The 55,828-nt window shown below is 70.3% G+C and carries 56 protein-coding genes and 1 pseudogene (2 of these 57 running past the window's edge); 35 read left to right on the top strand and 22 right to left on the bottom strand.

Translation table 11 applies throughout. From position 1 onward, the window contains the following. The 4 genes in view from AB0M70_RS10490 to AB0M70_RS10505 are tightly spaced (at most 56 nt apart) and all read left to right on the top strand, a layout consistent with a single transcriptional unit that may run on beyond the window. On the top strand, positions 1-275 hold the 3' portion of the coding sequence (locus AB0M70_RS10490) for a DUF485 domain-containing protein (RefSeq protein ID WP_365818483.1). 61 nt of this gene lie to the left of the window's left edge; 275 of the gene's 336 nt are visible here — the last part of the coding sequence; the start codon falls outside the window, past its left edge; it ends in the stop codon at positions 273-275. Further along, positions 272-1,969: a Na+:solute symporter gene (locus AB0M70_RS10495; protein ID WP_365818485.1), complete on the top strand. Its 1,698-nt coding sequence runs from the start codon at positions 272-274 to the stop codon at positions 1,967-1,969. The genes AB0M70_RS10490 and AB0M70_RS10495 overlap by 4 nt, the downstream gene beginning before the upstream one ends. A 56-nt stretch (positions 1,970-2,025) precedes the next feature. Further along, positions 2,026-3,624, top strand: coding sequence for an FAD-dependent monooxygenase (locus AB0M70_RS10500; protein ID WP_365818487.1), 1,599 nt, complete (start codon positions 2,026-2,028; stop codon positions 3,622-3,624). Between the two features lie 54 nt (positions 3,625-3,678). Further along, a complete protein-coding gene (locus AB0M70_RS10505; protein ID WP_365818489.1) occupies positions 3,679-4,899 on the top strand; it encodes a 3-deoxy-7-phosphoheptulonate synthase in 1,221 nt (406 codons plus the stop codon). Between the two features lie 9 nt (positions 4,900-4,908). On the opposite strand, the gene AB0M70_RS10510 is transcribed toward AB0M70_RS10505, so the two are convergent. Further along, positions 4,909-5,883 carry a ParB N-terminal domain-containing protein gene (locus tag AB0M70_RS10510; protein ID WP_365818491.1) on the bottom strand — a complete coding sequence of 325 codons (975 nt, stop codon included), beginning with the start codon at positions 5,881-5,883 and terminating at the stop codon, positions 4,909-4,911. A 294-nt stretch (positions 5,884-6,177) separates the two neighbouring features. On the opposite strand from AB0M70_RS10510, the gene AB0M70_RS10515 reads away from it, so the two are divergent. The 4 genes from AB0M70_RS10515 (at position 6,178) to AB0M70_RS10530 (ending at position 10,375) form a co-directional block, all read left to right on the top strand. Then, positions 6,178-7,623: a DUF6851 domain-containing protein gene (locus AB0M70_RS10515; RefSeq protein ID WP_365818493.1), complete on the top strand. Its 1,446-nt coding sequence runs from the start codon at positions 6,178-6,180 to the stop codon at positions 7,621-7,623. Between the two features lie 411 nt (positions 7,624-8,034). Next, positions 8,035-9,216 carry a histidine kinase gene (locus AB0M70_RS10520; RefSeq protein ID WP_365818495.1) on the top strand — a complete coding sequence of 394 codons (1,182 nt, stop codon included), beginning with the start codon at positions 8,035-8,037 and terminating at the stop codon, positions 9,214-9,216. Next, the gene (locus tag AB0M70_RS10525) at positions 9,158-9,766 is read left to right on the top strand and encodes a response regulator transcription factor (protein ID WP_365818497.1); all 609 of its coding nucleotides are present in this window, start codon (positions 9,158-9,160) and stop codon (positions 9,764-9,766) included. The genes AB0M70_RS10520 and AB0M70_RS10525 overlap by 59 nt, the downstream gene beginning before the upstream one ends. Positions 9,767-9,967: 201 nt before the next feature. After that, complete coding sequence (locus tag AB0M70_RS10530) at positions 9,968-10,375, top strand: DUF6223 family protein (RefSeq protein ID WP_365818499.1); 408 nt, start codon at positions 9,968-9,970, stop codon at positions 10,373-10,375. Positions 10,376-10,524: 149 nt separating this feature from the next. Here the strand turns inward: AB0M70_RS10530 and AB0M70_RS10535 are convergent, their stop codons facing one another. Beyond that, positions 10,525-11,793, bottom strand: coding sequence for an APC family permease (locus tag AB0M70_RS10535; protein ID WP_365818501.1), 1,269 nt, complete (start codon positions 11,791-11,793; stop codon positions 10,525-10,527). A 248-nt stretch (positions 11,794-12,041) separates the two neighbouring features. Further along, positions 12,042-12,452 carry an STAS domain-containing protein gene (locus AB0M70_RS10540; RefSeq protein ID WP_365818503.1) on the bottom strand — a complete coding sequence of 137 codons (411 nt, stop codon included), beginning with the start codon at positions 12,450-12,452 and terminating at the stop codon, positions 12,042-12,044. A 530-nt stretch (positions 12,453-12,982) separates the two neighbouring features. Here AB0M70_RS10540 and AB0M70_RS10545 point away from each other — a divergent pair. Further along, a complete protein-coding gene (locus AB0M70_RS10545) occupies positions 12,983-13,507 on the top strand; it encodes a hypothetical protein (protein WP_365818505.1) in 525 nt (174 codons plus the stop codon). Positions 13,508-13,555: 48 nt separating this feature from the next. On the opposite strand, the gene AB0M70_RS10550 is transcribed toward AB0M70_RS10545, so the two are convergent. Together AB0M70_RS10550 and AB0M70_RS10555 are read right to left on the bottom strand one after the other, a co-directional pair. Next, positions 13,556-13,684: a hypothetical protein gene (locus tag AB0M70_RS10550; protein ID WP_365818507.1), complete on the bottom strand. Its 129-nt coding sequence runs from the start codon at positions 13,682-13,684 to the stop codon at positions 13,556-13,558. 90 nt (positions 13,685-13,774) lie between these two features. Continuing rightward, positions 13,775-14,296: a hypothetical protein gene (locus tag AB0M70_RS10555; RefSeq protein ID WP_365818509.1), complete on the bottom strand. Its 522-nt coding sequence runs from the start codon at positions 14,294-14,296 to the stop codon at positions 13,775-13,777. Between the two features lie 162 nt (positions 14,297-14,458). On the opposite strand from AB0M70_RS10555, the gene AB0M70_RS10560 reads away from it, so the two are divergent. The 4 genes from AB0M70_RS10560 (at position 14,459) to AB0M70_RS10575 (ending at position 17,242) form a co-directional block, all read left to right on the top strand. Next, positions 14,459-15,040, top strand: a complete 582-nt coding sequence (locus AB0M70_RS10560; protein WP_365818511.1) for a sugar O-acetyltransferase — start codon at positions 14,459-14,461, stop codon at positions 15,038-15,040. Positions 15,041-15,052: 12 nt separating this feature from the next. Beyond that, positions 15,053-15,658, top strand: coding sequence for a TetR family transcriptional regulator (locus AB0M70_RS10565; RefSeq protein ID WP_365818513.1), 606 nt, complete (start codon positions 15,053-15,055; stop codon positions 15,656-15,658). Positions 15,659-15,728: 70 nt separating this feature from the next. Beyond that, positions 15,729-16,607, top strand: coding sequence for a metalloregulator ArsR/SmtB family transcription factor (locus AB0M70_RS10570; RefSeq protein ID WP_365818515.1), 879 nt, complete (start codon positions 15,729-15,731; stop codon positions 16,605-16,607). Then, positions 16,604-17,242 (top strand): dihydrofolate reductase family protein, encoded by a 639-nt coding sequence (locus AB0M70_RS10575; protein ID WP_365818517.1) that lies wholly within the window; start codon positions 16,604-16,606, stop codon positions 17,240-17,242. The genes AB0M70_RS10570 and AB0M70_RS10575 overlap by 4 nt, the downstream gene beginning before the upstream one ends. A gap of 93 nt (positions 17,243-17,335) precedes the next feature. Here AB0M70_RS10575 and AB0M70_RS10580 read toward each other — a convergent pair whose 3' ends face one another. The 4 genes from AB0M70_RS10580 to AB0M70_RS10595 form a co-directional block, all read right to left on the bottom strand. Beyond that, entirely contained in the window at positions 17,336-18,256 is a 921-nt protein-coding gene (locus AB0M70_RS10580) for a calcium-binding protein (protein ID WP_365818519.1), read from the bottom strand. Between the two features lie 269 nt (positions 18,257-18,525). Then, positions 18,526-19,389: a lytic polysaccharide monooxygenase gene (locus tag AB0M70_RS10585; RefSeq protein WP_365818797.1), complete on the bottom strand. Its 864-nt coding sequence runs from the start codon at positions 19,387-19,389 to the stop codon at positions 18,526-18,528. A 451-nt stretch (positions 19,390-19,840) separates the two neighbouring features. Further along, a complete protein-coding gene (locus AB0M70_RS10590; protein ID WP_365818521.1) occupies positions 19,841-20,419 on the bottom strand; it encodes an Imm21 family immunity protein in 579 nt (192 codons plus the stop codon). Between the two features lie 71 nt (positions 20,420-20,490). Then, positions 20,491-22,614: an alpha-galactosidase gene (locus tag AB0M70_RS10595; RefSeq protein WP_365818523.1), complete on the bottom strand. Its 2,124-nt coding sequence runs from the start codon at positions 22,612-22,614 to the stop codon at positions 20,491-20,493. 174 nt (positions 22,615-22,788) lie between these two features. Between AB0M70_RS10595 and AB0M70_RS10600 the strand changes: the two genes are divergently transcribed. The 4 genes from AB0M70_RS10600 to AB0M70_RS10615 all read left to right on the top strand — a co-directional run bounded on the left by AB0M70_RS10600 (position 22,789) and on the right by AB0M70_RS10615 (position 25,835). Beyond that, positions 22,789-23,904, top strand: a complete 1,116-nt coding sequence (locus AB0M70_RS10600) for an NAD(P)/FAD-dependent oxidoreductase (RefSeq protein ID WP_365818525.1) — start codon at positions 22,789-22,791, stop codon at positions 23,902-23,904. Positions 23,905-24,069: 165 nt separating this feature from the next. Then, positions 24,070-24,483, top strand: coding sequence for a DUF6010 family protein (locus AB0M70_RS10605; RefSeq protein ID WP_365818799.1), 414 nt, complete (start codon positions 24,070-24,072; stop codon positions 24,481-24,483). Between the two features lie 88 nt (positions 24,484-24,571). Beyond that, positions 24,572-25,201, top strand: coding sequence for a dihydrofolate reductase family protein (locus tag AB0M70_RS10610; RefSeq protein ID WP_365818527.1), 630 nt, complete (start codon positions 24,572-24,574; stop codon positions 25,199-25,201). Positions 25,202-25,397: 196 nt separating this feature from the next. Continuing rightward, positions 25,398-25,835 (top strand): hypothetical protein, encoded by a 438-nt coding sequence (locus AB0M70_RS10615; protein WP_365818529.1) that lies wholly within the window; start codon positions 25,398-25,400, stop codon positions 25,833-25,835. Positions 25,836-25,899: 64 nt separating this feature from the next. Here the strand turns inward: AB0M70_RS10615 and AB0M70_RS10620 are convergent, their stop codons facing one another. The 3 genes from AB0M70_RS10620 to AB0M70_RS10630 all read right to left on the bottom strand — a co-directional run bounded on the left by AB0M70_RS10620 (position 25,900) and on the right by AB0M70_RS10630 (position 27,811). Beyond that, a complete protein-coding gene (locus AB0M70_RS10620; protein ID WP_365818531.1) occupies positions 25,900-26,790 on the bottom strand; it encodes a methyltransferase domain-containing protein in 891 nt (296 codons plus the stop codon). 223 nt (positions 26,791-27,013) lie between these two features. Then, positions 27,014-27,304, bottom strand: coding sequence for a hypothetical protein (locus AB0M70_RS10625; RefSeq protein WP_365818533.1), 291 nt, complete (start codon positions 27,302-27,304; stop codon positions 27,014-27,016). Positions 27,305-27,400: 96 nt separating this feature from the next. Beyond that, a complete protein-coding gene (locus tag AB0M70_RS10630; protein WP_365818535.1) occupies positions 27,401-27,811 on the bottom strand; it encodes a hypothetical protein in 411 nt (136 codons plus the stop codon). A gap of 309 nt (positions 27,812-28,120) precedes the next feature. Between AB0M70_RS10630 and AB0M70_RS10635 the strand changes: the two genes are divergently transcribed. After that, positions 28,121-29,524, top strand: coding sequence for a PepSY-associated TM helix domain-containing protein (locus AB0M70_RS10635; protein WP_365818537.1), 1,404 nt, complete (start codon positions 28,121-28,123; stop codon positions 29,522-29,524). Positions 29,525-29,531: 7 nt separating this feature from the next. On the opposite strand, the gene AB0M70_RS10640 is transcribed toward AB0M70_RS10635, so the two are convergent. Beyond that, complete coding sequence (locus AB0M70_RS10640; protein WP_365818539.1) at positions 29,532-29,879, bottom strand: metalloregulator ArsR/SmtB family transcription factor; 348 nt, start codon at positions 29,877-29,879, stop codon at positions 29,532-29,534. A gap of 82 nt (positions 29,880-29,961) precedes the next feature. Here AB0M70_RS10640 and AB0M70_RS10645 point away from each other — a divergent pair, with 82 nt between their 5' ends. The 6 genes from AB0M70_RS10645 (at position 29,962) to AB0M70_RS10670 (ending at position 34,220) form a co-directional block, all read left to right on the top strand. Then, positions 29,962-30,102 (top strand): hypothetical protein, encoded by a 141-nt coding sequence (locus AB0M70_RS10645; RefSeq protein ID WP_365818541.1) that lies wholly within the window; start codon positions 29,962-29,964, stop codon positions 30,100-30,102. After that, a complete protein-coding gene (locus AB0M70_RS10650; RefSeq protein WP_365818543.1) occupies positions 30,096-31,052 on the top strand; it encodes a cation diffusion facilitator family transporter in 957 nt (318 codons plus the stop codon). The genes AB0M70_RS10645 and AB0M70_RS10650 overlap by 7 nt, the downstream gene beginning before the upstream one ends. Before the next feature lie 86 nt (positions 31,053-31,138). Beyond that, positions 31,139-31,570, top strand: a complete 432-nt coding sequence (locus AB0M70_RS10655; RefSeq protein ID WP_365818545.1) for a hypothetical protein — start codon at positions 31,139-31,141, stop codon at positions 31,568-31,570. Between the two features lie 125 nt (positions 31,571-31,695). Continuing rightward, complete coding sequence (locus tag AB0M70_RS10660; protein ID WP_365818546.1) at positions 31,696-32,361, top strand: DUF3105 domain-containing protein; 666 nt, start codon at positions 31,696-31,698, stop codon at positions 32,359-32,361. A gap of 133 nt (positions 32,362-32,494) precedes the next feature. After that, a complete protein-coding gene (locus tag AB0M70_RS10665; protein ID WP_365818548.1) occupies positions 32,495-33,253 on the top strand; it encodes a hypothetical protein in 759 nt (252 codons plus the stop codon). 37 nt (positions 33,254-33,290) lie between these two features. After that, entirely contained in the window at positions 33,291-34,220 is a 930-nt protein-coding gene (locus tag AB0M70_RS10670) for a DNA-binding protein (RefSeq protein ID WP_365818550.1), read from the top strand. On the opposite strand, the pseudogene AB0M70_RS10675 reads toward AB0M70_RS10670, so the two are convergent. Further along, positions 34,177-34,404, bottom strand: a pseudogene (locus tag AB0M70_RS10675) (zinc-binding dehydrogenase); the annotation flags it as partial. The gene AB0M70_RS10670 and the pseudogene AB0M70_RS10675 overlap by 44 nt on opposite strands. Positions 34,405-34,424: 20 nt before the next feature. Beyond that, positions 34,425-34,733 carry a hypothetical protein gene (locus AB0M70_RS10680; protein ID WP_365818551.1) on the bottom strand — a complete coding sequence of 103 codons (309 nt, stop codon included), beginning with the start codon at positions 34,731-34,733 and terminating at the stop codon, positions 34,425-34,427. A gap of 14 nt (positions 34,734-34,747) precedes the next feature. Here AB0M70_RS10680 and AB0M70_RS10685 point away from each other — a divergent pair, with 14 nt between their 5' ends. Next, positions 34,748-35,473 carry a tyrosine-protein phosphatase gene (locus tag AB0M70_RS10685; protein WP_365818553.1) on the top strand — a complete coding sequence of 242 codons (726 nt, stop codon included), beginning with the start codon at positions 34,748-34,750 and terminating at the stop codon, positions 35,471-35,473. 25 nt (positions 35,474-35,498) lie between these two features. Here AB0M70_RS10685 and AB0M70_RS10690 read toward each other — a convergent pair whose 3' ends face one another. Together AB0M70_RS10690 and AB0M70_RS10695 are read right to left on the bottom strand one after the other, a co-directional pair. After that, positions 35,499-36,554 (bottom strand): aminoglycoside phosphotransferase family protein, encoded by a 1,056-nt coding sequence (locus AB0M70_RS10690; RefSeq protein ID WP_365818555.1) that lies wholly within the window; start codon positions 36,552-36,554, stop codon positions 35,499-35,501. A 4-nt stretch (positions 36,555-36,558) separates the two neighbouring features. Next, positions 36,559-38,751, bottom strand: coding sequence for an FUSC family protein (locus tag AB0M70_RS10695; protein ID WP_365818801.1), 2,193 nt, complete (start codon positions 38,749-38,751; stop codon positions 36,559-36,561). Between the two features lie 221 nt (positions 38,752-38,972). Between AB0M70_RS10695 and AB0M70_RS10700 the strand changes: the two genes are divergently transcribed. Then, positions 38,973-40,460: an MFS transporter gene (locus AB0M70_RS10700; RefSeq protein WP_365818557.1), complete on the top strand. Its 1,488-nt coding sequence runs from the start codon at positions 38,973-38,975 to the stop codon at positions 40,458-40,460. On the opposite strand, the gene AB0M70_RS10705 is transcribed toward AB0M70_RS10700, so the two are convergent. Then, entirely contained in the window at positions 40,426-41,001 is a 576-nt protein-coding gene (locus tag AB0M70_RS10705) for a TetR/AcrR family transcriptional regulator (RefSeq protein ID WP_365818559.1), read from the bottom strand. The two genes, AB0M70_RS10700 and AB0M70_RS10705, sit on opposite strands and share 35 nt — an antisense overlap. Positions 41,002-41,243: 242 nt before the next feature. Here AB0M70_RS10705 and AB0M70_RS10710 point away from each other — a divergent pair, with 242 nt between their 5' ends. From AB0M70_RS10710 to AB0M70_RS10725, 4 genes are read left to right on the top strand one after another with little or no spacing between them, the layout of a single operon-like run. Then, positions 41,244-41,798 carry a 2Fe-2S iron-sulfur cluster-binding protein gene (locus AB0M70_RS10710; protein ID WP_365818561.1) on the top strand — a complete coding sequence of 185 codons (555 nt, stop codon included), beginning with the start codon at positions 41,244-41,246 and terminating at the stop codon, positions 41,796-41,798. Then, positions 41,795-42,787 (top strand): xanthine dehydrogenase family protein subunit M, encoded by a 993-nt coding sequence (locus AB0M70_RS10715; protein ID WP_365818563.1) that lies wholly within the window; start codon positions 41,795-41,797, stop codon positions 42,785-42,787. Before AB0M70_RS10710 ends, AB0M70_RS10715 begins: the two co-directional genes overlap by 4 nt. Then, positions 42,784-44,919, top strand: coding sequence for a xanthine dehydrogenase family protein molybdopterin-binding subunit (locus tag AB0M70_RS10720; protein WP_365818565.1), 2,136 nt, complete (start codon positions 42,784-42,786; stop codon positions 44,917-44,919). Before AB0M70_RS10715 ends, AB0M70_RS10720 begins: the two co-directional genes overlap by 4 nt. Then, positions 44,912-46,069: an XdhC family protein gene (locus AB0M70_RS10725; RefSeq protein ID WP_365818567.1), complete on the top strand. Its 1,158-nt coding sequence runs from the start codon at positions 44,912-44,914 to the stop codon at positions 46,067-46,069. Before AB0M70_RS10720 ends, AB0M70_RS10725 begins: the two co-directional genes overlap by 8 nt. Positions 46,070-46,333: 264 nt before the next feature. Here the strand turns inward: AB0M70_RS10725 and AB0M70_RS10730 are convergent, their stop codons facing one another. From AB0M70_RS10730 to AB0M70_RS10740, 3 genes are all read right to left on the bottom strand, one after another. Beyond that, positions 46,334-47,431 (bottom strand): LLM class flavin-dependent oxidoreductase, encoded by a 1,098-nt coding sequence (locus AB0M70_RS10730; protein ID WP_365818569.1) that lies wholly within the window; start codon positions 47,429-47,431, stop codon positions 46,334-46,336. Between the two features lie 151 nt (positions 47,432-47,582). Further along, a complete protein-coding gene (locus tag AB0M70_RS10735; protein ID WP_365818571.1) occupies positions 47,583-48,347 on the bottom strand; it encodes a DUF2071 domain-containing protein in 765 nt (254 codons plus the stop codon). Positions 48,348-48,419: 72 nt separating this feature from the next. Next, complete coding sequence (locus tag AB0M70_RS10740) at positions 48,420-48,818, bottom strand: DUF5997 family protein (RefSeq protein ID WP_365818573.1); 399 nt, start codon at positions 48,816-48,818, stop codon at positions 48,420-48,422. A gap of 57 nt (positions 48,819-48,875) precedes the next feature. Here AB0M70_RS10740 and AB0M70_RS10745 point away from each other — a divergent pair, with 57 nt between their 5' ends. After that, positions 48,876-49,688, top strand: coding sequence for a LysR substrate-binding domain-containing protein (locus AB0M70_RS10745; protein WP_365818575.1), 813 nt, complete (start codon positions 48,876-48,878; stop codon positions 49,686-49,688). Between the two features lie 37 nt (positions 49,689-49,725). Here the strand turns inward: AB0M70_RS10745 and AB0M70_RS10750 are convergent, their stop codons facing one another. Beyond that, positions 49,726-50,745 carry a YdcF family protein gene (locus AB0M70_RS10750; protein ID WP_365818577.1) on the bottom strand — a complete coding sequence of 340 codons (1,020 nt, stop codon included), beginning with the start codon at positions 50,743-50,745 and terminating at the stop codon, positions 49,726-49,728. Positions 50,746-50,859: 114 nt separating this feature from the next. On the opposite strand from AB0M70_RS10750, the gene AB0M70_RS10755 reads away from it, so the two are divergent. The 4 genes from AB0M70_RS10755 to AB0M70_RS10770 all read left to right on the top strand — a co-directional run. Then, positions 50,860-51,090: a hypothetical protein gene (locus AB0M70_RS10755; protein ID WP_365818579.1), complete on the top strand. Its 231-nt coding sequence runs from the start codon at positions 50,860-50,862 to the stop codon at positions 51,088-51,090. A gap of 408 nt (positions 51,091-51,498) precedes the next feature. Beyond that, a complete protein-coding gene (locus tag AB0M70_RS10760) occupies positions 51,499-52,587 on the top strand; it encodes a DUF1996 domain-containing protein (RefSeq protein WP_365818581.1) in 1,089 nt (362 codons plus the stop codon). Between the two features lie 145 nt (positions 52,588-52,732). Next, on the top strand, positions 52,733-54,487 hold the full coding sequence (locus AB0M70_RS10765; protein ID WP_365818583.1) for a discoidin domain-containing protein: 1,755 nt from the start codon (positions 52,733-52,735) through the stop codon (positions 54,485-54,487). Between the two features lie 12 nt (positions 54,488-54,499). After that, positions 54,500-55,828: the 5' portion of a glycoside hydrolase family 3 C-terminal domain-containing protein gene (locus tag AB0M70_RS10770; protein ID WP_365818585.1), read on the top strand. 1,104 nt of this gene lie beyond the right edge of the window; only the first 1,329 of its 2,433 coding nucleotides appear in the window; it begins with the start codon at positions 54,500-54,502; the stop codon falls past the right edge of the window.

Consider the following 55,828-nt stretch of genomic DNA (forward strand, 5'->3'; position numbering starts at 1 on the left):
AGTTCAAGGCCCTGCGTCGGCAATCGAATGCCTTCATCCTCTGGGCGAGTGTCATCTTCTTCGGATGGTGGTTCACCGGGTGTGCGCTCGCCACCTTCGCCCCGGACTTCTTCCGACAGGGGCTCGGCGGCCCCATGAACGTGGGCCTGCTGTTCGTTCTGCTGTCCTTCGCCTCCGTGGTGATGATCTCCGCGGTGTACCTGAGATTCGCCCGCAGACGGCTGGATCCCCTCAGTGAGCAGATCCGGGCGGGCCTGGAAGGAGATCCCCGATGAGCACCGTCTTTCTCGCCGACCCACCGCCGCCTGTCGACAACACGTGGGCGGCGCCCGCGGTCGCCATTCCCCTCACCATCGCGGTCGCCGTCCTGGTCTTCTACCTGGTGAAAGCGGTGCGGGGGAGCACACAGGACCCGGACGAATTCCTGCTCGCCGGGCGGAGCATCGGCCCCGGTCAGAATGCCGTGGCGCTGGCCTCCGCGCCCATCATGTACTCGACCATGTTCATCATCACCGGTCACATCGCGCTGAGCGGCTACGACGCCGTGCTCCTGCTGACGGCCTTTACGATGTCCATGATGCTCGGGGTGCTGGTATTCGCCTCGCCCGTACGTAACTTGGGCGTGCGCACGCTGGGCGATCTGTTCGCGCTGAGAGCCCGTGAACGCCCGGCGCGTATCGCGTCGGCCGTCGTCATGCTGTTGATCTACGGCATGTTCACGATCATCAGCATGGCTGCCGTGGCCTTCATCTTCAACCGGTGGTTCGGCCTCGACTCCCTCGTGCTCCTGGCCCTCATGGTCGCCGTCGTCGGCCTGGTCACCGTGGTGTACGTGTACGTGGGCGGCATGCGCGGAGTCACCCGGATCCTGGTGTTCAAGGCGGTCCTCGCGTTCGCCGTCGTGGCGGTGCTGACCACGCTGGTGCTGGCCAAGTTCAACATGAACCCCATCAGCCTGCTCGAACAGGCCGAGGCCAACGCTGTCGCGCACAAGGGCGGTTACGATCTGCTCGGCCCAGGCAGGCTCTTCGGTGAGGGCTCCGACCGGTGGATCCATCTGTCGAAGCTCTTCTGCATCGTCGTCGGCGTCGCGGCCATCCCCTTCCTCTTCATGCGCAACTTCGCGGTGACCAACGGAAGGGACGCGCGGAAGTCGGCCGGCTGGGCGTCGATGATGGTCGTGGCGTTCTACCTGTGCCTGTCCGTCGTCGGCCTCGGCGCTGTCGCGGTGCTCGGCGGCGAGAACATCGGTGTGATCAAGCCCCACCGTGACATCAGCCTGCCCAAGCTCGCGGACGACCTCGGCGGGCAGTTCATGGTCGGCACGCTCGCCGTGATCGCCCTGCTGACGATCGTCGGAGTCTTCGCTGCCCTGCTGATCAACGCGGTGACGGCCGTCACCAAGGACCTCAACGTGGCGCGCGGACGGCGGCTCGACCCCGCCGCCGAACTGAAGGACATTCGGCGCAACGTGAAGATCATCGGCATCGCCTCCGTCGTCGGAGGCGTGGCGATGCTGCCGGTGCGCACCCACATCTTCATCCCGACGTCGATCGACGTGGCCGGAGCGGCGGTCCTGCCGGCCGTCGTCTACGCGTTGTTCTGGAAACGCTTCAACACCTCCGGACTGCTGTGGACGGTGTACGGAGGAATCGCCGTGACCATGTTCATGGTCGTGTTCTCCAACGGCGTGTCTGCGGAGGAAGACGCCATCTTCCCCGGTGCCGACTTCAAGTTCGTCGACATCGAACCCGGACTGATCTCGGTGCCGGTCGCCTTCCTGCTCGGTTACATCGGCACGGTCATCAGCAGGGAACGCGACGACGCCGGTTTCGCAGAGATGCAGGTCAGGGCCCTCACCGGCGCTGCCCCGCTCGCTCGTGGGGAAGCTCCGCCCGTGGCCGTCGCCCAGAAGCCCGAAGGGACCAGGCGCGATCCGGAGAGCCGGACGCCCAGCCAAGCGCACTGAACAACCGCGAACGGTGTGGGGCGGGTCGAACCGCCCCACACCCCTGGGAGGCAAACGTGGATCCGGCACCGGTTCTGGTCGTGGGCGCGGGCCCCATCGGCATGGTCACCGCACTGGCGCTCGCGCGCCAAGGTGTGCCCTGCGTGCTCGTCGACCGAGACTTCGAGACGTCCGTCCATCCGAAGCTGGACTTCGTGAACTCCCGCAGCATGGAGTTCTTCCGGCAACTTGGCATCGCCGACGAAGTCCGGTCCGCCGGAGTCGGCCCCGACCACCCGGCGGACGTGATCTGGTCGACAGGGCTTGCCGGTGAGCCGATCACTTCGTGGGAGCTCCCCTCGGTGGCCGAGGAACGGCGCCGTATCACCGGGCACAACGACGGCACTCAGCCCACCGAGCCCGGCCAGCGGATCTCGCAGATCGACCTCGAGCCGGTCCTGCGGGCCCACTGCCGACGCCATCAGCTCATCGAGCTGCGCTGCGGCCTGCGGTTCGATTCCCTCGCCCAGGACGAGGACGGGGTGACCAGCCACCTGGTCGATGTGCTGACCGGCGACCGGATCCAGCTTCGATCCCGGTACGTCATCGGTTGCGACGGTGCGTCGAGCCAGGTCCGCGCGGCCGTGGGCATCGGCCAGGAGAGCTTCGACGTACCCGGACTGCCGGGCGCCTTCATGGTGCACTTCAAGAGCCGCGACCTGGAGACCCTGCACCGGCACGGGCGGTTCTGGCACTACTTCGCCTTCAGATACGTCATCATCGCCCAGGACGAGGCGGACACCTGGACCGCTCACGTCAACGGCATGGAACCGACGGAATTCGACACGCCACCAGCTGATCCGGTCGCCTTCCTGCTCGACACGATGCAGGTGGACCTGAAGATCGACGAGGTGCTTCTGACCTCGCGCTGGCGCCCTGGCTTCATGATCGCCGATCGCTACCGCGACGGTCGTGTCCTGTTGGCCGGAGACGCGGCGCACCGCATGTTCCCGACCGGTGCCTACGGCATGAACACGGGCATCGGCGACGCCATCGACGCGGCCTGGAAGATCGCTGCCCTGGTCAGGGGCTTCGGAGGCCCCGCCCTGCTCGACAGCTACGAGGCCGAGCGCCACCCCGTGGGCCTGCGCAACATGCAGACCTCGCGCCGGCACCTCGGCGTGCATCTCGAGGCGGGCCGCCTTCTCCGCGAGGGCGCCCCGACGGAGAGCGTCGCCGCGTTCCTGGGCACCGAGCGCGGTGAGAACGAGTACAGGGGCATCGAACTGGACTACCGCTACAACGACTCGCCCGTCGTCTGCCGGGAGGAGGCGCCCGAACCTCCGTGGGACCCGCGGGAGTACACGCCCACGACCCGGCCCGGAAGCCGCCCGCCCAGTCTTCTCCTCGAGGACGGGACACCCATCTACGACCGATTCGCCCCCTCCTTCACCCTCGTCGACTTCGTGGGCGACGGTAGTGCCGACACACTCCTGGACGAGGCAGCCGCTCAGGGCCTGCCCGTCAGCCATGCCGTGGTGACCGACGTCGGCGCCCAGAAGACCTGGGAACGCGACCTCGTCCTGCTCCGGCCCGACCATCATGTGGCCTGGCGCGGGAACGGCGCCTGCCCGGACCCGGCGGCCGTGGTCCGGCGTGTGCGCGGCGCCCTGTGAGGCGCCGCGCGGTCTTTGAAGGCACGTCTCGCTGATCATTCGACGGGAGCAGTCATGCAGCCATCCAGTTCGACCATGGGCCCCACCCGGCCCGGGCCGTGGGAGGACATGCCGGCGGTCCAGCAACCGGATTGGCGGAACCACACGGACTACCGCGAAGCCTGCGAGGGGCTGGCTGCGGCACCTCCGCTCGTGTCGGCCACAGAGGTACGACGGCTGCGACGGTCGCTGTCGCGACTGCTGACGACCGAGGCTCTGGTACTCCAACTCGGCGACTGCGCCGAGAGCTTCTACGAATGCGAGCCGCGCCATACCGCGCAGAAGCTGCGCGTCATCGACAGGTTGGGGGACCGGTTCAGCGAACTCACCGGCCGGAGCGTGATACGTGTCGGACGCATGGGCGGACAATTCGCCAAACCCAGATCACAGCCGACCGAACGCCACGGAGCACTGACCATCCCCTCCTTCCAGGGGCACTTGATCAATTCCGAGATCGCTTCACCCCTGACCCGACAGGCCGACCCGCGACGGATGCTGTGGGCCCATGAGGCGAGCGAGAAGGTGCAGCGGGCGATGCGGACCCGCCGTCAAGGCGGCTACCGTCTGCCGGCCACGGAAGGGCCCTGGTCGAGCCACGAGGCACTGGTGATCGACTACGAATCCCGCCTGGTCCGTCGTGACCCGGAGACCGACGATCTTTACCTTGCCTCGACGCACCTGCCGTGGGTGGGGGAGCGCACGCGCCAACTGGCGTACGCGCACGTCGCCTTGCTCTCCGCCGTGGACAATCCGGTGGGGTGCAAGATCGGACCTACCGCGGACCCGGACGATGTGGTGCGGGTGTGTGAGGCGCTCGACCCGCGGCGAGAGCCCGGCCGCCTGGTCCTGATACCGCGGATGGGACGCGACCGGATACAAGAAGTCCTGCCGCCCATCGTCCGCCGGGTCGCGGAGGCGGGACACCCGGTGGTCTGGCTGAGCGACCCCATGCACGGCAACACGGTGACGTCGCGGCTCGGCCTGAAGACACGACACCTCGGCGACGTGATCACTGAGGCGCTGCGCTTCCGCGACATCCTCGCGGCGAACCGGCAGCACGCGGCCGGCCTGCACATCGAGGTCGCGGCGGACGACGTGACGGAATGCGTCGGCGGCGCCGTGGAGAGCGAGGACGATCTGCGGCGTCACTACACCTCGCTGTGCGATCCAAGACTCAATGCGGACCAGGCGACGGAGCTGATCGAGGCATGGGCCAAGGGAACGGCGGAAAGCTGACCCGGTCCTTCACGATCCCGCGGCTTCCAGGGAGTCGTCAGCCGTCACCACGCCTACGGCCACCGCGAGGTCAGGCTGCGTCCGCGCACGTTGCTCGAGTTCCCGCGCCAACTCCAGCCAGGCCGCTGCGCAGGACCGTGCCAACTCGGCGACGGAACCCTGCCAGTGGGGCGGTACGGCATCGACAAGACCGCACCACTCGACCGGCTCGATCACGTGGCCGTCGATCCAGCGGACGAAGGCGCGGCCGTTCTCCGCGTACCGCACCGCGGGGTCTCTGCTCAGATCGTCCCGCACCGAGGGCCAGTCGACGCTCTGCCGGGCGGCACCGCGCCGAGGGGCCGGCACCGGATCCTGGCCCGCCCGAAGACGTGCGCGCACATCGCGCGCCGTCCCCACCGAGACGCCTGCCTCCCGAGCGATGGCTCGCAAAGGCGCGCCGGGGTTCATGGCGATCACCTCGCCTGCCCGTCGTCTGCCGGCCGAACCGTCGAGGGGACGGATGCGTCCGTCTCTCCCCATGCGGTCGCTCTCCGGCCCGGCCGCAGGGAGGCAACGCTGACGGATCGCGCTCACGGTCGTCGGAGACAGCCCCGCGGCGACCGCGACGGCCCGGTCCGACCATTGCGGATGTTCTGTCAGGATACGGCGGGCCGCCGCCTCACGATCGGCCGGTGAAAGCGGAAGACCGTGCCGGACATTGGATTCCACGGAGAGCAGGAATGTCTCCCTGTCGTCACCTTCGAAGAAGATGACCGAGATGGTCTCGTCGCCCCGCAGCCGCGCGGCCCGCACCCGGTGCATGCCGTCGATGATCCGAAACGTTCGCCGGTGCACGAGAATCGGCGGAAGGTCTTGCGCGGCAGCCAACAGCTGTACGTGTTCGAAACTCTCCCCCGCCAGTCGAGGCGAATCACCGGGCAGCAGTGAGGATATCGAAACCAAAATCGGAGTCGTCTCTTCCAACGTGAACGAACCCTCCATATTGCTCCACATCCGAACACTCACCTGTCGATGGGTAGTTGCCAGTGTGCGTACGGAATTTTCCGTCCCCCGGAAAGCAATACGCCCTCCGTTCGGCATCATCGCCAGTCCGTCTCACCGCGGGCAACACCTGCCAGGACGCCCGCGTAGGTAGTCTCAACTACTCGATCGGGCAGTAGTGATGCCTGGCTGAACTGGCGATACTTGGCGGCACGCGAGTGGGAAGCCCGATCAGAAGGAGAATTTCCGGTGACGAAATTTAGGCGGCTGCGAAGTCGGCGCCTGGGGGGTGTGGTGGCAGTTGCCACCGCGTTGGTCCTGGTGGGATCGCTGAACAGTGCCGCGCCTGCCGCCCCGCGGAAGGCGGCTGCCATCGACCTCGACAAGGGGAATGCCCTTATCGAAGTCGTCTATCCGAAGTTCCAACGGGTGTCGCGTGAACAGAGCTCCGGCCGTTCCGTGTCGTTGACCGTTGACCACGCCATTCTGATCGAGATGCCGTGGTTCGATGCCATAGCCCCCTATCACCCGACGGCGAAAGGCATCTTCTCCGACCTCGGCCGTCGGCCGAAGGAAGAACGCACGATCCGCAACAAGAACATCGCGGTCATCTACTCCGCCTTCACCTCGCTCAACGAGGTCCTTCCGCAGTACAAGTCGCGATGGCTGGAGATGATGGAGTCGGCGGGTCTGGACCCGAACGACACCAAGGAGGACCCGACCACGCCGAGCGGCATCGGGATCCTCGCCGCCAAGAGCGCCATGGCGGCGCGAGTGGGCGACGGGTCCAACCGCGACGGCGACAAGGGCGGGCGCACGTACAACCGGCAGCCCTACGCCGACTACACGGGCTACAAGCCGGTCAACACCGCGGACGAGCTGCGTAACCCTTCCCGCTGGCAGCCCAATGTGACCTCGACGAACAACGTCCTGAGGTCGCAGCAGTTCGCGACGCCCCAGTACGGCCGCGTGAAGCCGTTCTCGTACGAAAGCCCCACCCGGTTCAAGGTGGCTCCCCCGAGCAAGAGCAACCACCACAACCGAAAAGCCTACAAGAGCCAGGCCGATGAGGTCCTGAAGGCATCGGCGAACCTGACCGACCACCAGAAGATGAGTGCCGAGCTCTTCAACGACAAGGTCATCACCTTCGGGGCCGTCGCCGGCACTCCCGTGGTCACCGGTGGCAAGTACGACACCGAGAAGATGGTGCAGTACATCACCACTTCCGACGTCGCCTTCGTCGATGCCACCATTGCCACGTGGCACTTCAAGCGCAAGTACGACTCGGTGCGGCCGTTCAGCGCGATCCGCCACCTGTACGGGAAGAAGAAGGTGACGGCGTGGGGCGGCCCGGGGAAGGGAACCGTCGGCGACATCACTGGAAATGAATGGCAGGGCTACCTGAACACGAACTCGGCCGACCACCCCGAGTACCCCTCCGTCACGTCCTCGCTCTGCCTTGCCTTCGCCCAGCAAGTGCGACGGTTCACCGGAACCGACAAGATCGACATAGCTGTCCCCGCGGCCAAGGGTTCATCCCTCATCGAACCCGGAGTCACTCCCGCGAGCGACACCACTCTGCGCTGGAGCAACTGGACCGACTTCGCTGACGACTGCGGTCGGAGCAGGGTCTGGGCCGGGGAGAATTTCCCGTCCGCCGTCGAGGCATCACGCCAGTACGCCCCCGAGATCGGCGACCTGAGCTACGACTTCGTTCAGCGCAAGCTGAACGGCAGCTGAACCTCTCGTTCACTGACGCCGGTTGCCCGGCGGAGCCGACGGCTCCGCCGGGCAACCGGCGTCGTCTCTCGTCTGGACGGCTCGGCGTGACATCTCGTCGGGAGGGCCACCTATAGCGCCTTCTCGCGAAAGATCAAGGGTAGAAGTGTCGAAGTCGGGGAGCTACAGTGCACGCTTGCGGCTCGCACGCATGACGGGGGATTCACATGACGGTCTTTCACGCGTTCTCAGCAAGGTGCCATTTACCTGATGTGACGGGATCGGACCTCGCATTCGGCGACCTCCCTTCGGACCACGTGCGCACACGCACACGGCAGATGATCGGGACGCGTCCGTTGGCCGCGACCCAGGTCTTGCGACCGGCGGTGCCGGCGCTCGCGCTCAGGCCGAACCCAGGGGGACAGGACAGCGATGGCAGACGCCCTTTCACCTTGCGGTACGTCGGCGAGAACGTACGCGGTCCTGGTGGCCGAGCCCGAGGCGTCGGTCCGCGGAATGCTCGCTTCGGCGATCGAAGCCACTTCTGGGCTGCGTGTGGTGGGCGAGGCAGTCAACGGTGAGGACGCGGTGGCCCGGGCCGCCGAAACGCATCCAGACGTGGTGGTGCTGGGCGCCGGCGCCCCCGGCATGAACCTGGTCACCACGACCAGGCAGCTCATGGAATCCGGCGACGCCCCCAAGATCGTCATCCTGGCTGACCCGGATCAGCAGGAGCGGTGCCGCGGCGCGCTGCGGGCCGGGGCGTCCGGTCTGTTCCCGCGGAGCGGGCACCCGGAACGACTCCTGGGAGCCATTCCCGCCATCGTGGCGGGGTACGTCCTCATGGCCCCGGCCGTGGCCCTCCAGATGATGGGGAAGTACGCCGGAGACCCGCACCCGGGACGCGATAGACCCTGCGTGGGGGCGTTTCCGCAGCCCGACCGCGAGGCGATGCGGGTCTCGATCCCCCTGGACCAGCGGTTGTTCGCCCGGGACGTGCACGACGTACTGGGCCGTACGCTCGGTGCGATCAACCGGAAGGGCGAGCTGGTGGCGCAGCTCCTGAGAACTCAACCGGAGCGCGCCCTGGCCGAGTTGGAGACCGTACTCGTGCTCGCGCGTCGGTCCATGGGCGAGGTCCGTGCCCTCGCCGGCGGGTACCGCATCGGCGACCTGACCACCGAGATCGAGGGGGTGCGCTCCGACCTGGGGCTCATGGGGGTGTGCGTGGAGGTCAGCCGGTCTTCGGCCACGCTGCCCCGGCCGATTCAGGAGGCCTTCGGGTGGGTGGCGCGGGAGGCGGCCGCCAACATCATTCATCACAGCGAAGCGGGACACTGCTCGATCGAGGTCTGGACGAGCGATCGGACCGCGCATCTACGGATCACCAACGACGGTGCCGGGCAGCACAGTTCGACCCCCGGAACCGGGCTTGCCGGTCTGACGGCGCGGTTGCGTGCGGTCGGCGGCACGCTCAGCCACGGCCCGGGCACTGATCTCACCTACCGGGTCGAGGCGACGACGCCGCTGAGCCGTAGCGACTGGGGGAGCGAACATGGCGATCAAGGTTGTGCTGGCCGAGGACGAGGCACTCACCAGGGAAGCGCTCGCTGAGCTGCTCCAGCCGCCGGGAGACATCGAGGTCGTCGCCCACACGGGGCACGGCGATCGGGTCCTGTCCCTGGTGAACCGCCACCGGGCGGGCCTCGCCGTCCTCGATCTGCACATGCCGGGCATGAACGGCATCGAGGTCGCCGAACAACTGAACCGTGCCTTGCCCGGCTTCCCCGTGGTGCTTCTGACCTGCGACGCACGGCCCGGCTACCTGCAGCGCGCCTTCGCGGTCGGGATACGCGGAATCCTCACGAAGGAGACCTCGATCGGGGAGCTGAGCAGGGTGATCCGTGAGGTGCACGCGGGGAGACGGCACATCCCCGCCGAACTCATCGCTCAGTTGCTTGCCGCGGGCGAGAACCCCCTGACGGCTCGCGAAGCGGAGATCCTCAAGGCGGCGGAGGACGGTCGCCCGCTCAGCGCCATCGCTGCGCAGCTGCATCTGAGCCCGGGAACAGTCCGCAACCACATTCATTCGGCCATCCACAAACTGAAGGCCGGCAACAGGATCAGTGCGGTACACGCCGCCTCGCGGGCAGGCTGGATCTGAGGTTCCCGACCGCTGGCTGCAAGGGGCGCGGCAAGGCCAGATGCTGCGGCTGCGGTATATGACTGCTGTGGGAGCAGGCTCCGCCGCGAGCGACTACCGCCCTGGTGGTAGCGCTTATTGGCAACTCCCGTAGGACGACCGGAGGCCCCCCGGCTCCCTACGCTCCTGCCTGTACCTGCCAGGCAACCGAAGGGGTCCTCGATGTCCGTCCGTCACTTGCTTACCGCCACCGCAGCCGCTGTGCTCGGAGGGTTGGTGCTTGCCACACCGGCAGCCGCGCAGGTTTCGGTCGCCGCCGATGAGGGTGGGTCCGGGCGAGGCGGCGCCATGGTGGCCATGGTGATCGCGCTGATCAGCGTGATCATCGGTGGGGTGGCGCTGGCCCAGTCCGCGGGACGCATCGGCACCGGCAACGGTCGAGGCGGCGCCATGGTCGCCCCCGTGGTGGCCCTGATCGGCATGGTCGTCGGCGTGATGCAGCTGACCGGCTCCGACGGGGGCGTGGGCAGCGGCAACGGTCGAGGTGGGGCCGTCGTGGCCCTGGTGATCGCGCTCATCGCCATCGTCCTCAGCGGCATGGTCCTGTCCCGCACGCGCCGCACCAGCTGACCCAGCCGCCAGCCTCGCTCCTCCCGGTCCCTCACATCACGGACCGGGTCACTGAAAGCCTCACCAACCCCCTGGACGGGGCCGACCCGGACCTCCCCCGGCCGGGTCGGCCCCCTTTTACCTCCGGCTGCGTTCTCCGCACCCGAGCATCAGGCGCGACCCGCGACCCCACGGCGTACGAAGAAGGCGGCCGCCCCGATCGCCAGAACGACCGTGCCGGAGATGACAGAGGAGAGCGGAAGGCTGAGAGCGAGGAGCAGGCAGCCGGCCAGGCCGATGGCGGGGACGGCGCGAGGCGGGCGGCCTTCGGCGGGCGTCAGGGTCCAGGCGGCGGCGTTGGCGATGGCGTAGTACGCGAGCACCCCGAAGGAGGAGAAGCCGATCGCCCCTCGCAGGTCGGCGAAGGCCACGAGGGCCACCACGACCGCACCGACGGCGAGTTCGGCCCGGTGGGGGACGTGGAAGCGAGGGTGGACGGCCGCCAGTGCGTGCGGCAAGTGGTGGTCGCGGGCCATCGCCAGTGTGGTTCGCGAGATGCCGAGGATCAGCGCGAGCAGCGAACCGAGCGCGGCGACGGCGGCACCGGCACGCACCACCGGCGCCAGTTCGGGCACCCCCGCCGCGCGCACCGTGTCCGTGAGCGGAGCGGTGGACCCGGCAAGACCGCCGGGACCGAGCACGACCAGGACGGCGACGGCGACCGCGACGTACGCCGAGAGTGTGATGCCCAGGGCGAGGGGGATCGCACGGGGAATGGTGCGGCGCGGATCCCGCACCTCTTCGCCGAGGGTGGCGATGCGGGCGTAACCGGCGAAGGCGAAGAACAACAGCCCGGCAGCCTCCAGCACGCCACCCACGCCGGCGTCCCCGCCCAGCTCCAGGCGGCTCACGTCGGCCGCGCCACTCGTGTAGGAGGCGGCGACGACCGCGGCGAGGACGGCGAGGACGAGGGTGACGACGCCTCGGGTCAGCCAGACGGTTTTCTGGATCCCCACATAGTTGACGGCGGTCAGTGCCAGCACGGCGGCGATCGCGACGGGCCGTTCCTGACCGGGCCAGGCGTAGGCCCCGACGGTGAGGGCCATGGCCGCGCAGGAAGCGGTCTTGCCGACGACGAATCCCCAGCCGGCGAGGTAGCCCCAGAACTCGCCCAGCCGTTCGCGGCCGTAGACGTAGGTCCCTCCCGAGGCGGGGTAGCGGGCCGCGAGCCGTGCCGATGAGGTGGCGTTGCAGTACGCGACCACCGCGGCGACAGCGAGGCCGACGAGCAGCCCCGAGCCCGCGGCGCGGGCGGCCGGAGCGAACGCGGCGAAGATCCCCGCCCCGATCATCGACCCGAGGCCGATCACGACCGCGTCGCCCACCCCGAACCGTCGCTGCAGCTGGGGAGCGCCCGCGGCGGAGGGCGGAGTGCTCATGGGGGTCTCCTCAGCAGTGACACGGCTGCTCCGGCGCTCTGCAAGTCCGGGGGGCCGAAAGGCGGCAGAGCCGTTCTACGCATCGTACAAACGACGGGTGGGAGAGCTGCTGCGGGCCCGGTTGGGCGGGCGCTTGCCGAGTGCGGACACCTGGTCCATTCCGCCGCGGGCAGACTCACCGCCCAGCTCGACCGAGCGCTGCACCTACGCCCCGACCTTCTTCCTGGTATCGGGGAGACGGCGGATGACTATCCCAAGTGAGGAGTCGCGGCGGCGGGGCAGCATGGCGGAGCGTGCTGCGGGTGCAGATGCAGGTGCAGGCTGTGTTCGTTACGCATGATCACTTGTTCGACGGGGGCGCTGATCGCAACCAGGCCGAGGCTGCCCTGCGCGGTCTCCAGCGCATGCCGCAGACCGAGAAGCATGTACAGGCTGCCGTTGTCACACCAGGCCACGTCTCTCGCGTCCAGGTGTAAATGCCGGTGGCCATCCTCCACGTGGGTGATGGCCAGATCGCACAGCAAGTTGACGCTGAGCACATCCAGTTCACCGGCGAGTTCGAAGGTGAGCGTGCCACTGTCGTCGGCGGCCGCCAGTACCCTCACGCTGAGCCGTGGCGGGTCGGCCTCGGACCAGGTGCGAGTGGAACCTTTCCGCATGATCTGCCTTGCGTAGTGGGGCCAAACATCGGGGCTTCACCCAGCACTCGTACCGGTGGCAGAGTGCTCGGCCGGAGCGAGCGGTCAGTCTCTCGCGCGCCGGTCTTTCCCGGCCGAAAAGTCGGCTAGCGGATATGCGAAGTAGATTTCCGGCAAACACATGCCGGGTCCGGCACAGTTTACCCACCGCGTCGGGCGACGGGAATCTGCTCGGGCGCAGGAAGGGTTCACAACGCGGAGCGCTCACAGGACGGAATCGAATGCGTGCCGAGGCCTGCGCGGCAATGGTTCGCACAACCGGCAATGAATCGCACGGGCAGGCGATTTCGCTTTACGTCCCGCTGATTCGTCACCCGCCCACCCCGCCGCTCAGAAGTTGAGAGTGGCCGAGCAGCTGAGTGGACGAGCAGCTGAGTGGTCGTGCAGCTGAGTGCTCGGCCCCGGATAAATCACGGGCGATGGAGCCGCCATCCGTCCTATCGTGACCGCTGCCGCCCACACCGGGGCGGTCCGATCGGAGAGGCGGCGGAGTGCCGGACGCGTACGAGGTCATGCTGGACGCCGAGTTGAGCAAGGCGTTCGACGTGTGGTCCGGATATTTGGATGCCCGGACGGGGGAGGACCCCCAGGTTCGTGCCCGACTGCGCTCCATGCTGGACTCGGCCCGCACTGCGGCAGCGGAAGGCGAACTCGCCACCGCACGCGCCCTGGTGGCGGACATGTACGAGGATGCCCGCACGGCCGCCCTTCCCTGGGCTCCTTCGCGGCCTCGCCCTTGCGAGGCGGACCGGCAGACGCGCGACTACGCGAAGGACACGCTGAAGCAGGTGCTTCCTCTGGGACTGCGGGATCGCCTCGACCATGTTGACCTCTTCCTCAGCGTCACGGGCCGCAACCTCCGGGCCGCCCCCGGCCTCGACGAGGCCACCCGCCAGGACATCCTCTACATCTGCGCCCGCGCCGCGATGGCCCTCGACCTCGCCCACCCCGCGGCGGCAGGACGCGAACTGGAACGCCTTGAGGCGATCGCGCGGCGTTGCGGCATTGCGGCGTGAAGACCTGAGGAACCGCGGGTCTGCGAGGCCGAGGGCGCCCGGCCGCGCCTAGGGACGCCTTCGCCCTGCCACCGCGACAGCCGTACCGACCCCCGCGATCACCAGGCCGATCCCGCCGACGATCAACGGCAGCAGCCACAGGGAGACGAACCCGTTGATGCGAAACGAGAGGGACACCCCCGCACCCCCGCAAGGATCACCCCGAGGACGGTGAACACCGTTCCGAGCGCGGTCGCCCCGAAGGTGAGAGGTCGCCGCCCGTGTGCCCTAGCTCTGCAAGGAGGAGCGCATGTAGCGACAGCGGTCGAGGGAGCGGTGGCGCATCCAGAGGACCCAGCCACAGAAACCGATCAGGCCGACCGCCACGATCAGCGGAGTGGCCAACGAGCCGGTGGCCGCTCCGAGGCCGAGCATGGCGACGGCGATGAGAGCCATGGAGCCCAGCCAGTACGGCAGCCACTTCCGGGCCCGTTCCATCTGGCCCAACTGCTCGGCGACGAGCCGCCGCATGGAAGCCCGTTCCTGGGGCTCGCTCGGAACCTCGCGGTGCCGGATCTTGCGGTGGAGCTCGGCGACCCCCTGCGCGTCGGTACCGGCGGCCCGGCCGGCCTTACGGCGCTGCACGGCCACGATCGTCATCGCGATCGCGGTGTAGAGCATGGCCTGGATGATCCACACGACCGGATGCTCGTCCGGGCGGAACAGAGCGGTGACCCCCACACCCAGCACGAAGATCAGGGCCGCCTGTGCGGCCAGACTCTGGTCGAACCAGCGCTTGAAGGCGCGCATGGAACGTACCTCCTCGGAATCGACGGAAACCGCAGCCGCTATCGATTACCCCGCATGGGCAAGCCCATGAGCCAAGACCAGGAGTCAACCCATGTGCCAGGCCATGAGCGCCAACAGATGTGGAGCGTACGTTCGTACCTTCCAGAGCGTACGATCGTACGCATGCCGACGGACTACTTCGCTGACGACCCGCGCACCAACCTGGAACGCATGCTCGCGGGCGACCTCTACATCGCCGACGACCCGGACATCGCTCGCAGGCAACAGCACGCCATGCGGCTCGCAGCGCGCTATCAGTCCGTGTTCCTCGAGGACGCGGGCGAAGCCCGGGCGGTCCTGGCCGAGTTGCTCGGCTCGGTGGGTGAGGGCGTGGAGGTGCGGCCGCCGCTGTACGTCGACTACGGCAGCAACCTCTCCATCGGCGCCCGCACCTTCGTGAACTATCACCTCACCGCACTGGACGTCGCCCGGATCACCATCGGCGAGGACTGCCAGATCGGCCCCAACGTCCAACTCCTCACCCCCACCCACCCCGTGGAGCCGCAGCCGCGGCGCGACAAGCTGGAGGCCGCGCTTCCCATCACCATCGGGGACAACGTCTGGCTCGGCGGTGGTGTCATCGTCTGTCCCGGCGTGACGATCGGGGACAACAGCGTCATCGGTGCCGGCGCTGTCGTCACGAAGGACGTACCCGCCGACGTGGTCGCCGTCGGCAATCCCGCCCGTCCCGTCCGAAGTCTCTAGAGGTCCCTCGCGATGGCCACCGGACACGCCGATCCCCGGCGGCGCGAGCGCATCCTCGCCGCCACACTCGACCACATCGCCGACGAAGGCGTCGCCGGTGTCTCCCACCGCAAGATCGCCACGCGTGCCGCGGTGCCGCTCGGCTCGATGACGTACCACTTCACCGGCATCGACGACCTGCTCCGCGAAGCCTTCACGCTCTTCGCCGACCACATCGTGGCCGTCTTTGCGCGGCACTTGGACCACGCCGAAAGCCCCGAGCAGGCACGCGAGGCCGTCACCGACCTCATCCACGCACTCGCGGAGGGGCCTCGGCGCGACCTGATCCTCACGCAGGAGCTCTACACCCTCGCCGCTCGGCGCCCGGAGTACCGGAAGTTGACCCAGGCGTGGATGCGCCGCAGTCGGCGTCTGCTGGAACGGCACTTCGATCCGGACACGGCCCGGCAGCTCGACGCGCTCATCGAGGGGCTCACGCTGCATCGGGCCTTGGACGGTGACGGCGATGGCGACGGTGACGGCGGCACTGGTGCGTCGCGCGGTCGTGAGCTGACGCGCCAAGCAATCGAGCGCATTACCGCCGCGACCGCCGCGACCGCCGCGACCGCCTCGACGTAGCGGTGGGGACGGCGGCCCGATGCCGACGTATTCCTTGACGCGAATATTCGTGGTGAGGAATACTTGCCGCATGGACGCACTCCTCTCCGCTCTCGCCGACCCGGCTCGGTGGCGGCTCGTGACCCTGCTGGCCGAGCGGCCCCGGTCCGTGGGCGTGCTCGCCCAGCTCGCTGAGGCGCGCCAGCCGCAGACGACCAAGCACCTGCAAGTCCTCGAGCGTGCAGGCGTCGTCACCTCCCAGCGCACGGGTCAGCGCCGCGTCTACGCCCTCAGGTCTGCTGCCCTGCGTGACCTGGCGGTCGCGCTCAGTGGCCTCGCCGATACCGCTGATCAGGACGGCGGCACGCGTGCGACCTTCGACGCGTACGGGACAAGCCTGGATGCTGAGCGGCTCGCCGCGCGCGATGCGGGGTGGGCCGACGGTCGCTCGTTCAGGTTCAGCCGGTCGCTGGCCGGCCGCCCCGAGCTGGTCTGGCGCCACCTGACCGAACCCGAGCTGCTCGCCCGGTGGTGGACGCCGGACGATCTCCGCGTCTCCGAGCTGCTCTTCGAGGCGCGACCGGGCGGGCGGATCGCCCATGAGTACCGCGATGCCGAGGACACCGACGGCACCGATGTGGTCGTGGGGCGCGCGGAGGGAGTCGTCGTCGACGCACGCGTCGGCGAGCACCTCGCTTACCGGCTCTCCCCACAGCTCCCCGACGGCGGCCTCGCCTTCACCGCCCATGTCGACCTCGGCCTGAGCCCCACCCGCACAGGCGCGGGCGCCGGCACGGACCTCGACGTCCACTGGCGGATCACCGACAGCACGATCGACTCCGCCGACTTCATCGCAGGCATCGAGATCGGCTTCGGCCAGAGCCTCGACAAGCTCGCCGCGACCCTCGCCGCGGGCCCGCACGACACTCACCCCTCGGACGCCGCCATCGACCCAAGGAGCAAGAAATGACAGAGCAGGCCGAGCAGACAGACCAGATAGAGCAGACAGAACGGTACGCGGGGCGTCGCGTCGTCACGAACATGGCCCTCTCCCTCGACGGTCACTACGCCGCGCCGGACAACCCGTTGGACATGAGCTGGGTGATGCCGTACGCCCTCACCGATGTCGCCCGCGACCACCTGGCCAGCCTCTGGGAGCCGGCGACGACGGCCCTGCTGGGGCGGGTCAACGCCGAGGGGTTTCTTGGTTTCTGGCCCACCGTCATCGGTATGGAGGGTGCCGATCCGCGTGACGAGGCGTTCGCCAAGTGGCTCGTCGAGACCGACAAGGTCGTCCTCTCCTCCACCTTGGGCGAGGCTCCGTGGGAGCGGACGACCATCATCGACAAGTCGACTGCCGAGGTGGTGACGGACCTCAAGTCGACCGAGGGCGGCGACATTCTCGTGCTCTCCAGCGCGAGCGTCATCAAGGCGCTGCTGGCGGCCGACAAGGTCGACCGGCTGGCGCTCACGGTCTTTCCGCTCTTCCTCGGCGGCGGGCCACGCCTCTTCGACGACGGCCTGCCCGCGGGGAAGTGGACGCTCGCGAGCCAGACCGCGGGCGAACACGGCACGTTGGCTCTCGTCTACGACAGGGTCCGCTGAAGCCCGAGAAGTCCGCTGCCGGGGCAGGTCGGGACGCGTCAGGGCACTGCGCGGCTGATCGCGCAGTGCCCTGACCAGTGAGAAGCGGAAGGGTCAGTCCTGGCGGACGACGTTCGTGCCGGGACCACCGGAAAGGGCGTCCTGGCCGGTGCCCCCGTACAGCTTGTCGTCGCCGCTGTTTCCGTACATCGTGTCGTTGCCGCTGTTGCCGTACAGGGTGTCGTTGCCCTTGCCGCCGTACACGAAGTCGTCGCCGACTCCGGCGCGGATCGTGTCGTTGCCGTCGCCGCCGGACAGGTTCTGCCTCTCTGCGCCGCCCTGGATCACGTCGTTGCCCGCACCGCCGTCGACGGCGGCTTCTTCGCCTTCCGCGTTGATGGTGTCGTTGTTGTTGCCGCCCTGCGCGATGCTGCCGGACGCGGCGTGGAGGGTGTCGCTGCCGTCACCGCCGAGGACCACTCCGGCCTCACCGACGGTCAGGTCGTCGTCGCCCGCTCCTCCGAGGACGGAGTTGCCGTCGACGCCACCGGTGTGCGTCGCGGTGTCCTTGCCGACTCCCAGATCCGCTGAGGCGAAGTAGTACGTCTGGTCGGTGGCGTTGTCGTAGGCGAAGGTGTCGTCGCCGTCGCCGAGGGCCAACTGCAAGGTGGCGTACGGGTCCTGGGTCTCCAGCGTGGCGACCGTGCAGGAGACTTTGGTGCGGTCCGCGCTGTCGGGGTAGGAGCAGCCTTCGCCCGCGTTGATCGCGACGCCGTCGTCGATCACGTAGGTGATCTCTTCGGAGCCTTCGGAGCCTTCGGACTTGGACGCCCTGACCGTGACCTTGTTGGTCTGGCCGGCGGCGGCCGTGTAGACGATCGAGTGATCGCTCGTGCTGAACGCGGCGGTCGCTTCCGGAGCCGCGGCAGTTGCGGTGCCCGCCAGGAGGAAGGGCGCGGCCAGCCCCGTGCCGAGAGCAAGCGTCACCGCCGAGGCGGTGCGGACGATCCGGTGGCGGTTGAGGTGAGAGGGCATGACAAAACCTCCGTGAGGCATACGTGGTCCTTGCAATTACGTGTGACCTACGGGGTTTGACGTTGGTTGTAATGCGGTGCGTGAGGGGTGGGTGCGGTGATTCCCGGAGCAATTGGCTCAAGTCGCGCCTGGCCAGGGGAGTTTGTCTGCCCCTGCGGGGCGTGCCAATTCGACTTAAGGCGCGGTTGGGCAGAAATTCACGCTGCGGAATGCTCACCCCTCACCTTTCACCTCTCACTTTTCACCTCTCACCTTTCACCCCTTGCCACTCACCGCTGCCTGTTGGGCCTGCGGTGGCGCAGGTGCAGGACGGCCCCGCCGGACGCGGCCATCGCCCCGGCGCCCGCGAGGGCGCCGACCAGGCCGGTGTCCGGGGAACTCGTGGGCGCCCCGGAGGCGGCGTTCTCGATGTCCGGCGCGACGTCGGCCTGGTGGGCCTGGTGGGCCTGGTGGGCCTGGTGCGCCGCCTTGGCCTGCTTGATGTTCTCCTTGCCGGCGCCGAGTGCGGCCACCGCGGCGCCGGACCGTTCGCCACCGGTCAGTCCGGTGACCTCGCCGTTGCCCCCGTCGAAGAGCACGTCCGAGCAGGAGAAGAAGTTCTCCTGGCTGTCGGAGCGGATCCATTGGACGAACAGCATGTGCCTGCCGGTACGTTCAGGCAGTCGCAGGTCCCAGTAGTAGTGGCCCGCCTCGCTGCCAGGCCCGCCTTCCTGCGGCGGGTTCTGTACGGTCTGCACGTTCTCCAGGTCGGACCAGCCAAGGGGCTGTTGCGGGTCGTAGCCGTCCTTGGTGACGTACACCTTGAACGTGCCCGGGTGGTGTGCCCAGTTGCTGTAGTTCATCTCGATGGTGGCGCCGCCCGTGAGGTGGGTGACGGGCCAGTCGGTGCGGGTGGCGTTGTACGGGGAGAAGTCGTACGGGCTGCGGTCGCCCGCACTGCACAGGGTGCCGTCCTCGACGTACCCCTCGCCGCGACCGCCCGCGTGGGAGTCCAGTACGGCGAACCAGTTGTAGAGCGGGGTGGTGCCCGCGTCCTGAACTGCCGCCCTGCAGGCGGGGTTTGACGGCATCTGGGTGGAGGAGTTGGCGAGGAGGTCCTTGTAGCACAGGTAGGTGCGCGACCCGGGCATCATGGCCACGCCGTGCGCGGCGGCCGTGCCCGGGACGGCCAGTACTGCCGCGGCGGCGATGCCGGTGGCGCCCGCGAGCGCGGCGAGGCGCCTGGCGCGCACGGAACTCCGTACACGGGACCGGAGTCGTGCTCCGGCAGGCATGGGGGAGCGGGGGATGTTCATGGGAACGTCTCCTTCGGGGAGTTTCCGATGAGCGGCTCACCCCGTGGTCGACGCCGAGCCCGCAAAGGTTGCCGCGACGGCGGCAGCTGTCGGCACTACCTGCCGGTACTTACCGGCGGCGCGAAGACCCGCACCGGGCGGGGCCCGCGGTAAGAAGGGCGAGAGGCCTGCGGCCGCGGCAAGGAGCCCGAGCGAGGGAGGACCTCCCGCAGGCCGAGACGCTGGCCCGCCCGGACCTGTGGACCTCGACGGCACACTGAAGTGCTGCCAACTGCTCCCGCGGCCTCGGCTATTGCAGCGGCATGAGGCGCACCAGCCCGACCCTGGCGTCGTCCGTCCTGACGTAAGCCGCCTGAACCTCCCATCGCCCCGCCGGGATGTCTACGGGAGCTTGTTCCGGCAACTCAGGGCTTGGCGTCGTGAGTTCTTCGCCCGCGACCGCGGAATCCATGAGTACCGCCGGGCCACTCGTCTCCCAGACCCCACAGTCCTCCCACTCCGTGCCCGGGTCCTCCATCACCTGCCGCGCGGCGCTCAGCAGTCCGGCCTCGGAGTCGGCGCCGAACCAGCGCACGAAGGCGTTGCGCTCGGGCAGGTAGCAGGTCATGGCGGGTTCGTCACCCAGCACGAGAGCACTGGCACCGTCGCCGCCCACGGGAAGCACCTCGGCGTAACCGTCCACCGCGCACGCACGGTCGTAATCGTCCGCGATGCCCGGGTCGCCGAGGACCTCCCCTGCTTCGGTGCAGCCGTGCCACAAGGAGAGCGCCGACACCGGCACCACGATGAGCGGCCCGCCCATCGACTCGACCCAGTGCAGCTCGGTCGATCGGCGTCCGGGGGCCTGCGCGTCCTGGGAGATGGTCATGGGGCAAGTGTGCGGCCTGCGAGCGGGAGGCGGCCGCCGGGGGCCTCACGCGGCCCAACGCCGAGCCCTCGTCAGGGAACCCGCACCAAATGCACCGCCGCACTCGCCCAGTCGCCCGGGGGCAGTTCGGGGCGTAGTCCGTAGTTGCTCAGGACCGTCGCGGAGTGCACCGCCCCGGTGTGGGTGTCGCGGTAGTGGGCTGTGGGGTCCAGGTCGGCTAGGCGCAGGGGTGGGTTCGTGGTGCCGTGGCGTGGGGTGCGGCGCCAGATCAGGAGCAGGGTCTCGTCGGCGTTCCTCGCCGTGTACTGGACCGCCGTGGGACCGTCGTCGACCGGGCCGCGCGGCCGGTGGAGCGTCCCGTGCTGGACCAGGTGCCGTACGCGTTTGTACTGGGCCACCAGACTTGCCCCTTCAACCAGTTCGTCCTCGGTCCAGCGGGTCAGGTCACCGCCGAGGCCGAGGACCCCCGCCATGGCGACGTGGAAGCGGAAGCGGAGCGGCACCGAACGGGCAGTCAGCTGGTTGGGGACGTCGGTCACCCAGGCGGACATCGTTCGGGCCGGGTAGATCTGGCCGTAGCCGTGCTGGATGAGGACACGGTCCGCCGCGTCGGTGTTGTCCGACGTCCACGCCTGGTCGGTGCGGGACAGCATCCCCAGGTCGACCCGGCCTCCACCGCCGCTGCACGCCTCGATCCGCAGGCCGGGGTGGTCGGCGCGGAGGCGGTCGATGACGTCGTAGAGGTGGTGGACGTACGTGGTCCAGACGCGTTCCGCGCCCTCATTACTGTCCGGCCAACCCGCCTCGGTGAACGGGCGGTTCATGTCCCACTTGAGGAAGTCGATCCCATGCTCGCCCACCAGACGGGTCAGCCAGCCATAGGCCCACTCCGCGACGTCGCGGCGGGCGAAGTTGAGCACCAGCTGATTGCGCAGCTCGGTGCGGGTGCGGTGCGGAAAGTGCAGGACCCAGTCAGGATGCCGGCGGTAGAGACCGCTGTCCGGGTTGACCATCTCGGGCTCCACCCACAGCCCGAAGCGCATCCCGAGCCGGTGCACCTCCTCCACCAGGGGCTTGAGGCCGCGCGGGAAGCGGTCCGGTGACGGCGTCCAGTCGCCGAGCCCCGCGGTCTCGTCGCGGCGCGCGCCGAACCAGCCGTCGTCCATGACGTAGAGCTCCGCGCCGAGCGCCGCCGCGCGGGTCGCCAGGGCCAGCTGACCGGCCTCGTCGACGTCGAATCCGGTGGCCTCCCAGGAGTTGTAGAGCACCGGACGTATCTCATCAGGGTGAGGCAGCACATGGGCGAGGACGTACGCGTGCCAGGCGCGGCTCGTCGCGCCGAAGCCGCCGTCCGCGTACAGACCGGCGTGCCGTGGAGTGGTGAACTCAGCGCCGGGGGAGAGGGGTTGGGTCATGCCCTCGTGACCGGAGCCGCCGGTGAAGCCCGCCCTGCCGTCGGGGGTGCGTTGTACGGTGACGCGCCAACTGCCGCTCCAGGCCAGTGCCGCGCTCCAGACCTGGCCGTGGTCCTCGGTCGCCTCGCCCGCGTCGAGCATTACCCAGGGGTTCGCGTGATGGCTGGTGATGCCCCTGCGGCTGGTGAGCACCGTCTCGCCGAACGGCAGTCGTTCCCGGTGCAGTTGGCTCTCGGCGGACCATTGGCCCGTGACGTGGCTGAGCCGGTAGTCGTCCCTGACCGGCAGGGTCCACGCGGCGGAGTCGGCGCGCAGCAGCGCCACGGTCTCCTCGCCGGTGTTGCGCAGCACGCACCAGCGCTCGATGACGTCGCTGTCGTCGTGGACGCGGTAGTGGAGGGTGATCTCCAGGGTGTGGCGGCGGTCGCGGAACTTCAGGACCAGTTCCGTCGATCCAGGAGTGGGCTCATGTACGCGATGGCTCAACGCCTCCCATTCGAAGGCGCGCGTGCCGTCGGCGAAGCGCACCTGGAGCGAGGGGGTCCCGTACCGTGCCCCGCCGTCGACGGGCAGTTCCTCGCCGACCGGCGGCCGCCCCTCGAAACTGCTGGCGGGCGGGGCCGGGGCAGCGGCGAGTTCCTTGGCTTCCGCCAAGGTCAGCCGTGGGCCCCACGCGAGGTGGCAGGGCGCTCCCGTCTCGTCGATGCGCAGGGCGTACGAGGTGCTCGGCGTGCTCAGCAGCCAGACGCCGGTCTCAGGGGCGAAGGAGATCACAGGCATGAATCCTTACGTTCGGGAGCGTCGGGAACATGCTGCTGCCGCGACCGCATCGACCGCCAGCGTTGCGCACGGGTCGGCCGGGGTCTGTGGGCACGGCAATCCGGCGATGTGGCGGCTTTGCCGAAACGGCAAGGAAGCTTGCCGTTTCGTTGGGGCCGGGCGCACGGTGTCGGCATGACTGAGACGAACGAGCGAGACATCGCCGACGTGGAAGCTGACGTGAATGCCGACGAGGACGTGGACGTGCTGGTGATCGGAGGTGGCGCGGCCGGGCTGTCCGCGGCGCTGACCTTGGCCCGGGCCAGGCGTTCCGTGCTGGTGGTGGACTCCGGGGAGCCGCGTAATGCCCCCGCCGACGGGGTGCACGGGTTTCTCTCCAGCGAGGGGCTCGCGCCCGAGGAGCTGCTGCGGATCGGGCGGGAGGAGGTCGAGGGGTATGGCGGGCGGATCGTGTCGGACCTGGTGACGCGCGTGCGGCGGGTCGGCGAGCGCTTCGTCGCGGAGACCGCCGGCGGGCGCAGCCATCGTGCGCGGCGTCTGCTGGTGACGACGGGCCTCGTCGATGAACTGCCCGATGTCACCGGCGTACGCGAACGGTGGGGCCGTGACGTCCTGCACTGTCCCTACTGCCACGGATGGGAGGTGCGCGACGCACCGATCGGCGTGCTGGCGACCGGGCCGATGGCCACGCACCAGGCACTGCTGTTCCGTCAGTGGTCGTCGGACGTCACCCTGTTCCTGCACACGGCGCCCGAGCTGACCGAGGAACAGTGGGAGCAGCTGGCTGCCCGCGGTATCGCGGTGGTCGACGGTGAGGTGGCCGGGCTCGATGTCGAGGACGACCGCCTCTCCGGCGTACGTCTGACCTCGGGCAGGCGCATCGCGGTGCGGGCCCTCGCCGTGGCGCCGCGGTTCGAGGCGCGTGGTGCGGTGCTCGCGGAACTCGGCCTGACCAAGGTCGACCACCCGATGGGCGTGGGGAGTTACGTCGAGTCGGACGCGACCGGGTTCACGGGCGTCGCGGGGGTGTGGACGGCGGGCAACGTCACCGACCTGGTGGCGGGAGTCATGGTGTCCGCGGCCGCTGGCATGACGGCGGCCACGGCGATCAACGCCGACCTGGTGACCGCCGACACCGCGGCGGCGGTGGCTGCACGGCGCGCCGCGGATTGCTTCGGACCGGCTGCGGAAGCTGCCAACAGCCTTCGTGTACTGGGCGAAAGGCGGCACGGAATCGAGTCCGTGCTGGCCGCCGAGAAGGCGCGCCGCGAAGAGAGCGCGGGACGCTGATGGTCCGCGGGAACAAGCGTCACGGTGGGTGGCGCTATCCCGTCGAAGCCTGTCATTAATGCCACTGGGGGGTGATCGCGGACCCGGATAACTTCGGCGGTGATCCCGCGATCCGGGCGACGCCCGGACGCGCACCGCCACCCGAAGGAACTCTCCATGCAGGTCATACCCTACGTCGCACCGGTCCTGATCGGCGTCGTCTACGCCCTCGTGATGTCCCTGATCCGCGAACCGCACCGGCGCCGCTTCAACGCGATCATGGTGGCCGGTGCGGGAGGGGCCTACCTCAGCGGCGGTGGCCTCGGGGCCTGGGAGTTCGTGTTCACCGCCGCCGTCACCTACTGCGCCTACCGCGGCCTCGAGTCGTGGACCTACATCGGCATCGGCTGGCTGCTCCACACCGGCTGGGATCTGGTCCACCACTTCAAGGGAAACCCGATCATCCCCTTCGCCCACGACTCGTCGCTGGGCTGCGCCATCTGCGATCCCGTCATCGCGCTCTGGTGCCTGCGCGGGGGCCCCTCGCTCATCGGACTCATCCGTGGCCGGACCGAGAAGAGCGTTCAGCCGGGGGTCTGATTCTCTTTCCACATCCACGTGTGTGTCGATCCCGGGGCCTGTCGTTCGACGTGATGATGAGAGCAGGAACGCCGAGGAGGAGGACGTCATGCCGAAGGTGCGCGTTCACAACATCACCGTCTCGCTGGACGGCTTCGCCGCCGGACCCCACCAACGCCTGGACGAACCCTTCGGGGACAACATCGAGGGGCTGCACGACTGGATGGTCGCAGCGATGCGCGACCGCGCCGAAGGCAAGACGGGGATCGACGTCGACTGCATCGAGCGCAGCGAGGAGAACATCGGCGCCACGATCATGGGCCGCAACATGTTCGGACCGCAGCGCGGGCCGTGGCAGGACGAGTCGTGGCGTGGCTGGTGGGGAGAGAACCCGCCCTACCACCACGACGTGTTCGTACACACCCATCACCTGCGGCCCTCGCTCACGATGGAGGGCGGGACGACCTTCCACTTCACCGACGAGCCCGTCGAGACGGTCCTCGCGCGGGCCTTCGAGGCGGCGGCGGGCCGGGACGTACGCATCGGAGGCGGTTCGGCCGTCGTGCAGCAGTATCTGCGCGCGCGGCTGATCGACGAACTGCACCTGGTCGTCGTGCCGCTGCTGGTCGGCAGGGGCGAACGGCTGCTCGACAACGTCGCCGACGGGATCGACGGCTACCGGGTGACCGACCTGGTGAGTTCCGCGGCGGCGACCCACGCCCACCTGGTCCGTCGGTGACCCCGACGACAGGGCCGAGTGGCAACGCGGGGGACCATGCGGGCAGTTGCGGCACTGTGACGGATTTTGCCGGATTCCGTTACGCGCTCTCCGGGTGATCGCAATGTCGGGTGCATACGTTTATGTTCCTCATTGTGCGGCTCGTCGCACGACGAGGAACACGTACCGACCGACACCCAAGGGGATCACTGCCGCCATGCGAAACAACCGTCGCAGCCTTCTGCGTACCACCGCCGTCTCCGCTCTCGTCGGGTCGGTCCTGCTGATTCCCGCGACCGCCGCGCTCGCCGACCCGGAGCCCCGGCCCGCGCAGGCGGCGGCCGAGCCCGTGCCGGCCGAGCCTGCCGCTGCCGAGCCCGTCGCGGCCACGCTGACGGCGAAGGCGTCCGTGTCCCACGTCCGCGCGTGGCAGGAGCTGCGCATCACGGGCAAGGCGACCGGGCTGAAGGCCGGCAGCAAGGTGACCCTGCAGCAGAAGCAGCGCGGTGCATGGAAGGCCCTTCCTGCCACCACGGTCACCAACACCTCCGGAACCTACGGCCTGCGCGTCAAGCTCGGCCTCAAGGGCAAGAACGAACTGCGCGTGGCGAGCGGCGCCACGGTCTCGACGGTCGTCACGGTGACCGTGAGGTGACGCGCGGATCCGCCGGCCCGGCGCGGGCCGGCGGATCAGGCGCGCCCGGACGCGGCCGCGCGCGTCACGCCTCGGGCGCGCGCACGACGAGCAGGTAGTAGTCCATGTGGTCGCGGCAGAAGGAGCGGTAGGGGGCCATGAGCGGATCGGTGTAGGCGAGGGCCTCCTTGCCGAACCGCTCCTCGATCTCGCCGCGCCGGTCCTCGTAGAGCACGCACATGAGCTCACCGCACAGCGCCGAGTTCGCGGTCATGTCCCGTATGGACTCCACGCGGAAACCGGCCTGTTGGACCTCGTCGACGAGGGTGGCGAAGGGGCGGAGCGGGGGACAGGACCACATCCGGGTGAACGCCGCCACCTCCTCCGCGGTGGGGCTGCCGCGCAGGCCGAACTCCGTGAACAGGAAGCGTCCGCCCGGACGCAGCACGCGCAGGGCTTCCCGCAGCCCCGCCGGGCGGTCCGAGAGATGGGGGATGCAGTCGATGGACCACGCGGCGTCGAAGGCCCCGTCGGCGAAGTCCAGTCGCATGGCGTTGCCGTGGACGAAGCCCACCCGGTCCGCGAGGCCTTCGGCTGCTCCCCGCGCGGTGAGGCGGTCCTGACAGCGGGCGAGCTGGCTCTTGCTGACGTTGATCCCGGTGACGCGGGCGCCGGTGCGCTCGGCCAGGCGGACGGCCGGGCCTCCGGTGCCGCACCCGATGTCGAGAAGGTGCTCGTAGGGCGCCAGGCCGATGGTGTCGACGAGGAAATCGGTCTGCCGGTCCTGGGCGAGGTCGGCCATCGCGGCCAGGGTGGTGACGGGTGGGTGCGTCCCGTGCGGCGCGTACATGCCGATGTGCAGGGCGGTCGAGCCGAGTGTCATGGCGAGCAGGTCGCCGAACTGGTCGTACATCGCCCCGACTTCTTCGGGGGTGGGGGCCGTCGACCCGCTTGCGCCGAGGTCTTCCACGGTCATGGTGCATCCCTTTCGTCGACGGTGGTCGGTCAAGGAAGTGCGCCCGTGATAGCGCGTACGGGGGAGGGGGGCGAGGGAGCGTGACACTGGGTACGCGCCGGACGCTGGGACGCTAGCACCGGCCGGGCGCGCGTTGGAGCCCCGAAAGCGCCAAGCGCCAAGCGCCAAGCGCCGACCGGCTCTGCCTCAGCCTCAGCCTCAGCCGACCGGCGCCCGGCGGCGGTCAGTCACGTTCCGTGCGCCCCGACGGCTCGGCGGAACCCTCGGCCGCGGCGTGCTCGCCGACCTGCCGTTCCACCTCACGCGCCTCGTCGGTCAGCATCCGCAGTCTTGCCTCGGCCTGATCCGCGCGGGCCTGGAGACGGGCGGTGTCGTCGGCGATGACCTGGCAGGCCAGCTCCATCGCCGCGTCCACGTCCTCGGCGGAACCGCGCTCGGCCAGCTCCTCCAGTGCGCCCTTGACCGCGGGGATGCCGCCGCGGGTGTGGATGTCGTTCCAGAACTCATAGTCCATCCGGGCAGTTTGCCGGATCCGAGACCGAGGGGCGAACCGCGCACGTGCCCCCGGGTTCGCCCTTGGACCCGCCCGCGAGCTCAGCTTCGATCCGGGTCAGGCGCGCAGGCTTCGCAAGACCTCGTGGCACGCGGATGCCGCGCTGTCGGTGGCCTCGGAGCAGAGGCGGCAGTGCTCGTGCCGTGGCGCGTGCTGGGAGCACAGCTCGTGGCTCTGCTCGCAGGCGATTGCGCACGCCTCCAACTGGGCCGTCAGGAGCGCGGGGTGGGCGTCCGTGCCGCGCGTCAGGACCAGCCGCGTGGCGGAGGCCACGTCGGCGCAGTTCAGGTCGCGGTTGATGGCGGTCCGCAGGTCGTCGGCCTCCTTCTCGGCGAGCATGCCGACCGCGCAGGCGGTGACGGCCAGTTCGCACGCCGAGAGGGCGTCGACGGCGGTGGCCAGGGTCTGGTTGTCGAGGTGGTCGGCACGAGAGGCAAGGCTGTCGAACAACTCGCGTGTCTGGAGCATCGTGTCTCCAACGGGCAGTGTCGAGGGGCCCCGGCCCCGGGGGTTCCGGTCCTGAGGACGCCCGGACCTTTGACGCTAGTCCTGCCCTTGCCGTCGGTGAAGGGCGCGGCGCAGGCCAATCGCGGCGCGCGGCGGTCCACCGGCTGCCGGCTCCCCACGCCATCCCCACCTGCGTGACACACGGCCCTGCGCGTGTGGCGCGCATCACACAACTCCCGCGCATCGCCGGGAACTCTTCCGCCCCGCCGACCGACTCCTGCACCGGCCACTACGGCCGAATCGCGCCACCCTCAGCCAGGAGAGCAGCTCATGTCCGCCGAATCCACACTCCTCGCCCCGGACGACGGGCAGGAGACCCAGGGGGCCCCGCCCTCCGCAGGACGGTCCGGATGGGCGTCGCTGCGTCCGCTCGTGCTGCGACTGCACTTCTACGCCGGAGTGCTCATCGCGCCCTTCCTGCTCGTCGCCGCCACCACGGGACTTCTGTACGCCTGCTCGTACCAGGCCGAGAAGATCGTGTACTCCCACGAACTGCGCGTGCCGGTAGGCGAGAACAAGACCGAGCTGCCGATATCCCAACAGGTGGCCGCCGCCCGCAAGGCGCACCCCGAGGGCACGGTCAGCGCGGTGCGGCCCTCGCCCGAGGAAGGTGCCACGACCCGCGTCCTGCTGGCCGGAACCCCGGGCGTGGACGCCGACCACACCCTCGCCGTGTTCGTGAACCCGTACAACGGCGAAGTGCGGGGCGCCCTGGAGCAGTACGGCTCCACCGGCGCGCTGCCCCTGCGCACCTGGATCGACGAGCTCCACCGGGATCTGCACCTGGGGGAGACCGGCCGGCTCTACAGCGAACTGGCCGCCAGTTGGCTGTGGGTCATCGCGGGCGGCGGTCTGGTGCTGTGGTTCGCGCGCCGCCGCTCCCAGCGCAAGCTGCGCGGAGCCACCGGGCGGCGCCGCACGCTCTCGCTGCACGGTTCGGTGGGCGTGTGGGCCGCCGGTGGGCTGATCTTCCTGTCGGCGACGGGGCTGACCTGGTCGGCGTACGCGGGTCAGAGCGTCAGCGACCTGCGTGAGGCCATCGGGCAGACGACACCGGCGCTGACGGCGACGGCCGGGGGCGGGGAGCACGCCGGGCACGGCGGTTCGGGCGCGGGTGGCGCCGCCGACGGGGTGGGGCTCGACGCCGTCCTGAAGGCGGCCCGTGCCGAGGGGCTCTCCAACCCGGTGGAGGTCGTACCCCCGGCCGACGAGTCGTCCGCGTACGTCGTCCGGCAGATCCAGCGCAGCTGGCCCGAGAAGCAGGACTCCGTCGCGGTCGATCCCGCGTCCGGCGAGGTGACCGAGGTGCTGCGGTTCGCCGATTACCCCGTGCTCGCCAAGCTGACCCGCTGGGGCATCGACGCGCACACCGGCACACTCTTCGGCCTCGTCAACCAGATCGCCCTCGTCGCGCTCGCCCTCTGCCTGATCCTGATGATCGTGTGGGGGTACCGCATGTGGTGGCAGCGCGGGCGCGGCAGTTCGTTCGGGCGTCCGTTGCCGCGCGGGGCGTGGCAGAACGTTCCGGCGTACGTCCTGGTCCCGCTGATGGCGGCGATCGCCGTGCTCGGCTACTTCGTGCCGCTGCTCGGCATTCCGCTGGCGGCGTTCCTCGCCGTGGACATCGTGCTGGGGGAGGTCGCCTACCGGCGCGGCAGGCGCACCTACGCCTGAGTCCGGCTCAGTCGTGGGTGGCCGAACCGCTGAGGTGGTGGTCGGCGAGGTTCAGTACCTCGTCGACCACGCGGCGCAGGTGCCCGTCGGGAGGGCCGTAGACCATGCGCCGCCCTTCCTTGCGTACCGAAACAAGCCCGGCCAGGCGCAGTTTGCCCAGGTGCTGGCTGACCGCCGGGCGAGCCGCGCCGCACGCGGCGGTCAGCGTCGTGACGTCCGCCTCGCCCTTGCCGAGGGTGTGCAGCAGGGCGAGGCGGGTGCGGTCCGCCAGGAGGCCCAGGACCTCGGCCGCGTGGGTGTAGTGCTCGGCGCCCGGATCTTGCGGGTGCGCATCGTGCGCAGGTGATAGGTGCATGCGTGCGCTCATACGCACATAATGGGCGCGGGCACCTCGCGGTGTCCACTCTCCGCCCCGCGTCGGAAGGCCGTACACGTGAGTGAGCAGCACGGACACGTTCATCGCCACCACGGACACCCGCACCCTCCTCGCGAGCACCGCCACGAGCACCGCCACGACCACGGCCCCGGCCGTGCGGGCAGGCCGGCCCGGTGGCGGCACAAGCTGGGCCACTTGCTGAAGCCGCACTCACACGAGGCCGCCGACAAGGTCGACACGGCGCTGGAATCATCGGCGCGCGGCATGCGCGCGCTGTGGATCTCGCTGGCGGTTCTGGGCGTGACGGCCGCGGCCCAGGCGGTGATCGTCGTGCTCACCGGCTCGGTCGCGCTCCTGGGCGACACCGTGCACAACGCGGCGGACGCGCTGACCGCGATCCCGCTCGGCATCGCGTTCGTCCTGGGCCGCCGGGCCGCCACCCGCCGCTTCACCTACGGGTACGGGCGCGCCGAAGATCTCGCGGGCATCGTCATCCTCCTGACGATCGCGGCATCGGCTGCCTTCGCGGCCTGGGCGGCGGTGGACCGGCTGCTCGACCCCCGCACCTTGGAGCACCTTTGGGTGGTGGCCGCCGCCGCGGTCATCGGCTTCATCGGCAACGAATGGGTCGCCCGATACCGCATCCGCGTCGGCCGCGAGATCGGCTCGGCCGCCTTGGTGGCCGACGGTCTGCATGCCCGGACGGACGGATTCACCTCGCTGGCCGTCCTGTTGAGCGCGGGCGGCGCCGCCCTGGGCTGGCGGCTCGCGGACCCGATCGTGGGCCTGCTGATCACCGCGGCGATCCTGCTCGTCCTGCGGGACGCGGCGCGCGAGGTGTTCCGCCGGGTGATGGACGCCGTGGACCCGGCCCTCGTCGACGCGGCGGAGGAGGCGCTCCTGACGGTCCCCGGCGTGCGTGGCGTGGGCGAGCTCCGCCTTCGCTGGATCGGCCACAGGCTGCGCGCGGAGGTGGCGGTCGTGGTGGACGGCGAGCTGTCGGTGCGAGAGGCACACGAGGTGGCCGTCGACGCGGAGCACGCCTTGCTGCACGCGGTACCCAAACTGACCGCGGCCCTGGTCCACGCGGACCCGGCGCTGGAACCCGGAGGGTCGGATCCGCATACGGTGCTTGCACACCACGGGGGTTGAAGCGGGTGTCCGGCGTGCGGGGCCGACATTGAGCGCCACCGCCCTGCGCCCCGGTACCGATCCGGCAGCGGCTACCATCTGCGCCCATGGCGGCACGGCTGCGGGACATGGTGCGCGAGGGACGGCGGAACGCCGCGCGCTGCGTCGTGTCGGTGATCGGTCTGGCGACCCTGCTGGCCGTCCTGTGCGTGTGCTTCTCCTCCGCCGCACATCACGACGAGACGGCCGACCGAGACGTGGTCGCCCTCTCCGCCGAACCCGCCGTCACAGGCGGGAGCCCCGCGCCCACCCCCACCGCCGAGGAACCCTCCGTCGGCCACAGCTGCCCGCCCGGCGAGCGGTGCGCCTCCGTCACACACACCGCGGGGATCGCGCTTCCGGCCCCCGAACCATCGGCGCCCACGACGCTGGGGCAGGCCGGGCTGCCCGCGCCTCCGGTCGGCGCACATCCCGCGCCGCAGGCGCCTGTTCACCGCCACGCCCCGAATCTCCACGTCCTTCAGGTGCAGAGGATCTAGGCCGAATCGACGCGCCGCGGACCACGTCCGGCATCGGACCCGGCTCCGGCGCGCTTGTGCCGATCACCTCACACCACCACCACTGCCGTGCCCCGGGCACGGCGGGGACAAGGACATAGCCGGACATGGGCACCTCCAAGGCAGGCAAGAAGCCCGCGACCACCGCCGCACGCAAGGCCCACATACAGGAGCTGCGCCGCGCCGAGCTGGCGCGAGACCGCCGCAACCGTGTCATCGCCATCACCGCGGGCGTGGCCGTACTGGCCGGGCTCGCCGGATTCGGCTCGTACGTCCTGCTCGACGCCTCAGAACGGAAGGACAAGGAAGAAGCCGTCGCGCAGGCCCCCGTCAAGGGCGAGAAGACGTGGGACCCGAAGAAGCTCGGGCGCAACCACGTCGAGAAGAAGGTCGACTACCCGATGACCCCGCCGGCGGGCGGTGATCACAGCCAGGCGTGGGCCAACTGTCAGGGGAATGTGTACGACAAGCCGCTGGGCGAGGAGAACGCCGTCCACTCGCTGGAGCACGGCGCCGTCTGGATCACGTACAGCGACAAGGCGGCGTCCGGAGACATCAAGACGCTGCGTCAGAAGGTCAGCGCGACGCCCTACACGCTGATGAGCCCGGTCAAGGAACAGAAGGGTGCCCTCACGCTCACGGCGTGGGGCCGCCAGCTCACCGTGGACAAGGCATCCGACGCGCGGGTCGAGCAGTTCCTGGACAAGTACGTCCAGGGGGAGCAGACCCCGGAGCCCGGCGCGGCATGCACGGGCGGGGTCGGACCGGTGTAGGCGAGAGCATCCGGGCGGGAGCATCCGGACGAGCGGGACCGGCCGGGCGGGGAGCCACTGCCTGCCCGGCCGCTCCCCGCCCGCCGCCTCCTGCCGGGTGCCTTCGGAGAGTCGTGCGCCTAGTCTCTGAGGTGTGCTGAGCATCGTTGATGATCTGGCCGGGTTCGGACCGCTGCGGATGTGCGCCCACGCGCAGTCGGCCGACGACCCGGACGACCTGACCGGTCTGCGCGTGCTCCTCGTCGCGGACGTGCTGGCCCGCGTCGCCGAACTGCGCGGCCGGACCGTCCTGGTCGGGTGGACCTGCCCACCGGCAGCGGCGGCCGACGCCGCCGGTATCCGTCCGGCCGACGCCCACGGCACCGTCGACGAGCTCGCCGGGGCTCTCGGCGGCCCGCCGACCGTGCACCTCACCAGCCGTACGTACGAGGGAGCCGGAGGCCTGTCGCTCCACGTCGGTGAAGCCGCGACGGCAGGAGGCGCGGCCCCAGGGGCGGACGCGGACCGGACGGACGCGGACCAGAAGCCGGCCCGGGACGCCCTCGCCCTGCGGCTGCTCCTGCTCGGCCGCCCGCACCACGAGCCCGTCGACGTATCGGAGCAGGCCGTCGACGCCGCCGACGAGAAGCTGGCCAACTGGCGCAGGTCCGTGGCCGCTTGGGCGGACGAGCCGTCCAAGGCCATGCCCGCCGACTTCGTGGACAGGGCCCGCGCCTCCCTGGAGAACGGTCTCGACACCCCGGCCGTGCTGAGGCTCCTCGGCGCCCTGGAGACGGCCCCCGACGTTCCGGGCGGCGCCAAGTTCGAGACGTTCGCCCACCTCGACCGCGTCCTCGGTCTGGAAGTCGTGCGCGATGTGGGCCGTTCGCACAGCACCGAGGTGTATCGCTGACCGGTGACCGCGTCGACGTATGCGCGATCATTGCGGGGTGATCTCCTCGGTCCTGCGCACCATCGAGCGACTCGTGGCCCTCGACGCCACGTCCGGGGCCACCGCCGCGATGCCCGCTGTGCGCGAGGCCCTGCGGCGCGTCCCGGAGCTGTCCGCTGCCCCCGGGAGCCTTCGTACGCTCAACAGGGACGCGCTCGCGGCCCTTGCCGAGTTGTGCGAGGTCATCGGGTGGATCCTCTTCGACGCGGGTTTCTACCGCGAGGCCCACCGGATGAACCTGCGGGCGCTGGCTCTGGCGGAGCTCTGTGGTGACCGCTGGACGGCACGGTTCGTGCTGCTCAACGACAGCATGCTCCTTGCCCATACGGGAGCGCCGCGCGCCGCCCTGGAGAGCGCGGCCCGTGTGCGGGGCGCACGGGCGCTCCCCGCCAGGGTCAGCAGTCTCGTCCTGGTCCGCCGCGCGCACGCGATCGCCATGCTCGGCGGCCACCGTGAGTCCCTGGACCTGATGGCTCGCGCCCGCAGCCGGTTCCTCGACGGAGTCTCGCGCCACGATCCGCCCTGGGCCTGGTGGTTCGACCGGACCGAGCTGCTCGGCCACCGGGGCTGGGTGCTGGCGAGGCTGCACCGATGGGACCAGGCCATCCCCCTCCTGCACGAGGCAGCCACCGAGCCCGGCCCCTCCTATCGGGACCTCTTCACCGCGCAGCTCCTCTCGGCCTTGGCTCGGGCCGGAGCATGGACGGAGGCCGAGGCCCTCATGGCCGATGTTGCTCCGCGCGCTGCCCGCATCGGGTCCGTACGGGCGATCCAGACGTTCGGGAGGACGGCGGCCCATTTGGTGGACCGCAAGCCCGACGCCCCCGCGCCCGTGCGGGAGGCGGCGGTGTTCCTGCTGGCGAACCTGCCCACGCCGAGCACCCTCAGCCCGAACTCACCCCCGACCTCACCGCCTGCGGAGCCCTGACGTCGACCACGAGCTTGCCGCGGATTCCGCCCGCCTCCAGAGCGCGATGTGCCCCGGCGATGTCGGCCAGTGGGTACACCGTGTCCACGACGGGCCGAATCGCCCCGCTCTCGGCCAACCGGGGCAGTTCCGCGAAGAGTTGATGGCCGGGGTGGCCGCTGAAGAACCGTACGCGTCGCGGACCGAACTGTTCGCCGCGCGGGGTCACTCGGGGATTCCCTGGTCACGGAGGTCTTCGCGGACCAGTTCGAAGAACGGGAGCGTCGGCGCGCCGAGTGAGGCTTCGAGCAGCTGGTGCGCCGCGCTATGGACGCCGGCCGGCTGCGGGCCGACTTCGTCCCGGCCGACCTTGCGCTCCTCCTCATGGCCAACAGCGGCATCACCGCGGACTCCACCGAGGCGGCCCTGGCCGCGTCGCGGCGGTTCGTCGCCTGCCTCCTCGACTCCTTCCGCGCCGATCGCGCAGCCCCCGCCGAGCCGCTCGCGGCGCCGGTCCCCCTCGGACTTGACCACGTAGCATCCCGCAGGTGAGACGACACATAGACTTCGAGTACCTGCACAACTTCCGGGATCTGGGCGGCTATCGGACCGCTGACGGGCGCACGCTGCGCTGGGGGCGTCTGTACCGCTCCGACTCGCTGGCCAAGCTGCGGGGCGCCGACTGGGATCTCTTCCTCTCGCTGGGCGTCCGCACCGTGATCGACCTGCGCTATCCGTGGGAGATCGAGGCCAAGGGCCGGGTCCCCGAGACGGAGGGGCTCACCTACGTGAACCTCAGCGTGGAGCACCGCCCCTACGACCAGGCGGAGATCGACCCCGGCCTCGACCCCTGGCGCTACCTGGCCGACCGCTACGCGGAGGTCGCCCTCGACGGCGCCGAGGAGCTCCGACAGGCCCTGGAGGTCATCGCTTCCGGCGATGCCCCGCAGGTCTTCCACTGTGCGTCGGGCAAGGACCGCACGGGGCTCCTTGCGGCGCTCGTCCTCGCACTGCTCGGCGTCGACGAGGACGTCATCGCCGCGGACTTCGCCCTCACCGAACTGGCCACGGACCGGCTGATCGCGGACTGGAAGGCGGGTCACCCGGACCGGCCCCTGAACTGGCCCGGGTACGGGCGGGCCCCCGAAGAGATCATGCGCCTCTTCCTCGCCGACCTGACCGCCACCCACGGCTCGGTACGCGACTACGCGGTCAAGCACCTCGGCGTCGACGACGCGCTGATCGACCGTCTGCGGACGCGGCTGCTGAACTGAACCACCGCTGCGACGACGCGGCGGCTCAGCCCCGGAGCGCCGCGTACGTCCGCTCGGCGATGTCGACGACGTCGTCCGGCCGGAACTGGCCCGCGAAGTGACGCAGGCTCAGCTCGCGGTCGTCGTCCCCCTCGCGCGGCGTGCCGACGAGCAACTGATCGCAGTACTCGGCGACGTCCTGGACGATGCGCTCACACCGGTAGTAGGCCAGGGTCTGCGCGTCGATGTCTTCCGTGCCGTAGCCCCGGTAGAAGGCGGCGCACTCGGCGGCGTCGTTCCAGACGCCGCCGACACCGCCGCCGACGAACATCAGGTCACGTTCTCGCGGCGCCATCACGGGATCGTCCCAGTCGACCACCACGACCGTACCGTCGTCGGTGACCATGACGTTCCCGGCGTGCAAATCGCCGTGACAGAGCACCAGTTCGCGCTCTTTCCCGCGCAGCACCGCCGCCAACTGCTCGGCCCTCTCGACGAGGGTGGTCAGCTGCTGCCGCCGCGCCCTGAGGATGGCGGCCAACTCCCGGGCCGGGGCGTCGGGCAGGCGCTCCGGTGGCGGGTCGGTGGCGAGGTGACCGCGCACCTTGTCCCGCCATTTCGGCCCGTACGTCTCCACCCGGACCGCCGAGCGCAGGGACGGGGGCAGGCCGATGTGGTGCAGAGCCCGCACGAAATTCCCCAGTGCAGTCCACTGGTCGCGTGTCAGGGGTACGTCGAAGCCGTTGCGCCCCGCGACGAAGGGGTAAAGGACGGCGACGTACCCGTCGAGGACCGTCGAAAGCCGGCCGTGGCGGTCCTGCAGCGGCGCGATCACGCGGGCGGCCTCGATTCCGGCGCCGGCTTCGGAGGCGCCGGCGGTGACGGCGTCGGCCAGGAAGCTCTGCAGCGGTGCCGCCGTGTCGTCCGCGGCTCCGCGTCGGAGCTTCAGGAAGTACGTGCCGTCGTGCGCGGTGAGGCGGTAGGTGGCAGCTTCGGCGTCCGCGCCGGGGGCCGTCGGATCGACGTCGAGGACGTGCAGGTCATAGGCGTCGTGGACGAGCCGGATGAGGTCCCCGCTGCCGGCGCCGGGCTTGTCGATCATTGGCTCATCCCTTGCCCGCCGCGGTGCCCCGCCCCGCGACCGGCACGTCCAGCGGCCGGGCGAGGCCCACCACACCTTCGTCCAGGCGCTGCAGATGGCGCAGCACGCGGTAGGTGACGGTGCCCGAACGCGGGGCGCCGGAGCCCTCGGCCTCCAGCATCGAGGCGATGCTGGCGCCCGACTCGACCTCGCCGGTGGCCTTGTCGTCCTCCACGTACGCGGCGATGACCTCGATGTTGTGGGCGATGCGCAGGCCGGCTCGTTCGAGCCGCGGGTCGGCCGCGACGTTCTTGCTGTACGGGACGAGCTCGGCCGTCGCCGCCAGGGAACGGGCGTGATAGGCGCAGGTCTCCAGGAGCGCCACCAGATAGCGGGCGGTCCTGCGGCGGCCGCGCAGCGGGGTGATGGGGTGGGTGAGCGGCTGGATGGAGGCGCGCAGGTCGTCAAGGGCGGTGTCCAGGTCCCGCGCCTTGTCCAGGAGATCGGCCGCAGGGCCGCCGCTGAGCTGTTCGACCGACGCGGAGATGACGTCGGCGAGGCGGGTCAGGACCGTGTTCAGGAGGTCGTCGGTGCGGCGGTCGGTGTGCACCGGCAGGACGAGGACCGCCGCGATGATGCCGCAGGCGGCCCCGAGCGCTGTCTCCTCGATGCGCAGCCAGAGCACGGCGAGGCTGTAGGTGTTCAGGAGCGTGTAGAGCAGGCCCAGCATCGCCGTGACGAAGAAGGACATGAGCGCGTACGACAGGGGAGCGGTGAAGAACATCGCGAAGATGAAGAGCAGGACAAGGGCGAACGCGACCCAGGTGTGGTTGCCGACCAGACCCGCGAGCGCCACACCGGCGACCACCCCGAGGACCGTGCCCAGGAGACGCCGGTAGCCCTTGACCAGGATCTCGCCCGTGGAGGCGGTGTTGAGGAAGACCACCCAGCAGGTGAGCACCGCCCAGTACCAGCGCTGGGTGGAGAGGAACTCGCCGCCGATGATGGCCAGGGTCGAGCCCACCGCGACCTGGAAGGCGGCCCGGGTGGTGGGGCGCCGCAGCCCGGTGCGCTCGTCCTCCTCGGGTTCCGCGGTCTCCTCGGCGCCGGCGATCGCGATGTCCTCGGCGTCGAACTCCTCGCGGGAGCGGGTCGTGGCAGGTGAGTCGTCGGACTCGTCCTGGGGGCCGTCGAGGGCGATCCGCAGGCCGAGGACGGCTCGGGCGGCCTCACCGATGCCGCGGAAGACGTCCTGGACGGCCATCGAGGCCCGCGGCAGATTGTCCTCGTCGCGGTAGCCGAGCAGCCGGTTGCGTACGTGGGCCAGGGCCGTGCCCCGGTCGTCGGCGACCGGACGGCCGACAAGCAGGTGCAGCGCGTTCAGGTCCCGGCGCAGGGTGACCGTGGCGTCGTCCTCGGCACGGATGCGCGTCCCGGTCGCCGGTACGGGGGCGTGCGGCAGATGCAGGGTGAGGGTGTCCGCGCGTTCGGCGCTGCGCGCGTTCAGGAGGAGCACGCCGAGGCGTTCGGCGGCGATCTCCGCGTCCGCCACGCGGCGTTGGACCAGGGTCGCCGTGGCCGCGTCCGGGGTGCCCTCCTCGAGCCGGCCCTGGATCATCAGGGCTGTCTCGTGCAGCCGGGAGGTGCCGCGCCGCAGCTCGGTGAGGACCTTCTCCAACTGCTCGGGCGAGGCGTCGAGAAGCTCGATCTGCGTGGCAACCAGCTGCGCGAGCCGCGCCCTGAAGGCGACGCGCAGCCGTCCCAGATCACGCCCCGGCGTCTCGGGCACGACGGCGAACCGCACGATGGCGCTGCACACGAAGGCGACGCCGAGGGCCAGCCACAGACTGGGCAGGGCGGACGTCGTGGCGCCCACGAACAGGGAGACGAAGTAGACCTGAAAGCCGATCAGGCCGAGGGCGGTGCCCCGGTCGCCGAACCGGCGGCTGTAGACCGCACCGAAGATCAGGGCGATGAAGAAGATGTCGCCCGCGACGACCTGGTCGTGCAGCAGCGCACCCAGGGAGATCGCCGCGATCGCGACGGGCAGCCCGAGCGCGAGCGTGATCGCCTGGCCGCGCACCTCCTTCTCCTTGATGGCGAAGGTGGAGACCATCGCGGTCATGGCGCCCGCGACCATGTGGGTGACGTCGGTGCCGAGCAGCGCGAGGACGACGAGTGTGAAGGCGATCGCGCCGACCGTCCGCAGCCCCGCCATCAACCGCAGGAGCCCCGGGTCCGAGGCCACAAAGCGGTCCCATGTGCCGGTCCTGGTCCGCCGTCTCACTGCGCTCACACCCTCATCGCCGCTGTTCAGGCGGAGATTCTGTCACGGCGGGATACAACCGGGGCTTGAGGGTTCACAGCGTGATACGGCGGGGCCGCCGAGTGGAAGTGGGGCAAAGTCTCCGGGGCGACTTCAACGAAACACTTGAAGTCATGAATCCAGCGGATGACGAACTGACCGGGGCGAAGCCGTGCGCGGACGCCCCCGAAACCCAGGAGACACGCCGGAGGCCCACTCCCGCCCGGCGGCGCCGGTGGACGCTCCTCGCGGTGAGCGCGGCCCAGCTCCTCGTGGTCCTCGACGGAACCATCGTGAACATCGCGCTCCCCTCGGCGCAGAGCGCGCTCGGCATGTCCGACGCGAGCCGGCAATGGGCGATCACCGCGTACGCGCTCGCCTTCGGCGGGCTCTTGCTCATCGGCGGCAGGGTCAGCAGCGTGCTGGGCCACCGGCGTACGTTCCTCATCGGCCTGATCGGCTTCGCCGCCGCGTCCGCGCTCGGCGGGGCGGCCGTGAACCCCGGGATGCTCTTCGGGGCGCGCGCCCTGCAAGGGGTGTTCGCCGCGGTCCTCGCACCCGCGGGCCTCTCGCTGCTTACGATCACCTTCACCGAGCCGGGCGAACGCGGCCGGGCCTTCGGGGTGTTCGCCGCGGTGGGCGCCGCGGGCTCGGCGGTCGGTCTGGTCGCCGGGGGCCTGCTCACCGAGTACGCGGGCTGGCGCTGGTGCCTGTACGTCAACGTGCCCGTGGCCCTGCTCGCCGTGCTCGGCGCGACGTTCGTGCCGCGCGACCGGCCGGTCCGTGGCGAGGGGCGGCTCGACGTCGCGGGCGCCCTGCTCAGCGCGGCGGGCTTCGCCGCGATCGTGTACGCCTTCAACGAGGCCGAGCCGCTGGGCTGGAGCGCGCCGAAGGTTTTCGTCCTGCTCGCGGTCGGTGTCCTGCTGCTCGTGGCGTTCGCCGCTGTCGAGTTCCGGGCGCCGCGGCCCCTGCTTCCGCTGCGCGTGCTCGTCCATCGCGCCCGCGCCGGAGCGTTCGTCTCGATCACCCTGTTGTTCGTGGCGATGTTCGGTTTCTACCTGTTCATGAGCTACTACACGCAGACGGTCCTCGGTTACTCGCCCGTCGAGGCGGGCCTGACGCTGATCATCAACGCCCTGGCCGCGCTGGTGGGCGCGACGCTCGTCGCCGGCAGGCTCCATGCCCGGGTCGGGCCCGCCGCGCTGATCGTGCCGGGGCTGCTGGCCGCGGCGGCCGGGATGTTCCTGCTGACCCGCCTGACGTCGCAGAGCACCGATGTCTTCGGCCTGTATCTGGTCCCCGCGCTGATCCTGACCGGCCTCGGCCTCGGCTGCGTCCTGCCGCCCACCGCGAGCCTGGCCACCGCGGGCCTGCCCCCGCACGACATCGGCGCCGCGGCGGCGGCCTACAACGCCTCCCAGCAACTGGGCGCCGCCCTCGGCACCGCCCTGCTCAACACCATCGCGGCCGGCGCGGGCGCGTCATACCTGGCGTCCACCGCGGATGCCACGCGCACGGCGGCCTCCGTGCACGGCTACACCACGGCGCTGACGGTCGCCTTCGTGATCCTGCTGGCCGCGGCGGGGGTCAGCGCGGCGCTCCTGCGCGCAGTCCGTCCATGACCAGGTCGAGGAGGCGTCCGGAGCGTGTCTGCCAGTCGCCGTGCGGGTCGATCTGCCAGAGGCCCGCGATGGCGAGCAGGAAGTCGTCGGGGGTGACGCCGGGCCGGATGGTGCCTGCCTCCTCGTTCGCCTTCAGGAGGAGCGTGACCGCCGAGGTCACGGGCCCGTGGCCCACTCCGGCCAGGGTGCCCAGGGTGCTGGTGGCCTTGCGCATCGCGTCGGCGAGGCCCGCCTTGGCCATGGCGTACTGGGCGAGGCGGTCCATCCACTCCCGCAGGGCCTGGTCGGGTGCGCGGGTCTCCAGGAGCTGACAGGCGGTGTCGGCGACCTGCTGGACCTCGTAGCGGTAGACCTCGAGGACGAGGGCCTCGCGGTTGGGGAAGTTGCGGTAGAACGTGCCCTGCCCGACGCAGGCCTTCTTGGCGATCGTGCTGAGCGGGGCGTCCGCCGAGCGCGTGAGCTCGGCCAGTGCCACTTCCAGGATGCGCTCGCGATTTCGTTGCGCGTCCGAGCGCAGTTGTGCGTCCTTCTTCGGGTGCACTCGTCCTCCTCCCGAGAATCGCGGCCCGGGCCACTCTTGCTAAGCGGACAGGTGTCCGTTAAGTTTTGAAGCTAACGGACAGCTGTCCGCTTAGGGTCACCATACCGGCAGACCCCCCTTACGCACAGCGCCACCACTTCCCGAAGCCTCCGTCGGGACCGCCTCACGCGACGATCCCGCTTTTACGTGACACAAGCTGACTAAAGCTGACGCAAGCTGACAGAAGCGAAAGAAGGCTGATCGTGGCCCCATCGACGTCCAGCGCCATCACGCTGAACATCAACGGCGAAAAGCACACGCTGCCCGTCGACCACCGCACCACCCTGCTCGACGCCCTGCGCGAGCGCCTCGATCTGACCGGCACCAAGAAGGGCTGCGACCAAGGACAGTGCGGCGCCTGTACGGTGCTGATCGACGGCCGCCGCGCCGTCTCCTGCCTGCAACTCGCCGTCGCCTCCGAGGGACGCGAGATCACCACCATCGAAGGTGTGGCGCAGGGAGACCAACTGCACCCCGTACAACAGGCGTTCCTCGACCTCGACGGCTACCAGTGCGGCTACTGCACGCCGGGACAGGTCTGTTCGGCCATCGCGGTCATCGAGGAACACGCGGCGGGCTGGCCGAGCGCCGCGACCACGGACGTACGGCCCGAAGCGGGCGTCCCCGAACTGAGCGCCGACGAGATCAGGGAACGCATGAGCGGCAACCTGTGCCGCTGCGGCGCGTACGTGTCGATCGTCCAGGCGGTCGCGCAGGCGGCAGCCGCCGAGACCAAGGGTACGGAGGCCGTGGCATGAGGGAATTCGGCTACCAGCGGGCGCTCGACGTCCCCGGCACGGTCGCGCTGCTCGGCTCCGACCCCGACGCGCGCGTCCTGGGCGGCGGCACCAACCTCGTCGACCTGATGAAGACCGGCGTGGAGCGGCCCGGACTGCTCATCGACGTACGCGAATTGCCCCTCGACCGCATCGAGACCACGGACGAGGGCGGACTGCGGATCGGCGCGACCGTCACCAACAGTGATCTCGCCGCCGACCCCGAAGTGCGGCGCCGCTACCCCGCGTTGGCGGAAGCCGTCCTGGCCGGTGCCTCGGGCCAGCTGCGCAACATGGCCACCGTCGGCGGCAACCTCCTCCAGCGCACCCGCTGCGGGTACTTCGCCGACCTGTCCAAACCCTGCAACAAACGCGCCCCCGGCACCGGTTGCCCCGCCGTCGAGGGCGAACACCACAACCACGCCATCCTCGGCGCCACCGAGCACTGCGTGGCCGTCCACCCCTCCGACATGGGCGTCGCGCTTGCCGCCTTCGACGCCGTCATCGCGTACGAGACGGCACAGGGCACCGGCGAACTGCCGCTCGCGGACTTCTATCTGTCCGTCGGCAGCACCCCGCACCTGGAGACCGCGCTGCCCTCCGGCGCGCTCATCACCGGCATCACCCTGCCGCCGGCCCCGGTCGCCGCCCACTCCCGCTACCGCAAGGTGCGCGAGCGCGCGTCGTACGCCTTCGCCATCGGTTCGATCGCCGCGGCGCTCGACGTCCGGGACGGCGTCGTACGCGAAGTGCGCCTGGCCTTCGGCGCGGTGGCGTCCCGGCCGTGGCGCGCCCGGGAGGCCGAGCGGGTCCTGACCGGCGGCCCCGCGACCGCCGAGGCGTTCGCCGCCGCAGCGGACGCCGAGCTCGCCGCCGCCAAGGCGCTGCCCGACAACGGCTACAAGGTGACGCTGATGCGCAACCTCGTCGTCGCCCTGCTGACCGAGCTCACCGAGGAGGCGACCCGATGACGGCGCAGACCACGACGACCACGTCCACCGGGACGTCGAGCGCCCTCGGCGCCTCGTACACCCGCGTGGAGGGCCTGGCCAAGGTCACCGGCGCGGCCCGGTACGCGGGCGAGATCCCCTTCGCCGAACTCGCCCACGGCTGGCTGGTGCTGTCCACCATCGCCCGCGGCCGTGTCCTGTCGGTCGAGTCGGATCCCGTGCGCGCGATGCCCGGAGTCCTGGCCGTCCTGCACCACGGCAACGCGCCGCGCGTCGACGGGGACTACGTCGGCATGCTCGGCGCCCCCGACCCGATCGTGGAGGTCTTCCAGCACGACCGGGTGCCCTTCGTCGGCTGGCCGGTGGCGCTCGTCGTCGCCGAGACGTCCGAACAGGCCAGAGAAGCCGCCGAAGCGCTGGTGGTGCGCTACGAGGAGGAGCCGCACGACGTCGCGTTCTTCGCCGAGCACCCCGGCACGTACACGCCCGACGGCGAGAGCCACCTGGTGGAGAAGGGCGACCTGGAGACCGAACTCGCCGCGTCCGCACATGTCGTGGACGAGGAGTACACCACCCCCGAAGAGCACCACGGCTCGATGGAACCGCACGCGGCGATGGCGCGCTGGGACAACGGACGCCTCGAAGTCGTCGACTCCAACCAGGGCAGCACCTGGGTCGCGGACGAACTGGCCAAGCTGTTCTCGCTCGACCCCGCCTCGGTACGGGTCCGGTCCGAGCACATCGGCGGCGCCTTCGGATCCAAGGGCGTACGCGTCCACCAGATCCTCGCCGTGATGGCGGCGACCCTGCTCGACCGCCCCGTCCGGGTCGTCCTCAGCCGTCGCCAGCTGTTCACGCTCACCGGCTACCGCAGCCCCACCGCCCAGCGCGTCAGGCTCGGCGCCGACGCCGACGGACGGCTGCGCGCCGTCGACCACCAGGCGCACAGCCTCACCTCGACGGTCCACGAGTTCGTCGAGGGAAGCGCCGGGTTCGGGCGCCCGATGTACGCCGCCGACGCCCACCGCAGCGTCAACCGCGTGGTGCGCCTCGACGTGCCCACACCGACCTACATGCGTGCTCCCGGCGAGGCCCCGGGCTCCTTCGCCCTGGAGTCCGCGCTCGACGAACTCGCCGAGCGGTGCGGTGTGGACCCGATCGCGCTGCGCGCCCGCAACGAACCGGACGTGGGCCCCGTCTCCGGGCTGCCCTTCGCCAGCCGCAATCTGCTCTCCGCCTTCCAGGAGGGGGCCCGCAGGTTCGGCTGGGCCGATCGGGACCCGCGTCCCGGCCTGCGGCGCGAGGGGCGCTGGCTGCTCGGCACCGGCACGGCGGCCGCCACCTTCCCGGTGATCGTCGCGCCGTCCACCGCGGCCGCGACGGCGGAGGCCGACGGCACCTTCACGGTGCGGATCAACGCGGCGGACGTCGGGACGGGCGCGCGCACCGCGCTGACCCTGATCGCCGCGGAAGCCCTCGAGGTGCCCCAGGACTGCGTCCGGGTGCGCATCGGTGACAGCGACTTCGGTCCGGCGGCGATCTCCGGCGGCTCGATGGGCACCCGCTCCTGGGGCTGGGCCGTCAGGACAGCGGTCGCCGACCTGCGGGAGCAACTGGCCCTGGGCGGCGACATCCCCCCCCAGGGAATCACCGTGCGCTCCGACACCAGCGCGGCCGTCGGCGCACTCGCGCAGAAGGAACGCCACTCCTTCGGCGCGCAGTTCGCGGAGGTCGCCGTCGACGTCACCACCGGCGAGGTGCGGGTGCGGCGCATGCTCGGCATCTTCGCCGCGGGCCGCATCATCAACCCGCTGACGGCGCGCAGCCAGTTCGTCGGCGGCATGACCTGGGGCCTGTCCATGGCCCTGCACGAGGAGGCCCACCGCGACCAGGCGACGGGCGGCCACGTGGGCGCCGACTTCGCGGGCTACCACTTCGCCGCCAACGCCGATGTGCCGGTCATCGAGGCGGACTGGGTGGAGGACACGGACGCGGACGACCCGGTCGGCATCAAGGGCATCGGCGAGATCGGCATCGTGGGGGCCGCCGCGGCGATCGCCAACGCGGTCTGGCACGCGACCGGCGTACGCCACCGCCACCTGCCCATTCGCCCCGACCGTGTCCTGAACGCGGGAGGAGCACCGGGTGCTTGACATCGCCGAGGCACTGAACCGCTGGGTCCAGGAAGGCCGGGACTTCGCCGTCGCCACCGTCGTGACGGTGGGCGGCAGCGCGCCGCGCCCGCCCGGCGCCGCCCTCGCCGTCGACAGCGAGGGCACGGTCATCGGTTCGGTCTCCGGCGGCTGTGTGGAGGGCGCCGTGTACGACCTGTGCGTGCAGGCCCTCCAGGACGGCGCGACCGTGCGCGAGCGGTTCGGCTACAGCGACGAGGACGCCTTCGCGGTCGGCCTGACCTGCGGCGGCGTGATCGAGGTCCTGGTCACGCCGCTCGGCGCGGACGCGCCCGGCAGGCAGGTCTTCGCGGCGGCGCTCTCGGCCGCAGCCCACGGCGACGCGGCCGCGATCGCCCGCGTCGCCCGGGGCCCGGCCCAACTGCTCGGCAGGGTCGTGCTCGTCCACCCCGACGGCTCGTACGAAGGAGGCCTGGACGGACATCCCGACCTCGACCGTACGGTGGTGGGGGAGACCCGCGCGATGCTGGACGCGGGCCGCACCGGCGAGTTCGACGTCTCGGAGAGCGGATCGCGCTGCGGGGAGCCCCTGACCCTGTTCGTCGAGTCGTGCGTGCCCCCGCCCCGCATGATCGTCTTCGGTGCGATCGACTTCGCCGCAGCCCTGGTGCGCACGGGCAAGTTCCTCGGCTACCACGTGACCGTGTGCGACGCCCGTCCGGTCTTCGCCACGCGGGCCCGCTTCCCCGAGGCCGACGACATCGTCGTCGACTGGCCGCACCGCTACCTCCGGGACACCGCGACCGACGGCCGCACGGTCTTGTGCGTCCTCACCCATGACGCCAAGTTCGACATCCCGCTCCTCGAGGTGGCCCTGCGGCTTTCGGTGGCGTTCGTCGGCGCGATGGGCTCACGCCGCACCCACGAGGACCGCAACGCACGGCTGCGGGAAGTCGGCGTCACCGAAGAGGAGTTGGCCCGCCTGCACTCCCCGATCGGCCTTGACCTCGGGGCCCGCACACCGGAGGAGACCGCCCTGTCCATCGCCGCCGAGATCATCGCCGCGCGCAGGGGCGGCACGGGGCTACCGCTGACCGGTTCGGGCGCGCCGATCCACCATGACGCGGACGCCGGACCGCGCAAGGGAGCCACCGGGTTCCACGCCGCCTAGCAAGCCCCGGCCGGTGGCCGGCAAACCGTCAAGCGCCGCAGTCGTGAGCCGACTGCGGCGCTTGTCCGTGCTCGCACGTGGTTCCGAACTCGCGGTGCCTGAGGGTACGTTGACGCTGTCTCTTCCTCGCGTTGGGGGGCGGGGCGCCAAGACCGGCCGTATCGAGCGGCCGATCGGGTGCCCTGACCGAACCGAGAGGAGGAGATATGACCGAACGTCAGTCGTCCAAGCGGACAGAGGTGGGGCGTGAACTCGCCACACGCATCACGGCGGCCTTGATCGGCCGTGCCCTGTGGGCTGTGATCGTGGAGTTCTTCCGTCGCGATCTCTGAGGGCCTGAACAGCCCTGGACACGTTCAGCGGCGCCCCTTGGCAGCCCCCCTGTCCACGGGGCGCCGTGCAGAGTTCACGTACCAAGGCGAACGACTGCACGCGCTCGGCGAGGTCATAGACGGGTGTGACCAGCATCAGTTCGTCGGCGCCGGTGTCCTGCGCGATCCGCGCGAGCCGGGAGCCCACCGCCGTGGGGGTGCCATGGGCCTGCTGCGCGGCGAAGGCGGCCAGCGCGTCCTGTTCCCGGGAGCTGAAGCGGTGGGCCGCCGCGTCGGCCGGACCGGGGAACGCCGTGTCGCTCTGCCCCAAGAGCAGACCTGCCTTCACGACGGACATGGGCAGGGCCAGCTCGTCGGCGCGTTCCTGGGTCTTGGCGCACACCACTTCGACGCACACCAGAACGCGCGGCGCCTCGCACCAGGGGGAGGGACGGAACGCCTCGCGGTAGCGGCCGAGCGCCTCGATGGTGTTCTCGGGACGGATGTGATGGGCGATCGCGATCGGCAGTCCCAGCTCGGCGGCCAGCGTCGCCCCCGCGCGGCTCGACGCGAGGAGCCAGGGTTCGGGCAGCTCGCCGAATCCGACCTCGGTGAGGAGCTCCAGGATCGCCGACACGTCCCTGGCGTACTCCTCGTCCGTGGCAGGCCCGGCGCCCCGGCGCAGGGCGCGGGCCGTCACCTCGTGGAAGGTGCCGGGGCCGCGGCCGATGCCCAGGTCGATGCGGCCGGGATGCAGGGCCGCGAGCGTGGCGAACTGCTCGGCCACCATGAGCGGAGCGTGGTTGGGGGCCAGGACACCGCCCGACCCGATCCGCAGATCCGACGTCGCCGCGGCGGTGTGTGCCGTCATGATCGCCGGCGGGAACGTGCCGATGGCGGGGGAGTGGTGGTGCTCGGCGAACCACAGCCGGTGGTACCCGAGACGCTCCAGTTCCCGGGCCGCACCGTCGCAGGCGCGCAGGGCGTCCGAGGGCGAGGTACCCGCCTCGACCATGGCGACTTCCAACGCGGAGAGCGGCAGATCGATCATGCGCCCAGCATAGGACGGGGCGCCGTGCACGGCCTCACCTTTTCCTCCCCTCGGCCCGGCGCCGCGCCACGCGCCCGTGAGGTGAACGCGGCCTGTGTCCAAGGGGGTTGCCGCCGCGCCGCCCTCACCCGGGCGTCGGGGCGGGCGTGCGTCAAGGAGTTGGGATGCCGCCGGGCCGGGCAGGCCGTCCGAAGCGGACCGGGACACCCGGCGAGTACAGCACGCTCACCGGGTCCCCGACCGGCCGGGGCAGGCCCGCGGCCGCGACCAGATCCTCATCGCACTCGATCAGGTCGGCCCGGTGCAGCGGCCACCGCGGATGCGCGTTCGGCAGGAACATCTGCCGTCCGAAGAATGTGTTGTGCATGCCCCAGCGGGCCGTCAGGAAGTGCTCGAAATCGGTGGGCTCCTCGACCCGCTCGCCCACCCGGACCGCGATACGGCTGTGCGCGCCCCGCGGCCCCGGCCAGCGTCGCGCACTCGTGTAGGTGACGGTGTCGCCGCTGCGGCGGATACTCATCCGCGACCACTGGTACGGCAACCGGAAGGCGCCGCGCGCGACCGCCACCGGAATCAGGCGAGAGGCGTCGAGCGAGCGGAAGACGACGCCGCGGCGGCCGTGGGCGTCCACCGAGTACAGGCGGACGTTGGTCTCGGGAAACGTGCCCAGGTAGGGGATGCCCGGCAGCCGGAACCAGCCGACCCGGTGCATCCGGAACGCGACCAGGCCCACGTAGGTCACCCCGTCGTGGAGATCGGGGACCGTACCGGCCGGCAGCAGCGGCGCGACATCCGCGGGGTCCACGGCCCAGTGCACGAAGGCGAGGTCCAGCCACGACTGCGTGAGCAGCGGGTTCTCGGCGGAGGCGGGCGGATCGGCGGTTATCGGCTGCGGCGCCGCGGGGGTGAGGACCACGCCCTCAGGATCGCATGACGGAGCCCCCGGCCTGACCGCGTCAGGGTCCGGGGGCTCGAAGTCCGGGCGAGGTCAGGAACGCGACCGGCGCTCCTGCTCCGCGGCGTTCTTCTCCTTGATGCGTACCGTCTCCTTGCGGACCTCGGCCTGGGTGGCGCGCTCCTTCTGCAGCCACTCCGGGTTGTCGGTCTTGATCGCCTCGATCTGCTCCGTGGTGAGGGCCTCCGTGACCCCGCCACGCGCGAGACCGGCGATGGACACACCGAGCTTCGACGCGACGACCGGCCGGGGGTGCGGTCCGGTGCGCCGCAGCTCCTGGAGCCACTCGGGCGGCTCGGTCTGCAGGGCGTTCAGCTCGGTGCGCGAGACGACACCCTCCTGGAACTCGGCGGGGGTGGCCTCGAGGTACACACCCAGCTTCTTCGCCGCGGTCGCGGGCTTCATGGTCTGGGCGGTCTGGTGCAACGTCATGTCCCCAGGGTATCGAGCGTGTGAGCTACCGCCGACCACGACCGGTAACCTGGCGGAGTGACGGACTCGCAGGTGACCTCTTCTTTCAGGCTCGCGTACGTCCCGGGGGTGACACCCACCAAGTGGGTGCGGATCTGGAACGAGCGGCTGCCCGACGTGCCGCTGACCCTCGTGGCCGTGGACCCGGGCGAGGCTTTCGAGCTCCTGCGCGGCGGCGGCGCCGACGCCGGTTTCGTACGGCTCCCCGTCGACCGTACGGACCTCAGTGCGATCCCCCTCTACACCGAGACGACGGTCGTGGTGATCCCCAAGGACCACGTGATCGCGGCGGTCGACGCAGTGACCGCCGAGGATCTGGCGGACGAGATCATCCTGCACCCCCTCGACGACACCCTCGCGTGGGAGAAGCTGCCCGGACAGCCGGCGAACGAGCGCCCCGCGACGACGGCGGACGCCATCGAGCTGGTGGCGGCGGGCATCGGCGTCCTCGCCGTGCCCCAGTCGCTCGCCCGCCTGCACCACCGCAAGGACCTCACCTACCGGCCGCTCACCGAGGCCCCCGAGTCGCGGGTCGCGCTGTCCTGGCCCGAGGACGCCACCACGGACCTGGTGGAGGACTTCATCGGGATCGTGCGAGGGCGCACCGTCAACAGCTCCCGCGGCCGCTCCCAGACTCCCGCGGCCGCCTCGGCACCGGACCAGTCGAAGCGCAAGAGCCCCGACAAGGGCGCCGCCCGCCGGAAGCCGACCACGGGCAAGCCCGCCGCGAAGACGGGCAAGCCCACCGGAAAGTCGGGCAAGAACGCGCGCGGCGGTTCCGGCGGCGCGCCGAAGGCGGCCAAGCGGGGCAAGCCCCGCCGACGCTCGTAGCCCCGCTCCTGGCCCCCACCGGAGGGCGGCCGACGTGCTACCCGGCGCCGTTGCGCTGTGCCCACCAGGCGAGCACCCCGCCGAGCACGAGCAGCAGACAGATCGCCGCGTTGGTCCGCTTGTAGGCGACGAGCACAGCCGCGAACTCGCGGATCGTGGCGGTGGGCCAGAAGTACGCGGCCGTGGGTGAGCCCACCACCTGGCCCTCGATCCCGGCCCGCCGGGCGGTGAGGGCGGCACGGAAGGCGTGGTAGTTGTTCGTGACGATCACGCACCGGTAGTCCGGCTTCGCCTTCTCCATGATCGCCTTGCTGAACCGCAGGTTCTCCTCGGTCGTGGTCGAGCGGTCCTCCCGCTCGATCAGGGCGGCCGGGAAACCGTGTGCGACCAGATCGTCGGCCATCGCGTGGGACTCCGGTAGATCCTCGTCCGGCCCCTGGCCCCCCGACGTGATGAGCACCGGCGCTTCGCCCCGCTCGGCCAGGCGCGCGTGCACCGACTGCGCCCGCCTGAGACGACTGGCCAACAGCGGCGGCACGGTGGACCCACCGACGAGCCCCGAGCCGAGTACGACCACGAAGTCGGCCTTGCGGTGCACCCGCAGCCGCCCGTAGAGGAACGCGTAACAGACGAAGCAGAAGAACAGGAACGCGAGATAGGCGGCAAGGCCACCGGCCGCCGTTCCCACCCCGACCCACACGGGCGTCCGTACGACCACGGCCATCACCACCAGCGCCACGACCGACAGGATCGCCAACGCGGCCAGCAGCGACAGCAGGTTGGTCGGGCTGCGTCCTTCCTTGCGCACCATCTGCAGGCCGTTGGAGAACAGGAAGCACGTCAGCACGAGGATGCTCAGGGCGCCGAGGACCAGCAGCGCCCACGCGACGGCCTGACCTGACGCCGAGCCGGACCTGACCAGGTGGAACAGCCAGGCCGCGAGTGCACAGAGCACGGCGAGCCCCAGGATCACGGCATTGCTGAACTTCCTGCGCTCGCGCACCACGCGCACGCAGAAGACGAGGAAGAGGAGGGCCGCGGGGGCGTAGACCAACATCCGCACAGCCTAGGCTTGGTCAACCCCTGTCCTGGACCGTAACCGTAGACGTCCGCTGTAGTGATCTCGGGGGCCAGGCCGTGCCCTTATGGGCGGAGGGGAGTTGACCCCGGTATGAAGAAGCGAAGCGTACTGGCCGTTGCCTCTCTCGCCGCCGGGGCTGTCATCGCCGCGATCAGCCCGCCCCAGGGCGCGGACACCGCGGACGTGAGGGAACCCGCCCGCGCCGCGGGCGCTCTGGATGTGCTCGATGACGCCGGTCAGTGGGGCGAGGACGCCCCGCCGATGCCCGGCGCCGGCTCCGGTGTGGTCGCCCCGGACATCTCCAGCACCAAGGGACTCTGAAGCACGACCCACGCGGGGCCGGGACGTACGCGTCCCGGCCCCGCTGCTCATTGCCCACCCCCGGGGCACACATAGGGCGCGTGGGGCACTTGCGGACTGGAGGGAGAGCGCTCTCCCAGTTCGTATCGTCCTCGTCTCCGCATGCCACGTCAACGCCGACGCCCCCACTCCCCGCCTTGCCGCTGAAGGGCAGCAATTGCCCCCTATGAGGCGGCAGTTGCGGGCCTTCAGTGGTTCCCCCTCTCTTGACACGCTCGCGTCACGGTGGGAACACTCCGGGAGAGCGCTCTCCCGACTCTCTCGACCTGTTCGTGGTCAGGGCGCCCACTCCCGGCGTCCGGGGAGCGCACGGCCACGGCTCCCGGCAGGCCGGTCCCCCCATCCCTCTCCACGTGGCAGGAGGTCTCCATGGCACGGAGATCGAGAACGATCTCAGGAGCGCTGATCGCGGGCGCCCTGATACTGAGCTCTCTGGGTATCGGCGGCATAGCGGTGAGCGCCGACCACGCGACCGATTCCCGGACGGCGAAGGCCTCGACAGCGCACGCGGGTCACACCATGGCCGCGTCCACCCGCATGTCGGCGGAGGACGCCGACGAGGACGGGTACATCCCCGCGAAGCACCCCGTGACCGGCGCCGCGCCATCGGCGGAGCAGCCGCCGCACCGCTACTTCCACGAGTTCCAGGCGCACTGTTCGGTGACGCACACGGCTCCCGACGACCCCATCGTCTACCCCGGGCAGCCCGGCAAGTCGCACGACCACACGTTCATGGGGAACACCACGACGAACGCGCACAGCACCACGGCGTCCCTGGACGCCGGTTCCACCAAGTGCCTCGCTCCCGGCGACAGGTCGGCGTACTGGATGCCCACCCTGTTCAACGGTGACCAGGAGGTGCGGCCCGTAGGGGACCAGACGATCTACTACAAGGCCGGGGTCACCGACTACACGAGTGTGCGGCCGTTCCCCAGGGGGCTCAGGTTCGTCGTCGGCAGTCCGATGCAGTCCGCGCAGGAGTTCCGTGACCACCCTGGCTTCGTCGAAGGGTGGGAGTGCGGGGAGAGCTACTTCAACGTCGATTTCCCCAAGAACTGCCCCACGAGCCGGGACACCCAGCTCAACATCCGCTTCCAGGCGCCCAGTTGCTGGGACGGCAAGACCCTGGACTCCCCTGACCACCAGAGCCACATGTCCTACCCGGTGGTCAAGAACGGCACCAACGACAACGTCTGCCCGACGAGCCACCCCGTCGCCCTGCCGATGATCGAGTTCAAGATGGCGTTCCCCGTCAACGGGGACATGTCGAAGGTCCGCCTGGCGAGCGGGACCGGCCACTCCTTCCACTACGACTTCTTCAGCGCGTGGGACGACGCGACGTTGAAGGCGTTGGTGGACCACTGCATCGTCGGCGGTCTGCAGTGCGACCCGCGCGGTTACGACCAGACCCACCCCGAAGCGGGCGCGGCGCTCGACGAGAACTACGAGCTTCCGTGACCTCGGCCTGCGAAGGGCGGACTGGGCCGACTCCCTTCCGCCCAGCCTGCCCTTCGCAGGTGCCGCTCCACTCCGCACGCACTTCGCGCCCTCTTCGCAGCCCCTTCCGCATCCTCCCCACGCCCTCATCGCCCAGGAGACCCCCATGCGTAGACCTGGTACCGCCCGCTCCCTCCGCGCCATCGTCGCCCCCGCCACCGCGGGCCTGCTGGTGACCGGTGCGCTCGCGCTCCCCGCCCAGCAGGCGCACGCGGCCGGCAGTGTCGTGAAGGTGACCGGTTCGCAAGGCAACTGGCAGCTCACCGTCGACGGCTCGCCCTACCAGGTCAAGGGCTTGACCTGGGGCCCGTCCGTCGCTGACGCGGACAAGTACCTGCCCGATCTGCGGTCCATGGGCGTCAACACCATCCGGACCTGGGGCACCGACGCCTCCAGCAAGCCGTTGTTCGACTCCGCTGCCGCCCATGGAGTCAAGGTCGTCGCGGGCTTCTGGCTGCAGCCCGGCGGCGGCCCGGGAAGCGGCGGCTGTGTCAACTACCTGACGGACACCGCGTACAAGAATCAGATGCTCGAGGAGTTCCCCAAGTGGGTGGGCACCTACAAGGACCACCCCGGCGTCCTGATGTGGAACGTGGGCAACGAGTCGGTGCTGGGGCTGCAGAACTGTTACGCCGGGGATGAGCTGGAGAAGCAGCGCAACGCGTACACCACCTTCGTCAACGACGTCGCCAAGAAGATCCACGCCGTGGACCCCAACCACCCCGTCACGTCCACCGACGCCTGGACCGGTGCCTGGCCGTACTACAAGAAGAACGCCCCCGACCTCGACCTGTACGCCGTCAACGCCTACGACGCCACGTGTGACATCAAGTCGGACTGGGAGCAGGGCGGTTACGACAAGCCCTACATAGTCACCGAGTCGGGGCCCGCCGGCGAGTGGGAGGTCCCCGACGACGCGAACGGGGTTCCCGAGGAGCCCACCGACCGCGCGAAGGCCGCCGGCTACACCAAGGCCTGGGACTGCGTCACCGGCCACCGGGGCGTCGCGCTCGGCGCCACCCTGTTCCACTACGGAACGGAGTACGACTTCGGCGGCGTGTGGTTCAACCTGCTGCCCGCGGGCCAGAAGAGACTCTCGTACTACGCCGTGAAGAAGGCCTTCAAGGGCAGCACGGCCGGTGACAACACCCCGCCGGTCATCACCGATCTGGCCGTCGACGGCGACGCGGGCAAGGTCGCGGCGGGCAGTCCGCTCACGCTCACGACGAAGGTCAGCGACCCCGACGGCGACGCGCTCTCCTACGAGGTGCTCGCCAACAGCATGTACGTGGACAAGAGCAAGGAGCTCACCCCGCTGGCCGCCACGGACCAGGGGTCGGGCCGCCTGAAGGTCACGGCCCCGGACAAGCCGGGCGTCTGGAAGATCTACGTCAAGGTCAGTGACGGCAAGGGCAACGTGGGCATCGAGACACGGTCCGTGCGCGTGGTCGTGCCACCGGTCGACGGCACGAACATCGCCCAGGGCAAGCCCGCGACCGCCTCGTCCTTCCAGCCGGGCAGCGGCGACTGCCCGTGCACCGCGGCCAACGCGGTCGACGGCAAGCAGAACACCCGGTGGGCCAGCGACTGGAGCGATCCGCAGTGGCTCCAGGTCGACCTGGGCTCCACCACTTCCTTCAAGCACGTCCAGCTCAACTGGGAGACCTCGTACGCGAAGACGTACACGGTCCAGACCTCGGACGACGGGCGGAACTGGCGGACCGTGCACGAGGTGCGGGGCGGCAATGGCGGTGTCGACGACTTCGACGTGAACGGATCGGGCCGCTACGTGCGGATCAACGGAACGGAGCGAGGCACCGGATACGGCTACTCGCTCTACGAGTTCGGCATCTACAAGTGAGGTGACGGCTGAATGACGCGTGACGAACTCCTGCGGCTCGTGGGCAGGCTGGACCTGGAACGCAAGGTGGGACTGCTGACCGGAGCCACCGTGTGGCGCACCCGGGCCGAACCTGCCGTGGGGCTGCGGGAGATGGTCTTCTCGGACGGTCCCGCCGGGGTGCGGGGGGAGGAGTGGGACGAGCGTCGCTCGTCGATGCTCCTGCCCTCCGCCTCCGCGCTGGGTGCGCTGTGGGACGAGCGGCTGGCCGGGGAACTCGGCGAACTGCTTGCCTTCGAGGCGCGGCGCAAGGGCGTGCACGCCGTCCTGGCGCCCACCTTGAACCTGCATCGCACGCCGCTGGGCGGGCGCCACTTCGAGTGCCTGGCCGAGGATCCGGAACTGGCCGCGCGGACCGGGGCCGCCCTGATCCGCGGCGTCCAGCGGCACGGGGTGGCCGCGACCGCCAAGCACTACGTGGCGAACGACTCGGAGACCGAGCGGCTCACCCTGGACGTACGGGTGGACGAGCGGACGTTGCGCGAGGTGTATCTGGCCCCGTTCGAAGCGGCCGTGCGAGCGGGCGTATGGCTGGTCATGAGCGCCTACAACGGCGTGAACGGCACGACGATGACCGAGAACGGGCTGTTGGCCGAACCGCTGAAAGGAGAGTGGGGATTCGACGGGGCCGTCGTCTCCGACTGGGGCGCCGTACGTCGGACGGAGCAGAGCGCGGTGGCGGGCCAGGACCTCGCGATGCCCGGTCCTGAAGGCCCGTGGGGCGCGGCTCTGGTGGCGGCGGTCCGCAGCGGCACCGTCCCCGAGCAGGCGATCGACGACAAAGTGCTGCGTCTGCTGACCCTGGCCGATCGCGTCGGCGCGCTCGCCGGCGGCCGCGGGCTCCCGCCGCGCGCCTGGCCCGGCGGCACCGCCCGTCGCCTGCTGCGCCGGGCCGTCGCGGCCGGCACCGTCCTGCTGCGCAACGAGGACATCCTGCCCCTGGACGCGTCCGCTCTGCGCAGCGTGGCGGTGATCGGACGGCACGCCTGCGCACCGCGCCTGCAGGGAGAAGGCAGCGCCGGGGTCTTCCCCGCGGAAGTCGTCACACCGCTGGAGGGGATCCGGGCCCGGCTGCGGGGGCGGGCCCGGATCCTGCACGCGCCCGGTCCTGACCTGGGCGGACAGCCCAGACCGCTGGACGCATCGCGGTGCGCGAACCCCCTCACCGGGGAACCCGGCGTACTGCTGCGGGTGCTGACCGCGGACGGACGCGAACTCTCCTCGGAACACCGCCTCTCCGGACGGCAGTTGGAGCCGCCTGTCACGCCGGAGGCCCACACCGTCGAAGTCAGCGCGCTGCTG

The organism is Streptomyces sp. NPDC051214, from assembly GCF_040682375.1.
Classification (GTDB): domain Bacteria; phylum Actinomycetota; class Actinomycetes; order Streptomycetales; family Streptomycetaceae; genus Streptomyces.

Excerpts from the sequence above, each read along its gene's own strand:
- AB0M70_RS10655 (WP_365818545.1), top strand. The coding sequence starts at position 31,139 with ATGGCGGCACGGCTGCGGGACATGGTGCGCGAGGGACGGCGGAACGCC.
- AB0M70_RS10520 (WP_365818495.1), top strand. The coding sequence starts at position 8,035 with ATGGCAGACGCCCTTTCACCTTGCGGTACGTCGGCGAGAACGTACGCG.
- AB0M70_RS10540 (WP_365818503.1), bottom strand. The coding sequence starts at position 12,452 with ATGCGGAAAGGTTCCACTCGCACCTGGTCCGAGGCCGACCCGCCACGG.
- AB0M70_RS10690 (WP_365818555.1), bottom strand. The coding sequence starts at position 36,554 with ATGATCGACAAGCCCGGCGCCGGCAGCGGGGACCTCATCCGGCTCGTC.
- AB0M70_RS10755 (WP_365818579.1), top strand. The coding sequence starts at position 50,860 with ATGAAGAAGCGAAGCGTACTGGCCGTTGCCTCTCTCGCCGCCGGGGCT.
- AB0M70_RS10530 (WP_365818499.1), top strand. The coding sequence starts at position 9,968 with ATGTCCGTCCGTCACTTGCTTACCGCCACCGCAGCCGCTGTGCTCGGA.
- AB0M70_RS10765 (WP_365818583.1), top strand. The coding sequence starts at position 52,733 with ATGCGTAGACCTGGTACCGCCCGCTCCCTCCGCGCCATCGTCGCCCCC.
- AB0M70_RS10565 (WP_365818513.1), top strand. The coding sequence starts at position 15,053 with ATGGCCACCGGACACGCCGATCCCCGGCGGCGCGAGCGCATCCTCGCC.
- AB0M70_RS10720 (WP_365818565.1), top strand. The coding sequence starts at position 42,784 with ATGACGGCGCAGACCACGACGACCACGTCCACCGGGACGTCGAGCGCC.
- AB0M70_RS10630 (WP_365818535.1), bottom strand. The coding sequence starts at position 27,811 with ATGCTCCAGACACGCGAGTTGTTCGACAGCCTTGCCTCTCGTGCCGAC.
- AB0M70_RS10525 (WP_365818497.1), top strand. The coding sequence starts at position 9,158 with ATGGCGATCAAGGTTGTGCTGGCCGAGGACGAGGCACTCACCAGGGAA.
- AB0M70_RS10715 (WP_365818563.1), top strand. The coding sequence starts at position 41,795 with ATGAGGGAATTCGGCTACCAGCGGGCGCTCGACGTCCCCGGCACGGTC.
- AB0M70_RS10585 (WP_365818797.1), bottom strand. The coding sequence starts at position 19,389 with ATGATGCCCGGGTCGCGCACCTACCTGTGCTACAAGGACCTCCTCGCC.
- AB0M70_RS10575 (WP_365818517.1), top strand. The coding sequence starts at position 16,604 with ATGACAGAGCAGGCCGAGCAGACAGACCAGATAGAGCAGACAGAACGG.
- AB0M70_RS10695 (WP_365818801.1), bottom strand. The coding sequence starts at position 38,751 with ATGGCGGGGCTGCGGACGGTCGGCGCGATCGCCTTCACACTCGTCGTC.
- AB0M70_RS10750 (WP_365818577.1), bottom strand. The coding sequence starts at position 50,745 with ATGTTGGTCTACGCCCCCGCGGCCCTCCTCTTCCTCGTCTTCTGCGTG.
- AB0M70_RS10625 (WP_365818533.1), bottom strand. The coding sequence starts at position 27,304 with ATGGACTATGAGTTCTGGAACGACATCCACACCCGCGGCGGCATCCCC.
- AB0M70_RS10570 (WP_365818515.1), top strand. The coding sequence starts at position 15,729 with ATGGACGCACTCCTCTCCGCTCTCGCCGACCCGGCTCGGTGGCGGCTC.
- AB0M70_RS10640 (WP_365818539.1), bottom strand. The coding sequence starts at position 29,879 with ATGCACCTATCACCTGCGCACGATGCGCACCCGCAAGATCCGGGCGCC.
- AB0M70_RS10760 (WP_365818581.1), top strand. The coding sequence starts at position 51,499 with ATGGCACGGAGATCGAGAACGATCTCAGGAGCGCTGATCGCGGGCGCC.
- AB0M70_RS10610 (WP_365818527.1), top strand. The coding sequence starts at position 24,572 with ATGCCGAAGGTGCGCGTTCACAACATCACCGTCTCGCTGGACGGCTTC.
- AB0M70_RS10635 (WP_365818537.1), top strand. The coding sequence starts at position 28,121 with ATGTCCGCCGAATCCACACTCCTCGCCCCGGACGACGGGCAGGAGACC.
- AB0M70_RS10615 (WP_365818529.1), top strand. The coding sequence starts at position 25,398 with ATGCGAAACAACCGTCGCAGCCTTCTGCGTACCACCGCCGTCTCCGCT.
- AB0M70_RS10590 (WP_365818521.1), bottom strand. The coding sequence starts at position 20,419 with ATGACCATCTCCCAGGACGCGCAGGCCCCCGGACGCCGATCGACCGAG.
- AB0M70_RS10700 (WP_365818557.1), top strand. The coding sequence starts at position 38,973 with ATGAATCCAGCGGATGACGAACTGACCGGGGCGAAGCCGTGCGCGGAC.
- AB0M70_RS10555 (WP_365818509.1), bottom strand. The coding sequence starts at position 14,296 with ATGCGCGCCTTCAAGCGCTGGTTCGACCAGAGTCTGGCCGCACAGGCG.
- AB0M70_RS10560 (WP_365818511.1), top strand. The coding sequence starts at position 14,459 with ATGCCGACGGACTACTTCGCTGACGACCCGCGCACCAACCTGGAACGC.
- AB0M70_RS10505 (WP_365818489.1), top strand. The coding sequence starts at position 3,679 with ATGCAGCCATCCAGTTCGACCATGGGCCCCACCCGGCCCGGGCCGTGG.
- AB0M70_RS10600 (WP_365818525.1), top strand. The coding sequence starts at position 22,789 with ATGACTGAGACGAACGAGCGAGACATCGCCGACGTGGAAGCTGACGTG.
- AB0M70_RS10595 (WP_365818523.1), bottom strand. The coding sequence starts at position 22,614 with ATGCCTGTGATCTCCTTCGCCCCTGAGACCGGCGTCTGGCTGCTGAGC.
- AB0M70_RS10580 (WP_365818519.1), bottom strand. The coding sequence starts at position 18,256 with ATGCCCTCTCACCTCAACCGCCACCGGATCGTCCGCACCGCCTCGGCG.
- AB0M70_RS10510 (WP_365818491.1), bottom strand. The coding sequence starts at position 5,883 with ATGGAGGGTTCGTTCACGTTGGAAGAGACGACTCCGATTTTGGTTTCG.
- AB0M70_RS10730 (WP_365818569.1), bottom strand. The coding sequence starts at position 47,431 with ATGATCGATCTGCCGCTCTCCGCGTTGGAAGTCGCCATGGTCGAGGCG.
- AB0M70_RS10535 (WP_365818501.1), bottom strand. The coding sequence starts at position 11,793 with ATGAGCACTCCGCCCTCCGCCGCGGGCGCTCCCCAGCTGCAGCGACGG.
- AB0M70_RS10620 (WP_365818531.1), bottom strand. The coding sequence starts at position 26,790 with ATGACCGTGGAAGACCTCGGCGCAAGCGGGTCGACGGCCCCCACCCCC.
- AB0M70_RS10495 (WP_365818485.1), top strand. The coding sequence starts at position 272 with ATGAGCACCGTCTTTCTCGCCGACCCACCGCCGCCTGTCGACAACACG.
- AB0M70_RS10740 (WP_365818573.1), bottom strand. The coding sequence starts at position 48,818 with ATGACGTTGCACCAGACCGCCCAGACCATGAAGCCCGCGACCGCGGCG.
- AB0M70_RS10660 (WP_365818546.1), top strand. The coding sequence starts at position 31,696 with ATGGGCACCTCCAAGGCAGGCAAGAAGCCCGCGACCACCGCCGCACGC.